General features: G+C 72.1%; 49 protein-coding genes and 1 pseudogene. 32 read left to right on the forward strand and 18 right to left on the reverse strand.

Features of this window, described 5'->3' with window-relative positions:
• The first annotated feature begins 349 nt into the window (after positions 1-349).
• Positions 350-898: a hypothetical protein gene (locus LQ326_RS28180; protein ID WP_234541433.1), complete on the forward strand. Its 549-nt coding sequence runs from the start codon at positions 350-352 to the stop codon at positions 896-898.
• Positions 899-1217: 319 nt separating this feature from the next.
• Here LQ326_RS28180 and LQ326_RS28185 read toward each other — a convergent pair whose 3' ends face one another.
• Entirely contained in the window at positions 1218-3782 is a 2565-nt protein-coding gene (locus LQ326_RS28185; RefSeq protein WP_234541436.1) for a helicase-associated domain-containing protein, read from the reverse strand.
• Between the two features lie 269 nt (positions 3783-4051).
• Between LQ326_RS28185 and LQ326_RS28190 the strand changes: the two genes are divergently transcribed.
• From LQ326_RS28190 to LQ326_RS28200, 3 genes are all read left to right on the forward strand, one after another.
• A complete protein-coding gene (locus tag LQ326_RS28190; protein WP_234541437.1) occupies positions 4052-5677 on the forward strand; it encodes a PstS family phosphate ABC transporter substrate-binding protein in 1626 nt (541 codons plus the stop codon).
• Positions 5678-5747: 70 nt separating this feature from the next.
• Positions 5748-6686 (forward strand): hypothetical protein, encoded by a 939-nt coding sequence (locus LQ326_RS28195; protein ID WP_234541438.1) that lies wholly within the window; start codon positions 5748-5750, stop codon positions 6684-6686.
• Between the two features lie 368 nt (positions 6687-7054).
• Positions 7055-7711, forward strand: coding sequence for an HAD family hydrolase (locus LQ326_RS28200; RefSeq protein WP_234541440.1), 657 nt, complete (start codon positions 7055-7057; stop codon positions 7709-7711).
• Here LQ326_RS28200 and LQ326_RS28205 read toward each other — a convergent pair.
• Positions 7684-7938, reverse strand: a complete 255-nt coding sequence (locus LQ326_RS28205; protein ID WP_181809383.1) for an SUR7/PalI family protein — start codon at positions 7936-7938, stop codon at positions 7684-7686. The two genes, LQ326_RS28200 and LQ326_RS28205, sit on opposite strands and share 28 nt — an antisense overlap.
• A 188-nt stretch (positions 7939-8126) precedes the next feature.
• Here LQ326_RS28205 and LQ326_RS48390 point away from each other — a divergent pair, with 188 nt between their 5' ends.
• Positions 8127-8510: a cold-shock protein gene (locus tag LQ326_RS48390; RefSeq protein ID WP_093501504.1), complete on the forward strand. Its 384-nt coding sequence runs from the start codon at positions 8127-8129 to the stop codon at positions 8508-8510.
• Between the two features lie 50 nt (positions 8511-8560).
• Here the strand turns inward: LQ326_RS48390 and LQ326_RS28215 are convergent, their stop codons facing one another.
• The 4 genes from LQ326_RS28215 to LQ326_RS28230 all read right to left on the reverse strand — a co-directional run bounded on the left by LQ326_RS28215 (position 8561) and on the right by LQ326_RS28230 (position 12070).
• Complete coding sequence (locus tag LQ326_RS28215; RefSeq protein WP_234541443.1) at positions 8561-9412, reverse strand: 1,4-dihydroxy-6-naphtoate synthase; 852 nt, start codon at positions 9410-9412, stop codon at positions 8561-8563.
• Positions 9409-10125, reverse strand: coding sequence for a futalosine hydrolase (locus LQ326_RS28220; RefSeq protein ID WP_372496976.1), 717 nt, complete (start codon positions 10123-10125; stop codon positions 9409-9411). The genes LQ326_RS28215 and LQ326_RS28220 overlap by 4 nt, the downstream gene beginning before the upstream one ends.
• 8 nt (positions 10126-10133) lie before the next feature.
• On the reverse strand, positions 10134-10607 hold the full coding sequence (locus LQ326_RS28225; RefSeq protein WP_234541447.1) for a DUF2771 domain-containing protein: 474 nt from the start codon (positions 10605-10607) through the stop codon (positions 10134-10136).
• A gap of 62 nt (positions 10608-10669) precedes the next feature.
• Positions 10670-12070 carry an MFS transporter gene (locus LQ326_RS28230; RefSeq protein ID WP_372496977.1) on the reverse strand — a complete coding sequence of 467 codons (1401 nt, stop codon included), beginning with the start codon at positions 12068-12070 and terminating at the stop codon, positions 10670-10672.
• Positions 12071-12623: 553 nt separating this feature from the next.
• On the opposite strand from LQ326_RS28230, the gene LQ326_RS28235 reads away from it, so the two are divergent.
• Positions 12624-13550 carry a DUF3027 domain-containing protein gene (locus tag LQ326_RS28235; RefSeq protein WP_234541452.1) on the forward strand — a complete coding sequence of 309 codons (927 nt, stop codon included), beginning with the start codon at positions 12624-12626 and terminating at the stop codon, positions 13548-13550.
• A gap of 33 nt (positions 13551-13583) precedes the next feature.
• Here the strand turns inward: LQ326_RS28235 and LQ326_RS28240 are convergent.
• Positions 13584-13724, reverse strand: a pseudogene (locus tag LQ326_RS28240) (Uma2 family endonuclease); the annotation flags it as partial.
• 172 nt (positions 13725-13896) lie between these two features.
• Between LQ326_RS28240 and LQ326_RS28245 the strand changes: the two are divergent.
• The 4 genes from LQ326_RS28245 (at position 13897) to LQ326_RS28260 (ending at position 19847) form a co-directional block, all read left to right on the forward strand.
• A complete protein-coding gene (locus LQ326_RS28245) occupies positions 13897-17022 on the forward strand; it encodes a sacsin N-terminal ATP-binding-like domain-containing protein (protein WP_234541454.1) in 3126 nt (1041 codons plus the stop codon).
• A gap of 109 nt (positions 17023-17131) precedes the next feature.
• On the forward strand, positions 17132-17890 hold the full coding sequence (locus LQ326_RS28250; RefSeq protein WP_234541456.1) for a calcium-binding protein: 759 nt from the start codon (positions 17132-17134) through the stop codon (positions 17888-17890).
• 68 nt (positions 17891-17958) lie between these two features.
• A complete protein-coding gene (locus LQ326_RS28255; protein WP_234541457.1) occupies positions 17959-18891 on the forward strand; it encodes a hypothetical protein in 933 nt (310 codons plus the stop codon).
• A 173-nt stretch (positions 18892-19064) separates the two neighbouring features.
• Positions 19065-19847, forward strand: coding sequence for a hypothetical protein (locus tag LQ326_RS28260; protein ID WP_234541459.1), 783 nt, complete (start codon positions 19065-19067; stop codon positions 19845-19847).
• A gap of 86 nt (positions 19848-19933) precedes the next feature.
• On the opposite strand, the gene LQ326_RS28265 is transcribed toward LQ326_RS28260, so the two are convergent.
• Positions 19934-22327 (reverse strand): HAD-IC family P-type ATPase, encoded by a 2394-nt coding sequence (locus LQ326_RS28265; protein WP_234541461.1) that lies wholly within the window; start codon positions 22325-22327, stop codon positions 19934-19936.
• Positions 22328-22590: 263 nt separating this feature from the next.
• Complete coding sequence (locus LQ326_RS28270) at positions 22591-22845, reverse strand: DUF2530 domain-containing protein (protein ID WP_234541463.1); 255 nt, start codon at positions 22843-22845, stop codon at positions 22591-22593.
• A 112-nt stretch (positions 22846-22957) separates the two neighbouring features.
• On the opposite strand from LQ326_RS28270, the gene LQ326_RS28275 reads away from it, so the two are divergent.
• Complete coding sequence (locus tag LQ326_RS28275) at positions 22958-24409, forward strand: NCS2 family permease (RefSeq protein ID WP_234541465.1); 1452 nt, start codon at positions 22958-22960, stop codon at positions 24407-24409.
• A 10-nt stretch (positions 24410-24419) separates the two neighbouring features.
• Here LQ326_RS28275 and LQ326_RS28280 read toward each other — a convergent pair whose 3' ends face one another.
• A complete protein-coding gene (locus LQ326_RS28280) occupies positions 24420-24614 on the reverse strand; it encodes a BrnA antitoxin family protein (protein WP_234541467.1) in 195 nt (64 codons plus the stop codon).
• 185 nt (positions 24615-24799) lie between these two features.
• Here LQ326_RS28280 and LQ326_RS28285 point away from each other — a divergent pair, with 185 nt between their 5' ends.
• Both LQ326_RS28285 and LQ326_RS28290 read left to right on the forward strand, forming a co-directional pair.
• Entirely contained in the window at positions 24800-25237 is a 438-nt protein-coding gene (locus LQ326_RS28285) for a MarR family winged helix-turn-helix transcriptional regulator (protein WP_234541468.1), read from the forward strand.
• A gap of 29 nt (positions 25238-25266) precedes the next feature.
• Positions 25267-26616, forward strand: a complete 1350-nt coding sequence (locus LQ326_RS28290) for an MFS transporter (protein WP_234541469.1) — start codon at positions 25267-25269, stop codon at positions 26614-26616.
• A 49-nt stretch (positions 26617-26665) separates the two neighbouring features.
• On the opposite strand, the gene LQ326_RS28295 is transcribed toward LQ326_RS28290, so the two are convergent.
• A complete protein-coding gene (locus LQ326_RS28295) occupies positions 26666-26839 on the reverse strand; it encodes a hypothetical protein (protein WP_234541471.1) in 174 nt (57 codons plus the stop codon).
• A 48-nt stretch (positions 26840-26887) separates the two neighbouring features.
• Here LQ326_RS28295 and thpR point away from each other — a divergent pair, with 48 nt between their 5' ends.
• Positions 26888-27490, forward strand: a complete 603-nt coding sequence (gene thpR, locus LQ326_RS28300; protein WP_234541473.1) for an RNA 2',3'-cyclic phosphodiesterase — start codon at positions 26888-26890, stop codon at positions 27488-27490.
• Positions 27491-27819: 329 nt separating this feature from the next.
• On the opposite strand, the gene LQ326_RS28305 is transcribed toward thpR, so the two are convergent.
• Complete coding sequence (locus LQ326_RS28305; RefSeq protein ID WP_234541475.1) at positions 27820-28812, reverse strand: aldo/keto reductase; 993 nt, start codon at positions 28810-28812, stop codon at positions 27820-27822.
• 99 nt (positions 28813-28911) lie between these two features.
• Here LQ326_RS28305 and LQ326_RS28310 point away from each other — a divergent pair, with 99 nt between their 5' ends.
• Entirely contained in the window at positions 28912-29343 is a 432-nt protein-coding gene (locus LQ326_RS28310) for a VOC family protein (RefSeq protein WP_234541476.1), read from the forward strand.
• 10 nt (positions 29344-29353) lie between these two features.
• On the opposite strand, the gene LQ326_RS28315 is transcribed toward LQ326_RS28310, so the two are convergent.
• On the reverse strand, positions 29354-29941 hold the full coding sequence (locus LQ326_RS28315) for a Uma2 family endonuclease (RefSeq protein WP_234541479.1): 588 nt from the start codon (positions 29939-29941) through the stop codon (positions 29354-29356).
• 88 nt (positions 29942-30029) lie between these two features.
• Positions 30030-30722: a GDSL-type esterase/lipase family protein gene (locus LQ326_RS28320; protein WP_234541481.1), complete on the reverse strand. Its 693-nt coding sequence runs from the start codon at positions 30720-30722 to the stop codon at positions 30030-30032.
• Between the two features lie 94 nt (positions 30723-30816).
• On the opposite strand from LQ326_RS28320, the gene LQ326_RS28325 reads away from it, so the two are divergent.
• The 3 genes from LQ326_RS28325 (at position 30817) to LQ326_RS28335 (ending at position 34307) form a co-directional block, all read left to right on the forward strand.
• On the forward strand, positions 30817-31809 hold the full coding sequence (locus LQ326_RS28325; RefSeq protein ID WP_234541482.1) for a TolB-like translocation protein: 993 nt from the start codon (positions 30817-30819) through the stop codon (positions 31807-31809).
• Positions 31810-32121: 312 nt separating this feature from the next.
• Entirely contained in the window at positions 32122-32625 is a 504-nt protein-coding gene (locus LQ326_RS28330; RefSeq protein ID WP_234541484.1) for a hypothetical protein, read from the forward strand.
• Between the two features lie 155 nt (positions 32626-32780).
• A complete protein-coding gene (locus LQ326_RS28335; RefSeq protein ID WP_234541485.1) occupies positions 32781-34307 on the forward strand; it encodes a cellulase family glycosylhydrolase in 1527 nt (508 codons plus the stop codon).
• Positions 34308-34502: 195 nt separating this feature from the next.
• Here LQ326_RS28335 and serC read toward each other — a convergent pair whose 3' ends face one another.
• Entirely contained in the window at positions 34503-35621 is a 1119-nt protein-coding gene (gene serC / locus LQ326_RS28340; RefSeq protein WP_234541487.1) for a phosphoserine transaminase, read from the reverse strand.
• Positions 35622-35915: 294 nt separating this feature from the next.
• Here serC and LQ326_RS28345 point away from each other — a divergent pair, with 294 nt between their 5' ends.
• From LQ326_RS28345 to LQ326_RS28365, 6 genes are all read left to right on the forward strand, one after another.
• Positions 35916-39059 (forward strand): FAD-binding and (Fe-S)-binding domain-containing protein, encoded by a 3144-nt coding sequence (locus LQ326_RS28345; protein WP_234541488.1) that lies wholly within the window; start codon positions 35916-35918, stop codon positions 39057-39059.
• A gap of 251 nt (positions 39060-39310) precedes the next feature.
• Positions 39311-39439, forward strand: a complete 129-nt coding sequence (locus tag LQ326_RS48010; protein WP_268207657.1) for a hypothetical protein — start codon at positions 39311-39313, stop codon at positions 39437-39439.
• Between the two features lie 92 nt (positions 39440-39531).
• Positions 39532-41706, forward strand: coding sequence for an ABC transporter ATP-binding protein (locus LQ326_RS28350; protein WP_234541489.1), 2175 nt, complete (start codon positions 39532-39534; stop codon positions 41704-41706).
• 125 nt (positions 41707-41831) lie between these two features.
• On the forward strand, positions 41832-42374 hold the full coding sequence (locus LQ326_RS28355; protein ID WP_234541490.1) for a hypothetical protein: 543 nt from the start codon (positions 41832-41834) through the stop codon (positions 42372-42374).
• Positions 42375-42379: 5 nt separating this feature from the next.
• Positions 42380-42556, forward strand: a complete 177-nt coding sequence (locus LQ326_RS28360) for a hypothetical protein (RefSeq protein ID WP_234541491.1) — start codon at positions 42380-42382, stop codon at positions 42554-42556.
• A gap of 228 nt (positions 42557-42784) precedes the next feature.
• Positions 42785-43831 (forward strand): EamA family transporter, encoded by a 1047-nt coding sequence (locus LQ326_RS28365; protein WP_268207658.1) that lies wholly within the window; start codon positions 42785-42787, stop codon positions 43829-43831.
• Here LQ326_RS28365 and LQ326_RS28370 read toward each other — a convergent pair.
• Together LQ326_RS28370 and LQ326_RS28375 are read right to left on the reverse strand one after the other, a co-directional pair.
• Positions 43801-44634: a TIGR03943 family putative permease subunit gene (locus LQ326_RS28370; protein WP_234541494.1), complete on the reverse strand. Its 834-nt coding sequence runs from the start codon at positions 44632-44634 to the stop codon at positions 43801-43803. The genes LQ326_RS28365 and LQ326_RS28370 overlap by 31 nt on opposite strands.
• On the reverse strand, positions 44631-45695 hold the full coding sequence (locus tag LQ326_RS28375) for a permease (RefSeq protein WP_234541496.1): 1065 nt from the start codon (positions 45693-45695) through the stop codon (positions 44631-44633). The genes LQ326_RS28370 and LQ326_RS28375 overlap by 4 nt, the downstream gene beginning before the upstream one ends.
• A 539-nt stretch (positions 45696-46234) precedes the next feature.
• On the opposite strand from LQ326_RS28375, the gene LQ326_RS28380 reads away from it, so the two are divergent.
• The 8 genes from LQ326_RS28380 to LQ326_RS28415 all read left to right on the forward strand — a co-directional run bounded on the left by LQ326_RS28380 (position 46235) and on the right by LQ326_RS28415 (position 56361).
• The gene (locus tag LQ326_RS28380; protein WP_234541709.1) at positions 46235-47029 is read left to right on the forward strand and encodes a TIGR03084 family metal-binding protein; all 795 of its coding nucleotides are present in this window, start codon (positions 46235-46237) and stop codon (positions 47027-47029) included.
• Positions 47026-48723: an acyclic terpene utilization AtuA family protein gene (locus LQ326_RS28385; RefSeq protein ID WP_234541497.1), complete on the forward strand. Its 1698-nt coding sequence runs from the start codon at positions 47026-47028 to the stop codon at positions 48721-48723. Before LQ326_RS28380 ends, LQ326_RS28385 begins: the two co-directional genes overlap by 4 nt.
• Positions 48720-50318 carry an acyl-CoA carboxylase subunit beta gene (locus tag LQ326_RS28390; protein ID WP_234541498.1) on the forward strand — a complete coding sequence of 533 codons (1599 nt, stop codon included), beginning with the start codon at positions 48720-48722 and terminating at the stop codon, positions 50316-50318. Before LQ326_RS28385 ends, LQ326_RS28390 begins: the two co-directional genes overlap by 4 nt.
• An 8-nt stretch (positions 50319-50326) precedes the next feature.
• Positions 50327-52171 carry an acetyl/propionyl/methylcrotonyl-CoA carboxylase subunit alpha gene (locus LQ326_RS28395; protein ID WP_234541500.1) on the forward strand — a complete coding sequence of 615 codons (1845 nt, stop codon included), beginning with the start codon at positions 50327-50329 and terminating at the stop codon, positions 52169-52171.
• An 84-nt stretch (positions 52172-52255) separates the two neighbouring features.
• Positions 52256-53419 carry an acyl-CoA dehydrogenase family protein gene (locus LQ326_RS28400; RefSeq protein WP_372496979.1) on the forward strand — a complete coding sequence of 388 codons (1164 nt, stop codon included), beginning with the start codon at positions 52256-52258 and terminating at the stop codon, positions 53417-53419.
• 25 nt (positions 53420-53444) lie between these two features.
• On the forward strand, positions 53445-55040 hold the full coding sequence (locus tag LQ326_RS28405; protein ID WP_234541504.1) for a 4-coumarate--CoA ligase family protein: 1596 nt from the start codon (positions 53445-53447) through the stop codon (positions 55038-55040).
• The gene (locus LQ326_RS28410) at positions 55037-55771 is read left to right on the forward strand and encodes an enoyl-CoA hydratase family protein (protein ID WP_234541506.1); all 735 of its coding nucleotides are present in this window, start codon (positions 55037-55039) and stop codon (positions 55769-55771) included. The genes LQ326_RS28405 and LQ326_RS28410 overlap by 4 nt, the downstream gene beginning before the upstream one ends.
• On the forward strand, positions 55759-56361 hold the full coding sequence (locus tag LQ326_RS28415) for a TetR/AcrR family transcriptional regulator (RefSeq protein ID WP_234541507.1): 603 nt from the start codon (positions 55759-55761) through the stop codon (positions 56359-56361). The genes LQ326_RS28410 and LQ326_RS28415 overlap by 13 nt, the downstream gene beginning before the upstream one ends.
• Positions 56362-56487: 126 nt before the next feature.
• Here the strand turns inward: LQ326_RS28415 and LQ326_RS28420 are convergent, their stop codons facing one another.
• On the reverse strand, positions 56488-57588 hold the full coding sequence (locus LQ326_RS28420; protein ID WP_234541509.1) for a citrate synthase 2: 1101 nt from the start codon (positions 57586-57588) through the stop codon (positions 56488-56490).
• Positions 57589-57671 lie beyond the last annotated feature (83 nt).

Genomic DNA, 57671 nt, shown 5'->3' on the forward strand with positions numbered 1-57671 from the left:
GTCCCACACCAAGCCAAGGGCAGCGTGAAGAGGCTTTGGGCGGGAGCTGCCATGGGGCGAGAGATCGGGGCCCGTAGTGTGTGCATCACATCTCTGGACGATCAGCGGACCATTCACGCGCGGCACCCTTTCCCTTCGGCTCGTGCGGCCATCGCCATGGCGGCCATCGTCACGGGCCAAAGTTCCAGTGTGCCTCATGCGCGAGCGATCACCTTCGCCGCTGGACGGAACGTGCACCACCTGTGCCCGGTTTCCACGAGCGCCTGATCGTCCGGTGCAACCTTGGGTCCGTTTCGGGTGTCATGTCCGAGGGAGCCGCGTATGAGCGTGGCTCGGTGGGGAGGTTCGGGTGACGTCCGTACGCATCTGGGGACCCGGCGCGGGGGCCGTGGTGGTGCTGGTGGCGGCCGGGGTGTGGGCGCGCGGGTCCAGCGCGGTGGACGCCGGGCTGTGGGCCGAGGTGCGTCCCGTGATCGAGGCGCGGCTGGTGGCGCAGGAGACCGGGTCCGGGTACGCGGAGACTGGTCGGCCCGAGCTCAGGTCCCGCTGGTTCTGCCGGGCGGAGGCCCTGGAGCTGGAGGAGAGCGGGGGCCGGGTGCGGGCCGGCGTCGACACGCTCTGCCTGGAGTACGGCGTCCACGGCGACGCGCTGGTGGAGTGCACCGGCGAGCAGACACCGCAGGTGATGCGGCTGGAGCGGCGTCCGGCGGGCGGCGGCTTCCGGGTCGTCTCCGCGCAGGCGCCGCCGGACGGGGCGGGTTACGGCGAGTGGGAGGAGAGCCACTTCGGTTCCTACGCCGCGTCCCGTCTCGACCGGCCGATGGACTCCGCGGGCCTGCGGACGGCGGCCCGCACCCACTTCGGCCTGCCGGCCGACGCGCCGGTGCGGGACTGTTAGCCGCGGCGGTGGGGCAGCCGCTTGGGGGTCGGCTGCCGAGGGCTTTGCTGTGAGTGCGGCGAGCGTTCCGCTGGAGGCCGCGATGGGGCGGTGGTCGGGTGCGGCGCCGTCGTGGCTGGTCGCGCCCACGCGGCGGCGGCCGCATGTCGACACGGCCTCGCGCCCCTTGGGCGCTCCAGTGCAGGGGCACTCCAGTGCGGGGCGCTGCCGTGCGGGGTGGTTCAGCCTTCGGCGGGCCGCGGCGCCGTCGTGGCTGGTCGCGCAGTTCCCCGCGCCCCTTCGGGCGCTGCAGTGCGGGGCGCTGCAGTGCGGGGGCGGTTCAGTCCTCTGCGAGTTCGGCGACGCCCGTCACGCGGTGGAGGGGGTAGGTGCGTACCTCGTCGGCGGTGTGGTCGTAGGCCGTGACGAAGCCGCCTTCGACGCGGATCGGGGCGATGACGCGCTGGGTGGCGGTGCCCTCGGCGTTGACGTAGCCGATCCAGACGGTGTCGCCGGTGAGGACGGCGGCCTGCATGGTGGCGAGGGTCTCGGCGGGGGCGGTGCGCGGGAGTTCGCCGCCCTTGACGGCGGTGCCGGCGGACTTGCGGGGGGTGGTGGCGGCGAGGTCACCGGCGCGGATCGCGCGGATCGCGGCGGCGAGGAGGGTGACGTCCGGTGGCGGCGGGCCGTCCGGGACCGGCTCGGGGGCCGCGCGCGGCGGCGTGCGGTGGGCGTGGGCGCGGGTGATCAGGACATCGCCCTCGGCGGACTCGGCGGCGGGTGCGAAGCCCATCGCGCGCAGGCCGTCCAGGAGGGCGGCCGGGTCGGCCTGGGTGGCGAGCACCGTCGGGGCCAGGCGGCGCAGGCGCAGCCCCGAGGCCCGTTTGTCGGCCATGATCTCGTTCAGGACGGTGTCGTCGTCGCAGCGGACGTACGCCGAGGCCGCGCCCACCCGCAGATGGCCGTGCCTGCGGGCCACGTCGTCGATCAGGTACGTGAGCGGCTGCGGTACCGGGGTGCGGGAGTGACCGGCGAGGAAGGCGTGCAGGTCGGCGGCGGTCTGGCCGGCGTCCAGGGCGCGGCGGACGGAGCCGGGCGTGAAGCGGTAGACCGTGGCGCCGCCCTTCGACTCGACGTCGGCGAGGACGCCCAGCGCGTCGGCGAGCGGGCGGCGCAGCGGGCCCGGGGCGACCGCCGTCAGGTCGGCCTGGAGCAGCACGTGGTCGAGGGGCTCGGGGAGCAGCGGGGCCAGCAGCCGGGCGGCGGCCACGGCGGCGGCGGCCTGCTCGGGCGGCGAGAGGGGCGCGGGGGTGACTGGGACGGGGGCCGGATGGTGGTGGTGCACGGGGAGCTTGTCGCCGGGGCCGGCGGACCCGGCTGGGGCTGGGGCTGAGGCACCGGTCGCGGCTGCGGTCGCGGGCGTGGGTGGTGCGCCGAGGAGGGCGCGGCCGTGGGCCGACAGCGCGCCGCGTCCCGTCACGCCCAGCAGCTCGGCCTCCGACAGCGTCCAGCGGGCCAGCCGGCCGCGCAGGTCGTCGTCCTGCTGCCGGGGGCCGCGCAGCGGCCGTTCCCAGCGCAGCCGGGCCAGCACCGAGTCGGCGACCGGGGCGGTGCCCTCCGGGAGCCCGGCGAGAAGGGTCAGCACCCGGTGCCGTACCTCGGGCGCGGCGGAGCGGTCGAGGCCGGGGCCCAGCGCCGACAGGGCGTGGTCCTTGGCGTCGCGGCCGCCGACCAGGCCGCAGGCGCGGGTCGCGGTCAGCCAGGCCTGAGCCAGCTGGGTCCAGCGTTCGGCGGGCGGGCGGTCCAGCCACTCGTCGTAGGCGGGGGTGGCCGCGTAGCGTTCGTCGGCCTCGCCGTCGGAGGCGAGCAGTCCGGCCGAGTACGCCAGCTCGACCCAGAAGGCGGCGATCGGCTCGGACACGTCCAGGGCGACGGCCGTCCGCTTGAGGTCGCGGACGCTCAGGCCGCCGGCCCGCAGCACCGCCGGACCGCCCTCGTCCCAGTCCTTCAGCAGTTCCTCGACGGTCGCGAGCGCGGTGTAGGCCTGCCCGGCCGCGGTCGCGTCCACGACCTGTGGACGGTGGGCGGCGGCCGGCTCGACGGCGGGCGGCGTGGGCTGCGGCTCGCGGTGCGCCCGGCCCTCGCGCAGGTGCAGGGCGACCTCGCGGGGCAGGACCACGGTGCCGGGCGCGGTCGGCAGCAGCAGGCCGCGGTCCAGGAGCCAGCGCAGGTGGGCGGCCGGTTCGGGGGTGATCTGGCCGTACGGCGGCCCCCAGACCAGCCGGGAGAGGACCTCGCGGGACTCGGCGGGCGCGGCGGCGAGCAGCTTCGCCATCTTCTTCCGATGGCCGAACAGCTTGGTGAGCGCGTCCACCGCGGACACCGAGTCGTGCGTGGAGGGCAGCCCGGCGGCGGCCACGATCTCCTGGATCCGGCCCGGCGACATCCCCGACGTGGCCTCCCGCGCGCTCGGGCCCAGCCCGGTCGGTGACGGGTGCTGCGGGGACGGGGCGAGCACCTCGCGCGCGGTCCGCACCAGCCGCAGCCGGTCGTCGTCGCCCCACACCAGCGCCTGGTCCCGGAGCGCGGCGACGGCACGCGGCAGCGCCGCGGTGACGGCCGGGTCCCCGCCGTCACCGGCCATCAGACCCAGCAGCTCCCGGTACGACGCCGGGTCGCCGGCCACCGCCAGCGCCTCCGCGGTCTGCAGGGCGAAGCGGTCCAGGCGTTCCAGGGCACGCAGCACCGAGGCACGGGTGCCGGCCCGGGTGGCCAGCTGGGTGAGGTCGGTGGGGACGGGGGTGATGAGGTCGGGGCGGGCACGCAGCAGTACGGCCAGGGAGGCGTCGTCCCTGGCCCGAAGCGCCTCCGCGAGGGAACGCGGCGGGGTGGCCGGGTTGCTCATCCGCCCCACGGTAGCGGGTGCGGGGCGGACACCGGGATCACCTGTCCCGCGGCTGTTTCTGTGGAAGGGGCGGCCGGCGGGAGAACAACACGTTGCGCAGATGACCGGCGAATGAACTTCAGCGGGCGGATCGCGGCGGCTCTGGCAACGCCCGGCACCCACTCGTCACCCTGGGCTCCCTGGCCACCGTGCGATGTCAACAACGCGGTAGGGCAAGGCGATTCGGGGGATCGCGGATCGGGGATTCGTGGGATTCGGGGGATGAGGTCGTGAGAACGCTCGGCGTCGAACTCAACTTCAACAACATCGTCGCGATCTTCAGCGTCATGATCCCGGTGCTGGCGTTCTTCTGGGAGTTCGTGGTCATCCGCCGCAAACGGCTCGGTTACCGCCTCCAGATGGACACCCTGGCCACGGATACCGCGCACGCGCCGAGCGCCGACGTGCTGGCGCGGATGCGGGACGACGGCCACGAGCTGGTGGAGCCCTCGTTCGTGCTGGTGCGGATCGAGAACGCCGGCTGGCGGGAGATCGTCTCCGGGGACTACCTGACCCCGCCCGACGACAAGACCGGCATCCGGGTGCTGTTCCGGGACCGCCGGGTCGTCGGCATGGCGGTGACCGAACTCAGCCAGCCCACCCTCCGGCACTTCTTCGTCACCACCCGCGACGGCCGGACCCAGGAGACCGACGGTTTCGGCAAGGACTGGGAGGACGGCGTAGGCGTCATCCGGCTGCCCAAGGTGACGCTGAACCCCGGCGCCCACTACAAGGTCCTGGCGGTGCTGGAGCGCCGGGGCGGCAGCGCGCACGTGCCCTTCCCGCCGCCGGAGTTCCAGGCCGCGGTGACCGGGGGCATGGACCACTCCTTCGCCTGGGTCCGCTGGCTGGCCCGGCTCAAGCTGGCCCACACCGAGAGCCACACCTTCGCCTCCAGACCGGCGGTGGGCGGTCTGGCCCTGCTGGCGGCGGCGGTCCTCGTGCAGGCGAGCCTCACCCTGTTCTTCCCCGCCAAGCCCGCCCCGCTGGACTGCGTCGGCGGCACGCTGCACCTGTCGGGCTCGACCGCGTTCGCGCCCGCGGTGACGGCGGCGGCCAGGCAGTACACGAAGCTGTGCGAGGCCAAGGGGGCGGACATCCCCATCGCCGACGGCACCTTCCAGAGCAGCACCGACGGCCTCACCACGCTCCAGCAGGCCGGCAGGTCCGCCGGAATCAAGGGCGACACGGGGCTCGGCGACCGCATCACCTTCACCGACGGCCCGGCCGAGGGCAACCATGCCCAGCTGCTGCCCCGGCCGGTGGTCTACTCCCTGTTCGCCCTCGTCGTGAACCAGGACGCCGGCGTCCGCAAACTCTCCCTCCAGCAGGTCCGCGACATCTACGCCGGGAAGGTCGCGAACTGGTCCGAGGTGGGCGGCCACGACGTCCCCGTCCACCTCGTCAACCGCCACCGCGGTTCCGGCACCCGCAACGCCCTCGAACAGCGGGTCCTCGCGCACAGGCCGGTACCGGAGGCCGACGTCAACGACTGCGCGGCCCTGCCGGCCGGCAAGTACGGCGTCTGCGAGGTCACCACCACCGACAGCCTCCTGGACGCGGTGAGCGCCGACCGCGGCGGCCTCGGCTACAGCGAGGTCAGCAGCGTGCCGGCCGGCAACCTCGTCAAGCTGCGCATCGGCGACATGCCCCCCACCCTCGAAGGCGTCGAGCAGGGCACGTACCCGTACTGGCAGACCGAGTACGCCTACACGTACGGCGAGCCGCCCGCCGGCTCCATCGCGGCCGCCTTCCTGCGCTATCTCACCGACCAGGGCGGCAAGGACATCCTGCGCGAGTACGGCAACCGGCCCTGCTCCGAGACCCGCTATCCGCTGGAGTGCCGGCCGACCTGAGCCGTGGCCTGCGCTACCGTCGTTCCGACGGGGGTATCCAACGCAACGTACCGGCCCCGGAGGGGACTTCGTGGGTATCGAGAGCGACCAGGTCGTCTACGAGTATCTGAGCCGCGTCGGCGACATCGCGCACCAGCGCCAGTTGTCGTCGGCCGAGCGGATGCGGCTGGTGTCCGGGCTGCGCAACGAGATCGACCGGCACCGGGCCAAGTCGACCGTCGACAGCCCTGCCGCGGTACGGCGCATCCTGGACCGGCTGGGCACGCCCGACGCGGTCGTCGAGGCGGCGGGCGGTACGGCGGGCAGCGCGTCCGAGCCGCCGCCGTCCGCGGTCCCCGTCCAGCGGGACGCGGGGCCGGCGGTGCCGGCCGAGAGCCTGCGCCGCGTCGTGCCGCGGCCCCGGCCCGCCGAGCCGGACGGCAGCTCGGGGCCGCCGCCCGACTGGTGGCGGGTGGACCGCAGCCCGTTCGGGGACGGGGACGGCGACGAGGTGCCGGGGTTCGTCGGCGGGGTGGAGATTCCCGAACTGCTGAGCAGGCCGCGGCTGCGGAAGGCGGAGCCGGCGGACGAGCCGGGCGGGGCCGGTGGGGCGGCGGAGGCGGTGGCTCCCGTGGTGGCGGAGCCCGCGCCGTCCGGACGACGCCGGATCCGCGTCGTTCCCCGTCCCGCCACCGGCTGGAGCAACCCGCTCCTCCTGCTCGCCGCCGGCGCGCTCGTCGTGGGCGCGGTGCTCGGCTACTGGTTCGCGCTCGTCCTCGGCTGGGCCATCGCCTACGGGTCCCGCCGGCTCACCCCGACGGAGACGAAGCTGGCGGTGATGTGGGTACCGGGGATGTCCGTGGCGGCCGGGCTGGTGTGGCTGTGGGGGCGGAGCGCCGGGCGCTGGGGGACCCCGATCGCCCAGGGGCAGATGAGCGGTGCGGTGGGGGAGACGTGGCCGTGGGTGGTGAGGGGTGCGGCGGTGGCGTCCGCCCTGTATCTGGTGTGGCGCTCACAGCGGACGCGGTAGGGGTGGGCCGGGCGCGGCAGGGGGTGGGCCGGGCGCGGTAGGGGGTGGGGCGGCCGGTTGTCGGGCGGCCGCGGGCCGGTGGGGGCTGGTCGCGCCCACACGGCGGAGCCGCACATCGACTCAGCCCCGCGCCCCTTACGGGGCGCTGCAGTCGCGTCGGCTTCATAGCCGCTTCATAGCCGCGGGCGGGCGTGCCGCAGGGCGGCACGGGTGGGCGCTGGGGGTCCCCCCGGCCGAAGGCTGGGGGAGGCACCCTGCAAGCGCCGGTAAGCGTCCCACCCCCGGGCCCCAGCCCCCGCCCACCTGAGCGTCTCCGCCCCACCCCAGCCCCCGCCCACGGCCGCCCCCCGCCCTGCACAATGGCCCCTATGACTCCTCGCCCCCTCACCGTCGGCTTCGATCTCGACATGACGCTCATCGACTCCCGTCCCGGCATCCACGCCACCTACCTGGCGCTCGCCGAGCGGACCGGGACGTACATCGATGCCGATCTGGCGATCACCCGGCTGGGGCCGCCGCTCGCCGAGGAGCTGGTGCACTGGTTTCCGGCCGAGCGGATCGCGGAGGTGAGTGATCTGTACCGGGCCATGTATCCGGAGATCGCCATCGCGGCGACGCCCGCCATGCCGGGTGCGCGGGAGGCGATCGCGGCCGTGCGGGACGCCGGCGGGAAGAGCGTGGTGGTCACCGCGAAGTACGAGCCCAACGCGCTGCTGCACCTCAGCCACCTCGGCATGGTCCCGGACGCCGTCGTCGGCGACCTGTGGGCCGAGCAGAAGGCGGTGGCGCTGCGCGAGCACGCCGCGGGCGCGTACGTCGGCGACCACGTCGGGGACGTCCGCGGGGCGCGCAGGGCGGGTGCCCTGTCGGTGGCGGTGGCCACCGGACCCTGCGCCGCCGAGGAACTGCGCGCGGCCGGCGCCGACGTGGTGCTCGCCGACCTCACCGAGCTGCCCGCGTGGCTGGCCGGCTACCGCGAGGGCGGCTACGAAGGCGGCTACCGGGAGGACGCCTCCCGCGCCTGACGGCGTCCGGCCGCGACCGACTGGAGCACTCCGGCGGCTGCGACCAGGAAGCCGACGCCCATGAGCATGCTCAGCAGGTACATGTAGGTCGGAAAAGGCTTCGCGCCGAGGAACAGCGGTATCACGGTGACGAGTGTGGCCACCGCACCGATGAAGAAGACCACGGCACCGGCGCGGACCAGTCGGTCACCGGGCCCGGCGGAATTCGCTTGGGTTTTGTCACGCACTCGACCAGGGTAGTTCCTTGCCCGAAGGAACAACCGGGCGACGTCTTGTCACGCGCCCGCAGACCATTAGCCTTGGTACGGGCGGGTCATGGTCGACCCGCCCGAGTGCTATCAAGAGCCGTTCCAGAGCTGTTGCATTCAGAAGTTTCCAGAGCAGTTTCCGACGAGATACGAGGACGAGGACAGACGTGCCTACCGGCAAGGTCAAGTGGTTCAACAGCGAGAAGGGCTTCGGCTTTCTCTCCCGCGACGACGGCGGTGACGTCTTCGTCCATTCCTCGGTTCTCCCCGACGGGGTCGACGCACTCAAGCCGGGCCAGCGCGTGGAGTTCGGTGTCGTCGCCGGTCAGCGCGGTGACCAGGCGCTGTCCGTGGTCCTGCTCGACCCCACCCCGTCGGTCGCCGCCGCCCAGCGCAAGAAGCCGGACGAGCTGGCCTCGATCGTGCAGGACCTGACGACCCTGCTCGAAAACATCACGCCGATGCTGGAGCGCGGCCGTTACCCGGACAAGGCCGCCGGTGCGAAGATCGCCGGGCTGCTGCGCGCGGTCGCGGACCAGCTGGACGTGTAGCCGGGTAAGAGGCATATGCGTGTCGGAAGCGGGTAAGTCCCGTGGGTTTTTTACGGGAAATCCAGTGCGTGCGGGCCGAGGGGCGGGACAAGTCCCTCGGCCGCCGCGCGGGTGAGCAGTCCGCGGACCGCCGCGTAACCTTCCTCGCCGAGTTCCGAGGTGAACTCGTTGACGTAGAGCCCGATGTGCTGGTCGGCGACCGCGGGGTCCATCTCCTGGGCGTGCGCCATCACATACGGCCGGGAGACCTCGGGATCGTCCCAGGCCGCGTGGACGGACGCACGGATCGCGCCGGCGAGGCGGGTGAGCGTCTCGGCACCCAGCGACCGCTTGGCGATGATCGCGCCCAGCGGGATCGGCAGGCCCGTCGTGCGCTCCCAGTGCTCGCCCATGTCCGCGAGCTTGTGCAGGCCGTAGTTCTGGTAGGTGAAGCGCGCCTCGTGGATCACGAGCCCGGCGTCGACCTTCCCGTCCCGCACGGCCGGCATGATCTCGTGGAACGGCATGACCACGATCTCGCCCACGCCACCGTCCGCAAGCGTGTCCGCGGCCCAGAGCCGGAACAGCAGGTAGGCCGTCGACTTCTCGCTCGGCACGGCGACGGTACGGCCGGTGAGGTCCGCACCCGCCTCCCGGGTCAGCACCAGCGGCCCGCAGCCCCGGCCCAGCGCGCCCCCGCAGGGCAGCAGCGCGTACTCGTCGAGGACGTAGGGCAGCACGGCGTACGACACCTTCAGCGCGTCCGACTCGCCGCGCTCGGCCATGCCGTTGGTGATGTCGATGTCCGCGAAGGCCACGTCGAGCGCGGGTGCGCCCGGGATCCGGCCGTGCGCGAGGGCGTCGAAGACGAAGGTGTCGTTCGGACAGGGCGAGTACGCGATGTGCAGGGGCTCACTGGTCATGCTGATTCCCAACTCTCCAGGGCGGGCGCGAGCTTCCCGAAGGCCTCGGTCAGGGCGTCGAGGGCGTCGCCGATGCGCCAGGCGGCACGGTCCCGGGGGCCGACGGGGTTGGAGACCGCGCGCAGCTCCAGCACGGGCACGCCGTGCGCGGCGGCCGCCTCGGCGACGCCGAAGCCCTCCATGGCCTCGGCGAGGGCGCGCGGGTGGCGGGCCCGCAGCTCGGCCGCGCGGGCGGCGGTTCCGGTCACCGTGGAGACGGTGAGTACCGCTCCGGGGTGAGCTCCGGTGGCCTGGGCTGTCACTCGTACGAGTGAATTCAGTGGGTGGTGGCTGACGGTCCCGAAGCCCAGTTCGGTGACCGGCAGAAACCCGTCGGCCGTCTCGGCGCCCAGATCGGCCACGGTGATCTCGTCGGCGACGACCAGGGAGCCGACGGGCGCCTCCGGCTGGAAACCGCCGGCGATCCCGGCGGAGACGACCAGCGTGTAGGGGCGGCCGTCGAGGGCGGCGGCGGTGAGGGCGGTCGCGGTGCCGGCGGCGGCCAGGGCCGGTCCGACCCCGGCGGCGAGGAGGTCGTACCCCCCGGCGGTGCGCAGCAGCGGGGGCGAGCCCGGCAGCCGCACCTCCGTCGTGACGTCCGTGAACGCCCGTGCCACCGCGTCCCGTTCGGCCGGGACCGCGGTGGCTACGAGGACGCGCGCGGCGGCCTTCACGCTGCCTGTCAGGCGTCCTTCTTGAGCTTGAAGGACCACAGGCCCAGCACCGACTTGTCGCCCTCCTTGATGGAGACCAGGGTCGAGTTGCCGGAGGCGCCGTACTGGGCGTTGAAGAACACGCTGCCCGGGATGGTGCGGTAGGTCTTGGTGCTGGATTCCGTGAGCGCCTGGCCGTTCATCAGGATCGTCCAGCCGCTGTCCGCGATCTTCGGGTCGACACCGAAGCGGACCGTTTCGTCCGGGTCCACCTTGATGGACTTGATCCCGGTGTCCTTCAGGCACTTCGTGAGGGAGGCCGTGTCCAGGGCCTTGCCGTCGTTGTAGCAGGCGGCCTCGGAGTTGACCGAGTTCGTGCCGACGGTGATCGTGGCGATCGGCGTCGGCTTGTCACAGGCCGACAGAACGAGCAGTCCGGCGGAAACGGCGCCGGCGGCGGCGACGACGCGGCGGCGTCGCGAGCGGGATTGCAGCGTGGTCATGGCCGAAGGCTATCGGGCGCTCCGGGCCGTCTCCCCACGTGGGGTACGGCGTGCCCCGTTCGTTACGCCACTCGCGGGCGGGGGCGGGTGCCGTGCCGGGCGGAGCTGAGCAGACCGCGCAGGGTGGCCAGCCAGCCGGCCGCCACGATCGCGGCGGCCACCACCAGGCCCAGGGTGCCGTTCAGCGGCATCACGATGCCCACCGCGCCGCCGAACACCCAGGCCATCTGGAGCAGGGTCTCCGAGCGCGCGAACGCCGAGCTGCGCACCGTCTCCGGCACGTCCCGCTGGATCAGCGCGTCCAGGGACAGCTTGGCCAGCGCCTGCCCGAAACCGGCCACCGCCGCCAGCACCGCCACCAGGAAGGCGCCGAAGAACAGCGCCGCGACGATCGCCGTACCCAGCACGACGGCCACCACCGTCACGATGATGATCTCCGGCGCCCGGGACCGCAGCCACGCCCCCACCGCCGTGCCGAGCGCGTTGCCGACACCCGCCGACACCCCCACTATCCCGAGCGACACCGCCGCGCTCTCGCCGGTCAGCGGGTGCTCGCGGAGCAGGAACGCCAGGAAGAAGATCAGGAACCCGGTGAGGCAGCGCAGGGCGGCGTTGGCGCCGAGGGCGTGGGTGACGGCGGGGCCGACCGTGCGCAGCCCCGGCCGCTTCGTCCCCTTGCGGAACGGCCCGTGCAGATGCTCCTCGTCGGCGGCGAGCAGCGCCACGTCCTCGCCCCTGGCCGAGTCGACCTTGGGCGGGAGCGAGAAGGAGAGAAAGGTTCCCGCTACGAAGATCACGAAGGCGCCGTAGAGCGGCCAGGGGTCGCCGAGGGCGTGCAGCCCGGCCCCGATCGGGGCGGCGACGCCGGTGGCGAGCAGACCGGCGAGGGTGACCCGCGAATTGGCCTTCACCAGCGAGAACCGGGGCGGGAGGAGTCTGGGTACGACGGCACTGCGCACCACGCCGTACGCCTTCGACGCGACCAGCACCCCGAGCGCGGCCGGATACAGCTCCAGGCTGCCGCCGGCCACCGCGCCCGAGATGATCAGCGCGAGCAGCGCCCGGGCGAGCATGGCACCGGCCATCGCGGCCCGGCGGCCGTGCGGGAGCCGGTCGAGGAGGGGGCCGATGACCGGGGCGAGGACGGTGAAGGGCGCCATGGTGATGGCGAGGTAGAGCGCGACGCGGCCGCGGGCCTCGTCGGTGGGCACGGAGAAGAACACGGTCGAGGCGAGCGCGACGGTGATCATCACGTCACCCGCGCCGTTGACCGCGTGCAGTTCGATCAGCTTCCCCAGCCCGGACTCGCCGGCGCCGTGCGCGTGGGTGGCCTTGCGGATGCCGCGGGCGGTGCCGGTCACCGGGAGGTGCAGGGCACGTCCGACCGAGCGGACGGCACCGCGCACCCGGCCCGCACCGCCACCGACCCCGACGGCACGTTGGGGTGACTTCGCGGTTGCCACGTGCTTCATAGTGCCCTGAGTGCGCTGTTCCTAGTGCACTTTGTGACCAAGCGAGTCGTGAGGGGGCGCCGGGGGAGGGGGGAACGCTTACCGGCGCTGGCAGGGTGCCTCCCCCAGCCTTCGGCCGGGGGGACCCCCAGCGCCCACCCGTGCCGCCCCAGCGGCACGACTGCCCGCGGCCTATGAGACACGGCTGGACAGCGCGCCCCGTAAGGGGCGCGGGGAACTGCGCGACCAGCCCCCACCCACCCGCACCCGCCCACAGCCCGCCACAGCCCAGAACATCCCCACCCGCAGCCCAGAACGCATCGCCGTCCCGCCTCCGCCGCCCCGCCCCCGGCGCCCCGTCCCCTTCGCGCAGCCACGCCGGACTGTCCCCCACTACCGGCGACGGGGTAGCGTGCCTATCTCAGCCATAACGCAGAATGGATGGCATAGGTACGCCCGAGCGCGATCGGACGCGGACGTCGATGCGGCCCACAGGTCCGCTCCGTCCGCCCCACCGCCGGAGGCAACCGCACTCGTGAGACGGCGTAGGAGAGAAGCGATACCCGTGAGCGCAGCGACAACGCGAAGCCGCACCCCTGACCGTCTGTGCGCCGAGGCCGTCGACCTCGCCCGTGGAGCCGCCGAGGAGGCCGCCGCACCCGGGGTGGTCGGCGAGCACACCGGAGCGGTGGCCGAGGGCGATCGCGTGGTCACGCACTTCTTCGAGTGCAAGGAGCTGGGTTACCGCGGCTGGCGCTGGGCGGTGACGGTGGCCCGCGCCTCCCGCGCCAAGGTCGTCACCCTCGACGAGGTGGTCCTCCTCCCCGGCCCCGACGCCCTCCTCGCCCCCGAGTGGGTGCCGTGGAGCGAGCGGCTGCGTCCCGGCGACATGGGCCCCGGCGACCTGTTGCCCACCGAGGCCGAGGACCTGCGCCTGGAGCCCGGCTACACCGGCGAGGACGAGCCGGAGCCGAACTCCCCGATCTCGCACGAGATGGAGGAACTGGCGGAGGCGGAGGACGCCGAGGTCACCGCGGGCACGCCCGCGCACCTGCCGACGGTCCCCTCCCGCGGCACGATCGCCTCGATCGCCGAGGAACTCGGGATGCGCCGCGCCCGGGTGCTGTCCCGCTACGGCCTGCACATCGCCGCGGACCGCTGGGAGGAGGCGTTCGGCGCCAAGACCCCCATGGCCCAGGCGGCCCCCGCGACCTGCGTGAGCTGCGGCTTCCTCACCCCCGTCGGCGGCTCCCTCGGCCAGGCCTTCGGCGTCTGCGCCAACGAGTTCTCGCCGGCCGACGGCCGGGTGGTCTCCCTCTCCTACGGCTGCGGCGGCCACTCGGAGGCCGCGGTCATGCCGAAGACGCCCCAGCCGGCCCCACCGGTCGTCGACGAGACCAGGGTCGACCCCTTCCCCCTCCGCCCGTCCCCGGACTCGGGCTCGGTCCCGGCGGTATCGGACGAGGAGACGGCGGAGCTGGGCCACTCCTAGCGGCCCTCGGCGTTCGGACGGCGTGCCGCTCTGGTCCGTGCGGAGCGGCAGGTTGTCCGTCGCGATGGTCCAGTCGCCGATGGTGACGTCCTCGCCGTGGCCGAAGTCCTTACGGGTCGCGTAGCGCGGGCCGGCGGGGGTGGGACGGATGTCGGTGAGGACGGCGCCGGTGCCGGGGGCGCTGCCGACCAGCCCCTTGGACCGGCCCCTGGGACGGCCCCGGCAGCCGTCGGCCGCCCGGCGCCGGGTCCGGGCGTTCGCTTCCCGGCCAGGCGGGTCGGGTGGGCGGCCGGGCGGAGTCCCGGCGCGCGGTACCTTCGTCCTCACGTCGACTTGGAGAGTGAACGTGAGCAAGTTCGTGCGGCCCGCAGCCGAGGGTGCCGACCCGTTCGGGACCGCCCGTCTCCGGCGGGGCGTTCTGGACGCCTGGGCGACCAGCCCCGCCCGCTTCCGTGAGGACGCCAACGCCGAGGAGGACCTGGTCCTCGGCGGTTACCGGGACCGGCTCGTCGTGGAGCTCGCGCAGAACGCGGCCGACGCCGCGGCGCGGGCCGGTGTCCCCGGCCGGCTCCGCCTCACCCTCCGCGACGGCGTCCTGTTCGCCGCCAACACCGGCGCCCCGCTGGACGCGGCCGGCGTCGAGTCCCTCTCCACCCTGCGCGCCTCGGCGAAGCGGGGAGACGAGGAGGGCGCGGTGGGCGCGGTGGGGCGGTTCGGCGTCGGGTTCGCCGCCGTGCTGGCCGTGACGGACGAGCCGGCAGTCGTGGGGCGGCACGGCGGGGTCCGCTGGTCCCTCGCCGAGGCCCGGGAACTGGCCGAGGAGACCGCCCGGCACAGCCCGGGGCTGGGGGACGAGATCCGCCGGCGGGACGGCCATGTCCCCCTGCTCCGGCTCCCGTTCGCCGCCGAGGGCACCGCCCCGGACCCGTACGACACGGTCGTGATCCTGCCGCTCAGGGACACCGCCGCGGCCGATCTCGCCGAGCGTCTCCTCGACGCCGTGGACGACGCCCTGCTCCTCGCCCTCCCGGGCCTGGAGGAGGTCGTCGTCGAGCAGGACACCGTGCGCACCCTGCGCCGCCGCACCGACGGCGCGCTCACCGTCGTGGAGGACTCCCGGGAGGGCACGACCCGCTGGCGTACCGTCTCCGCGCACGGCCCGCTCACCCCCGACCTGCTCGTCGGCCGGCCGGTCGAGGAGCGGCTGCGGCCGCACTGGTCGCTGACCTGGGCCGTGCCCACGGACGGCCAAGGGGCCCCCGACCGGCCGCGTACCGCCGCCGTCCTGCACGCCCCCACCCCCAGCGACGAGCCCCTCGGCGTACCCGCCCTGCTCATCGCCTCCTTCCCGCTCGACACCACCCGCCGGCACGCCGCCCCCGGCCCGCTCACCGACTTCCTGGTGCGGCGTGCGGCCGACGCGTACGCCGAACTCCTCGCCGACTGGCGGCCGGTGGGGGAGGGGATCATCCACCTGGTGCCCGGGCCGCTCGGCAAGGGCGAGCTGGACGGCGCGCTGCGCCAGGCGATCCTGGAGCGGCTGCCGCGCACCGCGTTCCTGCCGCCCGCCGTCGAGCCCGGCGATGACAGCGACCTTCCGGAGGCGCTGCGGCCGCGCGACGCCGAGATCGTGGAGGGGGCGGGCGCGGAGACGGTCCGGGTCCTCGCCGAGGTGCTGCCGACGCTGCTGCCCGCCGGACTGGAACGCCGCGTCGAGCTGCGCACGCTGTCCGTCGCCCGGCTGCCGCTCGCCGACGCCGTCGACCGCCTGGCCGGTCTGGAGAAGGACCCGGACTGGTGGTGGCGGCTCTACGACAGCCTCGCCGGCGTCGACCCGGACCGGCTCTCCGGCCTGCCGGTACCGCTCGCGGACGGCAGGACCACCATCGGCCCCCGGCAGGTTCTCCTTCCCACCCCGGACGCGACCGCCATCGACCCCGAGGTGCTCGCCCGGCTCGGCCTCAAGGTCGCCCACCAGGACGCCGCCCACCCGCTCCTGGAGAAGCTCGGCGCCCTGCCCGCGAGCCCCCGCGCGGTGCTCACCACCCCGCAGGTGCGGGCCGCCGTGGCCGCCTCCCTCGACGACGAGGGGGGTGCGTTCTGGGAGGAAGACGCCCTGGACGCCGAAGAGCTGGCGGACACCGTGCTCGCGCTGGTCCGGGATGCCGGGCTGGAGCCCGGTGACGAGCCCTGGCTGGGTGCGCTGGCCCTCCCGGACGAGGACGGCGAGTTGGCCCCGGCCGGTGAACTGGTCGTCCCCGGAAGCCCGTTCGCCCGGGTGATCAGGGAGGGTGAACTGGCTGCCGTGGAGGCCGAGTTGGCCGAGAAGTGGGGCGAGGGCCCGCTCGCCGCCTGCGGGGTCCTCGCGAACTTCGCGCTCGTCCGCGCCACCGACGTCGTCCTCGACCCGGACGAACTGGAGCCCCGCGAGGGCGACTTCGCCGAACCCGACGACGCGGGCCTGCTGGACGCCGTGGACGTCTGGTGCGAGGACATCCTCGACCGCTTCCCGGACACCCCCGTCCCCCCGGTCGCCACCGAGCTGATCGCCGTCCGCGACCTCGACCTCGTCGACGAGGACCACTGGCCCGAGGCCCTCGCCCTGCTCGCCCAGCCGCCGCTGCGCGACGCCCTCACCCAGCCGGTCCGCGTCCTGCTGCCCGACGGCACGCACGAGGTGGTACGGCCGTACACCGCGTGGTGGCTGCGCGGCCACCCGGTCCTCGACGGCCGCCGCCCCGCCGGCCTGCTGGCCGCCGGCGGCGACCCGCTGCTGCGCGGCCTCTACGAGGAGGCCGACGCGACCGGCTTCGAGGACGAGCAGGTGCTGCGGGCGCTGGGCGTCCGGACCTCGGTGGCCGCCCTCCTGGACGAGCCGGGCGGCGCCGCCGAACTCCTCGACCGCCTCGCCGACCCGGACCGCCCGGTCACCGGCGCCCAACTGCACGCGCTGTACGGCGCGCTGGCGGATCTGGACCCCGAGCAGGTGACGCTCCCCGACGAGGTGCGGGCGGTGACCGACGGCCGGGTGGAGGTCGTGGACGCGGCGGACGCGGTGGTCGTCGACTCGCCCGATCTGCTGCCCTTCACCTCCGGTGTCCCCCTGCTGCCCGTACGGCCCGCCCGGGCCGCCGAACTGGCCGAACTGTTCCAGGTGCGGCGGCTGAGCGAGTCGGTGACGGGTTCGGTCGACTCGCAGGGCACGGAGCACGACGTCCCCGAGCCGGTGCACGTCCTGCTCGGCCCGCGCACCCCGCGGACGTATGTCGAGCACGAGGAACTGGTGGTGGACGGCGTCGAGATCGACTGGCGGCTCACCGGCGACGGCGTCCTGCACGCCGCGACGCTGGAGGGCGTGGCGGCCGGCCTGGCCTGGGCGGCCGGCCAGTGGCCGCGCCGCTTCGAGGTGGCGGCCCTCCTGGAGGACCCGTCCAGGACGGAGGAACTGGCGCGGGACCGCTGGTTCGACTGATCTTCACGGACCGAACACAACTTTCCGAACCTGTACAACCGTTCGCCCGTCTCCGGAGTCTGATCAGCGAGTCAGCAAGACTTGCTGATCAACTCAACGTGGGGAACTCATGCGTATACGTGTCTTCGGGGCTTCCGTCACGGGCGCTCTGGCCCTCTGCGCGGTCGCGGTGCCGCTGGCCCACGCCGACGGGGGATCCGGTGACACCACGATCACCAAGGTCGTCGTCGACGGCGACAACAAGGTGGTCGTGGGCACGTCCGGCGTGGTGACCGTCAAGGTCGCGGTGACGGCCAGGGACGACTCCGGTATCAAGAGCGCCGACAACTTCTCGCTGTCGGGACCGGACTACGGCTTCTTCACCACTTCCAAGCCGACCTGCGTGGCGGCCAGTTCGACCACCTCGACGTGCACCGGCACCGTGAAGATCGACCCGAAGGTCGACTATCTCAGCAACGCGAGCGCCGGTACCTGGTACGTCGACGCGTGGGTCGACGCCAAGGACGGGGACTTCGTCTGGGCCGAGAAGGCGGGCTCCTTCACGTTCCAGCGCGCCGCCAAGCTGACGGCCGACGCCACGCCGGAGCCGGTGAAGAAGGGCAAGACCCTCACGGTCACCGGCAGCCTGACCCGCGCCAACTGGGAGTCCCTCAAGTACGGCGCCTACGGCAGCCAGTCGGTGAAGCTGCAGTTCCGCAAGAAGAGTTCCAGCACCTACACCACGCTGAAGACCGTCAAGGCCACGTCGGCGGGCGCCCTGAAGACGACGACCAAGGCGACCGTGGACGGCTACTACCGCTACTCCTTCGCGGGCAACGGGACCACGGCCGCGGTCAACGCGACGGGTGACCTCGTCGACGTGAAGTAGCCCGGCGCTCCGGTCACCTCCCACCCCCCACGCCTTCCGCTTCTCACCTCTTCTCTCCGAGGAAGCACATGCGTATTCGTGTCACCGTGGCCGCCGTCTCCGGCGCCCTGGCTCTCTCCGCCTTCGCGATGCCGGCCGCGCACGCCGCCGGCGGCCCGTCCTTCGGCGCCGACGCGACGAAGCTCTTCGCGGCCGCTCACTCGACGTCGGGCAAGACCGCTTACACCGCCGCCACCGCCGCCACCGCGGCCGACGACGGTCCGTACGCCATGGACGTCACCTTCTCCAACCTCAAGATCGCCAAGGCGGTCAAGGTCGGTACGAGCGCTCACGTCGCGACGTCGGTCACCTACACGCTGACGCACGGCGCCGACGTGGACATCACCGCCGCCGACTTCTTCTCGGGCGCCTTCATCTACAAGGGCTCCTACACCGACCAGACCAACTTCCTGATCGGCGACGACCCGGCGAAGTGCGCGGTCACCTCGGCGACCACCGCCAGCTGCAAGGCGAACATCGACATCTACCCGGGCGACGGAGACCTGTTCAACTCCGACGCCGGTCTCTGGCACGCCGGTGCCCTGGCCATCGCGTACAACGGCCAGGACCCGGCCAGCAGCGGCTTCGACATCACCAAGGTCGGGTTCGCCGACCAGGGCGCCCTCGGCAGCACCCAGGTCCAGCGCCTGTCCAGGCTGACGGTCAACGCCGCCCCGGAGCCGGTGAGGAAGGGCAAGACCGTCACGGTCACCGGCAAGCTGTCCCGGGCCAACTGGGAGGACAACAGGTACCACGGCTACGCGGGCCAGTCCGTGAAGCTGCAGTTCCGCAAGAAGGGCACCAGCACCTACACCAACGTCAAGGGCATCAAGACGTCCTCGACCGGCACCCTGAAGACGACCACCAAGGCGACGGTGGACGGCTACTACCGCTTCTCCTTCGCCGGCACCGCCACGACCCCGGCGGTCAACGCCACGGGTGACTACGTCGACGTGAAGTAGCGGCACCGGGAGTAACCCCAAGGAGACGTAATCCGGTCGCAAAAGAAACAAAATCTGACCGGATTACGTCTCACCCGTACAACCCTGCTCACCCCTCGTGGATCTGATCATCCGAGTCAACAGACTCCCTAGATCACCTGGGCCTCGCGCCCACTGTTCCCACTGGGGAATCCATGCGCATTCGTGCCACCGTGGCCGCCGTCTCCGGCGCCCTGGCCCTCTCCGCGTTCGTCGCCCCGGCCGCCCACGCCGCCGGCAGCGCGCCGAACGTCACCTTCTCCAACATGAAGGTCAACAAGGGCCACAGCATGGTCGTCGGCACGGCCAAGGCGTCCTTCTCGGCCACCTACACCGTGACGCACCCGTCGAGCCTGAAGGCGACCGACTTCGCCACCGGCCCGGCCATCTACCGCGGCACCTCCGTGACGTCGCCCAGCGACCTCTTCGTGAGCGACGAGCCGGGCACCTGCACCGCAGTGTCCTCGACCGTCCTCAACTGCAAGGCCGCCCTCGTCTTCACGGTCGGCGCGGACTCGGACCTGACCAACTCCGAGGCGGGCTCCTGGTCGGTCGGCGCTGTCGCCGCCGGCAAGGACGGCGTCAAGTGGGTCGGCGGCCTGGGCACCACCAAGGTCCTGCGCGCCGCGAAGCTGACGGCCGACGCCACCCCCGAGCCGGTCAAGAAGGGCAAGACCATCACGGTCACCGGCTCCCTGACCCGCGCCAACTGGGACACCCACAAGTACGGCGCCTACGGCAGCCAGTCGGTCAAGCTCCAGTTCCGTAAGAAGGGCTCCAGCACCTACACCACGCTGAAGACCATCAAGTCGTCCTCCACGGGCGCCCTGAAGACGACGACCACCGCGACGGTGGACGGCTACTACCGCTACTCCTTCGCGGGCACCTCGACCACTCCGGCGGTCAACGCCACGGCCGACTACGTCGACGTGCAGTAGTGAACGCCCCTAGGGGCAGCGCCCCGTAAGGGGCGCGGGGAACTGCGCGACCAGCCCACCGGGCCCGCGCAGTTCCACAGACCGCATCACACCGGGAATCTCCGCTCCACCCACTTCCAGAGAAGCTCCAGCACGGCCGCCCCCACCACGGCCACGCCGACGGCGGTCCACGGCATCACCATCCCCGCCAGCTTCAGCGCGAAGAAACTCTGCAGCGCGGGTACGGCGAGTACGAACACGAAGGCCACGCCCATCGCGGCCACCAGGGCGACCCGCCACCACGTGTACGGGCGGGCGATGATCGCCAGCACCCACAGCGAGATCAGGAACAGGGTCAGCGTCGCGGCACTGGTCTCGGCGTCCAGGGCCCCGGCTCCCGTGTAGTAGTGCCGGGCGATCAGGTACGTCAGGAACGTCGCCGCACCGGCCACCAGGCCGCCCGGGATCGAGTACCGCATCACCCGGCGGACGAAGTGCGGATGTGCCCGTTCCTTGTTCGGTGCCAGGGCGAGGAAGAAGGCCGGGATGCCGATGGTCAGGGTGGAGAGCAGGGTCAGGTGCCTCGGCAGGAAGGGGTACTCGACCTGCCAGCAGACCACGAGCAGCGCGAGCAGCACCGAGTACACCGTCTTGACCAGGAACAGCGTGGCGACCCGGGTGATGTTGCCGATCACCCGCCGGCCCTCGGCCACCACCGAGGGCAGCGTGGCGAAGCTGTTGTTGAGCAGGACGATCTGGGCGACCGCCCTGGTCGCCTCCGAGCCCGAGCCCATCGAGACGCCGATGTCGGCGTCCTTCAGGGCGAGTACGTCGTTGACGCCGTCGCCGGTCATCGCGACCGTGTGCCCGCGCGACTGCAGCGCTCCCACCATGTCCCGCTTCTGCCGCGGGGTGACCCGTCCGAAGACGGTGCCCGCGTCGAGGGCCTCGGCCATCCCGGCCGGCTCGGTGGGCAGCCGGCGCGCGTCCACCGCCGTACCGCTGAGGCCGAGCTTCGCGGCCACGGCGCCGACCGACACCGCGTTGTCGCCGGAGATGACCTTCGCACGGACGTCCTGGTCGGCGAAGTAGCGCAGGGTGTCGGCGGCGTCCGGACGGAGCCGTTGCTCCAGGACCACCAGGGCGGTGGCGCCCGCACCCCGCGCCACCTCCGGATCGTCCAGGTCTCCGGCGGCGCGGGCCAGCAGCAGCACCCGCAGACCCTGCTCGTTGAGACGTACGGTTTCGGCCAGTGCCGGGTCGTCGGCGCCGAGCAGCACGTCCGGCGCCCCCAGCAGCCAGGTGCTCAGCTCCCCGTCGCCCTCGCTGAAGGTCGCCCCGCTGTACTTGCGGGCGGAGGAGAAGGGCAGTGACTCCACGCACCGCCAGTCCTCGCTGTCCGGGTAGGCGTCGATGATCGCCTGGAGGGAGGCGTTGGGGCGCGGGTCGGACTCGCCGAGCGAGCCCAGCACCTTGCGTATGTACGTCTCGTCGGCCCCGTTCAGCGCCCGCAGCTCGGAGACGTCCATGCCGCCCTCGGTGAGGGTGCCGGTCTTGTCCAGGCAGACGGTGTCGATGCGGGCGAGACCCTCGATCGCGGGGAGTTCCTGGACCAGGCACTGCTGGCGGCCCAGCCGGATCACGCCGATCGCGAAGGCGACGGAGGTGAGCAGGACCAGGCCCTCGGGGACCATCGGGACGATGCCGCCGACCGTGCGCGCGACGGCGTCCTTGAGGCCGTTGTTCTTCACGACCAGCTGGGTGGCGACCAGGCCGACCGCGGCCGGGACCATCATCCAGGTCACGTACTTCAGGATGGTCGAGATGCCGGTGCGCAGCTCGGAGTGGACCAGCGTGAAGCGGGAGGCCTCTTCGGCGAGCTGGGCCGCGTAGGCCTCCCGGCCGACCTTGGTCGCCGCGAAGGCACCACCGCCGGCCACCACGAAGGAGCCCGACATCACATGGTCGCCGGCGCGTTTGACGACCGGGTCGGCCTCGCCGGTGAGCAGCGACTCGTCGATCTCCAGCCCGTCGGCCTCGGCACACAGCCCGTCCACGGGGATCTTGTCGCCCGGACCGATCTCTATCAGATCACCGAGCACGATCTCACTCGTACTCACTTCGACGGCGGCCCCGTCCCGGCGCACCGTCGGCCGCGCCTCACCGATCACCGCGAGTGAGTCCAGGGTCTTCTTCGCCCGCCACTCCTGCACGATGCCGATACCCGTGTTGGCGAGGATCACGAAGCCGAACAGGCTGTCCTGGATCGGCGCCACGACCAGCATGACCAGCCACAGCACGCCGATGATCGCGTTGAACCGGGTGAAGACGTTCGCGCGCACGATCTCGCCGAGGGAGCGGCTGCTGCGGACGGGTACGTCGTTCACCTCGCCGCGCGCGACCCGCTCCGCGACCTGGGCGGCGGTCAGACCGGTCACCGGTACCGGCAGCGGTACGGGATGGACCGGGTCGAGCTCGGCGCCCGCGTCGATGTGCTGCATGCATTCGACGGTACGTGCGGATTTACGCGTTCACCTGCCGAGTGCCCGGAAGATCCGACCAGGGGAGGAGCGAAGTCGTGCGCAGGTTGTAGTCGCCGACACCTTTGCCCACCCACCCGACTCGGTCCTCTGAAAAGCCGCCCCCGTCCTCCAGCCCGTCCGGCGTCCGAGGGCGAAGACCGTTCCGCCTCCGACCCAGCCCGTCCGGCGATTGAGGGCGAGGCCGTTCAGGGCGGCGTGGGTGCCTCGTGGTGGGGGCGTTCCTACTCGGTCGCCGCGCGGAACGCCTTGATCGCCGCGTCGCGTCGCTTCACGTAGTACACGCCGATCAGGCCGAGGCCGCCGCCGGCCAGGCAGGTCCAGATCCACCAGGTGTGGCCGTGGTCGGAGTACCAGCCGTAGAAGGGGAGCTGGGCCAGGAAGAGGACGAACCAGATGATCGTGCCGCCGATGACCGTCGGGACGACAGGGCCCTCGAGGGGCTCCGGTGCCTCGTGCCGGGGAGTCCACTTCGCCATGGCGCTCAGCATACGCACCTCAGGTATCTACGCGCGGAGATAGCGATCTAGCCATCATATGTTCATACTGAAACCGTTTGTCTCTGGCCGCTTCTTATCGTAGGAATCTCCAATGTCGACCCCGGCTTCCCTGCAGGCCCCCGCCCCCGAACAGCCGGGTGCGACCCCCGCGTACGGCGCGCTGGACCGTTACTTCAAGATCTCCGAGCGGGGCAGCACCCTCGCCCGCGAGGTACGCGGCGGCTTCGCCACGTTCTTCGCGATGGCGTACATCATCGTGCTGAACCCGATCATTCTCGGCAGCGCGAAGGACGTGTACGGCCACCATCTCGACCACGGTCAGCTGGTCACCGCCACGGTCATCACCGCGGCCTTCACCACGCTGCTCATGGGCGTCATCGGCAACGTCCCGATCGCGCTGGCCGCCGGCCTCGGCGTGAACTCCGTCGTCGCGCTCCAGCTGGCGCCCCGGATGTCCTGGCCGGACGCCATGGGCATGGTGGTGCTGGCCGGCCTCGTCGTGATGCTGCTGGTCGCCAGCGGTCTGCGGGAGCGCGTGATGAACGCCGTCCCCTACAGCCTGCGCAAGGCGATCTCGATCGGTATCGGCCTGTTCATCATGCTGATCGGGCTGGTGGACTCCGGCTTCGTCACCCGTATCCCGGACGTCGCCCAGACCACCGTCCCGGTCCAGCTCGGCGCCGACGGCCACCTCAACGGATGGCCCGTGCTCGTCTTCGTGCTCGGCGTGCTGCTCACCCTCGCGCTGATCGTCCGCAAGGTCTCCGGCGCGATCCTGATCTCGATCGTCGCGATGACCGTGCTCGCGCTGGTCGTCAACGCCGTCACGCATGTGACCAGCTGGGGCCTGACCGTTCCGACGTGGCCCGGCAGCCCGGTCTCCACCCCGGACTTCGGTCTGCTCGGCAAGGTCAGCCTCTTCGGTGGCTTCGGCAAGGTCGGCGTGCTGACCGGCATCCTCTTCGTCTTCACGGTCCTGCTGTCCTGCTTCTTCGACGCCATGGGCACGATCATGGGCGTCAGCGACGAGGCCAAGCTGACCGACGCCGAGGGCTACATGCCGGGCATCAACAAGGTCCTGTTCATCGACGGTGTCGCGGTCGCGGTCGGCGGTGCCAGCTCCTCCTCCGCCACCACCTGCTTCGTCGAGTCGACGGCGGGCGTCGGCGAGGGCGCGCGCACCGGCTTCGCCAACGTCGTCACCGGCGGGCTGTTCACCGTGGCGCTGTTCCTCACCCCCGTCGCGACGATGGTCCCCTCCCAGGCGGCCACCCCGGCGCTGTTCGCGGTCGGTTTCCTGATCCTGGCCGGGTCCGTCAAGGAGATCGACTGGGCCGACCACACCCTCGCGATCCCGGCCTTCGTGACCATGGTGATGATGCCGTTCACCTACTCGATCACGAACGGCATCGGCATGGGCTTCATCACCTTCGTGCTGATGCGCCTGGCCGTCGGCCGGGCCAAGGACGTCCCGGTCGCGATGTACGTGGTCTCGGCGGTGTTCGCCTTCTACTACCTGATGCCGGCCCTGGGTCTCACCTGACCTGCCGGGGTCAGGTGACCTTGACCTGGTCGCCGTAGAACCTCTCCGTCTCCTCGACGGCGGCCGAGAACCGCTGGTCGAAATCGTCCCGAATGAGCGTCCGGACCACGTAGTCCTGGACGCTCATTCCTCTTTTGGCCGCATGGCACCGGAGCCGGTCGAGCAGCTCCTTGTCTATCCGCAGACTGAACACACTGGTCCCCATGGGTACGAGGGCGCCACATCCGCGCGCCCGATGCGTCACTTTCCGGATCCGGCTCACTCGTAAGGGTGACGCGATGTTTTCCCGGGGGGTGATCCCTCAGGCTTCCGGGTTCAGTGGCCGAGGTCACGGGCGCATCGGCGCGCCCGGGTGGTCTTTAGGCAGAGTAATGAGTTACTCTAAGGAACATGCCGGACCTTACCCATGGCGACGACGCGGCCGCCGTGAACGCCCTCCGCTCCGCCGTGATGCGACTCTCGCGACGGCTCAAGCACCAGCGGGTCGACGAGTCACTTAGCCCCACCGAGATGTCGGTGCTGGGCACCCTCTCCAACTGCGGCCAGGCCACCCCCGGTGAGCTGGCCCGCAAGGAGCACGTCCAGCCGCCCTCGATGACCCGCATCGTGGCGCTGCTGGAGGCCAAGGGCCTGGTCCGGCTGGAGCCGCACCCCGATGACCGGCGCCAGAAAGTCGTCACCAGGACCGAACAGGCCGAGGCGATGCTCGAAGAGAGCCGCCGCAAGCGCAACGCGTTCCTGGCCGGCCTGGTCGACGGCCTCGACGAGGACGAATGGGCGAAAATCCGCGCCGCCGCCCCCGTGCTGGAGAAGCTCGCACACCTGTAAGTCCCGATAGAAGGAGGAGGCGAATTCCTTTGAGTACGGGACCCGGAACACCTTCCGTCCCCGCACCGACCGCCCCTACTACCCCCGCAGCCCGCAGGTCCTCGATGTTCAGCTCGCTGAATGTCAGGAACTACCGGTTGTTCTTCGCCGGCCAGGTCGTCTCGAACATAGGCACCTGGATGCAGCGCATCGCGCAGGACTGGCTGGTCCTCAGCCTCACCGGCTCCGCGACCGCCGTCGGCGTCACCACCGCCCTGCAGTTCCTGCCGATGCTGCTCTTCGGCCTCTACGGCGGGGTCCTGGTCGACCGCCTGAACAAGCGGCGCGCCCTCCTCGTCACCCAGACCTCGATGGCCCTGACCGGCATCGCGCTGGCGCTGCTGACCCTCTCCGGCCATGTCCAGGTCTGGCACGTCTACCTGGTCGCCTTCGCCGTCGGCCTCGCCACGGTCGTCGACAACCCGGCCCGCCAGTCCTTCGTCTCCGAGATGGTCGGCCCGGACCAGCTGCAGAACGCGGTCAGCCTGAACTCCGCGAACTTCCAGTCCGCCCGCCTGGTCGGCCCGGCCGTCGCCGGCCTCATGATCACCGGAGTGGGCACGGGCTGGGCGTTCCTCTTCAACGGCCTGTCCTTCGTCGCCCCCCTCGTCGGCCTGCTGCTGATGCGGGCGCGTGAGCTGCACGTCGTCGAGCGCGCACCGAGAGGCAAGGGCCAGCTGCGGGAGGGCCTGCGCTATGTCGCCGGGCGCCCGGACCTGACCTGGACCATCATCCTGATCGGGTTCATCGGCACCTTCGGCTTCAACTTCCCCGTCTACCTCTCCGCCTTCGCGGACGACGTCTTCCACGCCGGCGCCGGCTCCTACAGCCTCTTCAACACCCTGATGGCGGCCGGTTCCCTGGCCGGCGCCCTGCTCGCGGCCCGGCGCGGCACCGCGAAGCTGCGGGTGATGCTCGCGGCGGCGGTCGCCTTCGGCGGCCTGGAGCTGGTGGCCGCGGCCGCCCCCTCCCTCTGGCTGTTCTCGCTCCTCATGGTCCCGCTCGGCATGTTCGGCATGACCGTCAACGTCACCGCCAACACCACCGTCCAGATGGGCACCGACCCGGCCATGCGGGGGCGGGTGATGGCCCTGTACATGATGGTCTTCATGGGCGGCTCACCCATCGGCGCGCCCATCGCCGGCTGGATCACGGACGCGTACGGTGTCCGCGCGGGCCTCGCCGTCGGCGGCACGATCGCCGCGGCCGCGGCCGTCGTCATCGGCCTGGTCCTGGCCCGGGTCGGCAACCTCCGCCTGGCGGTCGGCTGGCACGGCGGCCACCCCCGGGTCCGTTTCGTCCCGAGAGAACAGCAGGAACAGCTCGCCCCGGTCGCGTGAGACACACCCACGCGCACGTCCACCGGCCCGGAGGCGGCCGCCACCGCGGCTACGGCCTCCGGGTCAGTACCTGTCCCGGCCGGCTGCCGCCGCCCGGCACGTCGGTGGTGAAGGGCCCGGCCGGGGTGAAGCCGTTGCGCTCCTGGAACGCGACCAGCGGGATGCCGTCGGCACAGCCGTCCCGGATCCTGATCTTCCCGTCGCCCTCCATGGGGCGATTCATGCCGTCGTCCCTCCCGCGCACAAGCGTTCTTTTGGCAGGGTTGCCCCCATGAGACTCTTCGCAGCCGTGCTGCCCCCGTCGGAGGTGGTCGACGAACTCGCCGTGGAGGTCGACAGGTTGAAGCGGTTGCCGGGCGCGGAGGCGCTGCGCTGGACCGGTCGGCCCGGGTGGCACTACACGCTCGCGTTCTACGGAGAGGTGGCCGACGACGTCGTACCGGCCCTGTCGGACCGGCTGGCCCGGGCCTCCCACCGCACCCCGCCTTTCGAGCTGTCCGTCGCGGGCGGCGGGCAGTTCGGGCACGGCAGGGCCCTGTGGGCGGGTGCCGACGGCAACCTGGACACCCTCCGCCTGCTGGCCGACCGCGCGGAGGCGGCGGGCCGGAAGGCGGGCCTGCCGATGGGGGAGCACCGCCGCTACAAGGCCCACCTGACGGTGGCCCGCAGCCGGGACGCGGTGCAGGTACGGCCGTACGTCGAGCTGCTCGCGGAGTTCACGAGCAGCACCTGGACGGTCGGGGAGCTGGCGCTGGTGCGGAGCAATCTGCCGGTGGCCGGGGTGCGGGGGGACCAGCCCCGGTACGAGGTGGTCGCCCGCTGGGAGCTGGGGGCCGGCCCGCGGGCCGGGGCGCAGGACGTAGGCGGTGCCTGATCAGTGCCGGTGCCGGTGCCAGCGCGTGCCGGTGCCCCGCCCGGCCGCGGCAGGATGCGCCGGGCAGGTTCCGAGGGGGGCCGGTTAGGCTCGTTGCCGTGGACCCGAAGACCCGGAACCGGATCATGGCCGGTGCGCTTGTGTTGTTGTTCGTGGTGGTTGCCGTGGCCTCCGCGATGAGGTGAGGGCCGGCCGGCGGCCCGCGGCCGGCCGTTCGCCGTCGGCCGCGGGCCGCTGCGGCGCTGGTCGCGCAGTTCCCCGCGCCCCTTCAGGGCGCTGCCGTCGGCTACCGCCCCGCGCCCTTCAGGGGCCGCTGACCCTGCGGTCTCCTACCAGGCGAAGGCCTCCGGGGACGGGCCCGGACCCGGGAAGATCTCGTCGAGGCCCTCCAGCAGTTCCTCGCTGAGTTCCAGCTCCACGGCCCGCAGAGCCGAGTCGAGCTGTTCGCCGGTGCGCGGGCCGACGATCGGGCCGGTGACGCCGGGGCGGGTGAGCAGCCACGCCAGGGCGGCCTCGCCGGGCTCCACGCCGTGCTTGGCCAGCAGGTCCTCGTAGGCCTGGATCTGGGCGCGGATGGTGGTGTTGGCGAGGGAGTCGGCGGCCCGGCCGCCGGCCCGGCGCCCGCCCTCGACCTCCTTCTTGATCACGCCGCCGAGCAGTCCGCCGTGCAGCGGCGACCAGGGGATGACCCCGAGGCCGTACTCCTGCGCGGCCGGGATGACCTCCATCTCGGCACGGCGTTCGGCGAGGTTGTAGAGGCACTGCTCGCTGACCAGACCGATGGTCCCGCCGCGCCGGGCGGCGATCTCGTTGGCCTGGGCGATCTTGTACCCGGGGAAGTTGGAGGAGCCGACGTAGAGGATCTTCCCCTGCGTGACGAGGGTGTCGATCGCCTGCCAGATCTCCTCGAAGGGGGTCCGGCGGTCGACGTGGTGGAACTGGTAGACGTCGATGTGGTCGGTCCGCAGCCGCTTGAGGCTCGCGTCCACGGCCCGCCGGATGTTGAGGGCGGAGAGCTTGTCATGGTTGGGCCAGGCGTCGCCGTCGGCGGCCATGTTGCCGTACACCTTGGTGGCGAGCACCACCTTGTCGCGGTGGGCGGGGCTCTTGGCGAACCAGTTGCCGATGATCTCCTCGGTCCGCCCCTTGTTCTCACCCCACCCGTACACGTTCGCAGTGTCGAAGAAGTTGATGCCGGCGCCGAGCGCCGCGTCCATGATCGCGTGACTGTCGGCCTCGTCGGTCTGCGGGCCGAAGTTCATGGTGCCGAGAACGAGTCGGCTGACCTTGAGGCCGGTACGTCCGAGCTGCGTGTACTTCATGGTCACCAAGCCAACGACGTGGAGTGCGCTCTAAGCAAGAGAGCAGGGGGCGTTGAAAAGGTGTCGGCCGACGGCGAAGGCCCCTGCTAAGGTGCGCCGATGCCATCGGTCAAGCAGTTCCAGGTCACCTTCGACTGCGCGGAACCCGAGCGCGTCGCCCGCTTCTGGTGCGAGGTGCTGGGGTACGAAGTGCCTCCGCCCCCAAAGGGGTTCGCCACTTGGGACGACTACGAGAGCGCCCAGTCCCCGGAGGAGCGGGGGGCGTGGTCCGCCTGCGTCGATCCGACGGGGGTCGGCCCGCGGCTGTACTTCCAGCGCGTTCCCGAAGGGAAGACCGTCAAGAACCGGGTCCATCTCGACGTGCGGGTCGGCACCGGGCTCCTGGGTGAGGAGCGCCTGGCCGCGCTGGAGGCCGAGTGCGCCCGCCTGCTCCCGCTCGGCGCGGTGCGCGTACGGCTCCTGTACGACGGCGGCGACGATTCCTGCATCGTGATGCAGGACATCGAGGGCAACGAGTTCTGTATCGACTGAGACCGACCTCCTAGTCGACGGGGAACTCGTCCGTCTTCAGGGTGAGGCCGACGGTGGTCCTCGTGAGGTCGACGTCGGTGCCGAAGTCGACCCTCGTCTCGGTCGTGTAGGTGTCGCCCTTGGGGTGGGTGTAGACGTGGACGCGGCGCTGGTAGGGGTCGACGATCAGGTAGACGGGGACCTCGGCCGCGGCGTACGCGGTCTTCTTGGGGCCGTAGTCGTTGGCCGCGGTGCTCTTGGAGATGACCTCGGCGACGAACTCCACGTCCTGATGCCGCCAGAGCCCGCTCTCCGTCCTGGCGGCGTCCTCGGCCATCACCGTCACGTCCGACGCGAACCCGTTGAGATGCCCCGGGTAGTCGATACGGACGTCGGACTTGACCCGCTTTCGGGGGTACTTGGTCCGCAGCTGCTCGACGATGTCCAGGATGATCTCCCAGTGGGTGTCCCGCTGTGGCGACATGAAGACGGTCCCCTCGACGATCTCGACCTTGTATCCCTCGGGGGCGGGCATCTTCTCGATCTGCTCGAACAGTTCGTCGAGCGTGATCTCGTCGTCGCTCTTGGCCATCGCGATCCTGTCTTCGAGGACGGTCATCCTGGCGCTCCTCCCCGGCCGTCCTCCGCACGAGTGCGGCCGCGCGGTTCAACGATACGCACGGTGACCGGGCAACGGCGGAATTCGGTCAGCCTGTTCCGGCCCTGTACTCCTTGTACTCCTTGCCCAGTCCCCACCCCTGCCGCATCGCCTCCGCGAACGCCCCCGCGATCCGGTGCTCGCCGCTCGCGTTCGGGTGGGTGCCGTCGTAGGTGTCGGTGTCGATGTCGTACGACGCCGGGGGTGAGGCCATGAGGATCGGGGAGCGGGGCTCGTCCAGGTCGGCCGCCGTCTTCGCCAGCAGTTCGTTGAAGCGGGTCACCTGTTCCGCGAACGGCTCGTCCGACACCGCCCGGATGTTCCGGATCACCGGCAGCAGCACCATGTGGATGCCCGCGTCGGCCTCCCGCGCGTTCGCGACGAAGATCCGTACGTTCGCCGCCGTCTGCTCCGCGTTCGTGTAGAAACCCAGGTCGATCAGGCCGAGGGAGACGAGCAGGACGTCGGCGCGGCACGAGCGCACCGCCTCCCCGATGAGCGGGGCCATGTGCAGCCAGCCCTCGCCCCAGCCGGCCAGGTGGGCGCGCGGGAAGCCGGGCTCGGCGTAGGCGTACGAGGTGGGTGCCTCGGCCTGCTTGTCGTACAGCGTCTCGCGGGGGCCGACCAGCGTGCACGGGCCGTCGTACGTCCCGCACAGGTGCTGCCACATGCGGTATCGCCAGGTGTGCTCGCCCGCGCTGCCGATCGTCATCGAGTCCCCGACGGGCATGAACCTGAGCATCCGCTCATGATGGACGATCAACGCGAGGGGTGGGGTGTGAGGACCGCCACGTCCCCGGCGGGCGAACACAGCGCGGGATGGCAGGCTTGAGCCCATGCGTCCACGATCGCTCACCCTCCTCGCCGGGATCCTGCTCACGGGTGCCCTCGCCGCCGCGCCCGCCTCCGCCGCCGACCCCGCCGGCGACAAGGGGTTCACGATCACGGACCCGCGGATCGCCGAGTCCAGCGGTCTCGCCGCCTCCCACCTGCACCCGGGCATCTACTGGACGCACAACGACAGCGGCGACGGCCCGTACATCTACGCCGTCGACAGCGCGACCGGCAAGACCGTCGCGAGGATCACGCTCAGCGGAGTCGGCACGCCGCGGGACGTCGAGGCCATCTCCATCGGTCCCGGCAACCAGATCTACGTCGGCGACATCGGCGACAACCTCGACGGCAGCTGGCCCTACGTCTGGATCTACCGGCTGCCCGAGCCGAGGAAACTGGTCGACCAGACCGTCCGGGCCACGCAGTACGTTGTCAAGTACTCGAACGGCGCCCGGAACGCCGAGTCGCTGATCGTCCACCCCAAGACCGGGCGGGTGTACATCATCGACAAGAAGGAGGACGGCGGGCATCTGTACGAGGGCCCGGCGACCCTCTCCCCGACGGGTACGAACATCTTCAAGCCCATCGCCCCCGTCGACCTGTGGGCCACCGACGCCGCCTTCTCGCCCGACGGCACGCACCTGGCCGTACGCGGCTACTTCGGCGGCGTCTACTACGACTGGAACGGCGGCAGGATCAAGCGCGAGGGGCGGCTCGACGTGCCCCTGCAGAAGCAGGGCGAGTCGGTCTCCTACTCCGCCGACGGGACCAAGTTGCTGTACGGGAGCGAGGGGGCCGACAGCCCGGTGCAGGCCCAGGACGCGCCGGGCGGGTCGGGCAAGGCGTCGCCGTCGGGCAGTGGCAGTTCGGCGGCCGGGAGCGACGGCGGGAGTTCTTCGGGCGGGGTCAAGGCAGGTGCCGTGGCCGTCGGGGTCGCCGCGCTCGTCCTCTTCGGGCTGCGGCGGCTGCGGCGTCCGTCCCAGCGCCGTCACTGATCAGGCGCGGGACGCCGGACGTCACCCGTTCGGCTCACCGGCGGGGCGGCCGTACGCGGGTCCGGGCAGGCTGGGAACCGCCCCGCGGGACCGGGCGGGAACGAGGCGACGGGTCCCGCCGCACGGAATGGGAGCACCATGCCCCGCAACCCCCTGCACCTTGCCGGAAACGCCTGCCTGCTCACGGTCGTCGCTGCTATCGCTGTCCCTGCGGTCGCTGTCCCCGCCGTTGCTGTCCCTGCTGCCGTTGTCCCCGCCGTCGCCGTCCCTGCGGGCGCTGTCCCGGCCATCGCCGTCCCTGCCACCGCCGCCGTGCCCACCGCTGTCCCTGCCACCGCCGCCGTGCCCACCGCTGTCCCGGCCATGGCCGTTCCGGCCTCCGTCGCCGTGCCCTCCGCCGCCGCGCCCGCCGGGACGGTCCGGGCCGCGGACGCCGCCCTCCCGCGGGTCCGCTCGGCCAGTCTGCCGGTCGACGGCAGCTTCACCGGCCCGAACGGGACGGTCCACGTCAAGGGCACCCTCGACGTCACCGTCGTCACCCTCCCCGGCGCGGCCGGCGGCGGCACCGCGCAGGTCATCAGCAGCCTCGACGACACCACCGGTGCCGGCGTGCCCGGCGGCAAGACGTACTACCTCGTCGGCGCCCACCGGGACACCGCCCCCTTCTCGGCGGCGGCGACCACGACGTTCCACATCAGGCCGGCCCTCCTGCTGGTCCCGCCCTCCGGAGCGCCCGGCCGGGTCCAGCCCCTCACGGTCTCGGTCACCGTCACCTCCACCGGCGTGATCGACACCGTCACCGCCGCGGTCGGCTGACCCTCCCACCGCCCGTCGCGGGGCGGACCGGGCCGCCGTATGTCTTGACGGGATGACGGTGTCTCAGTTTCCTGGGAGGTGCGCGGTGCATGGGAGCGTTTCCATCCTGTTCCGGGGCCGCGCCTCCCTTGTGGAACTCCGAGAGGAACAGGCCCATGTTCCGCTTACGCAGCCCGCGAAGGGCGCTGTGTGCTGTCGCCGCCGCGCTCCTCCTGCCCCTCTTCGCCGGTCTCGCCGGCGCCACGGACTCCGCGCACGCGGCGGACGCCCCCGGCGCCGGCTACTGGCACACCAGCGGCCGGCAGATCCTGGACGCGGCCGGGCAGCCGGTCCGGATCGCCGGGATCAACTGGTTCGGCTTCGAGACCGCCAACTACGTGGTGCACGGTCTCTGGTCGCGCGACTACAAGAGCATGATCGACCAGATGAGGTCGCTGGGCTACAACACCATCCGGCTCCCGTACAGCGACGACATCTTCAAGAGCACGACCGTCCCCAACAGCATCGACTTCAGCAACGGCAAGAACGCCGACCTGCAGGGCCTGAACTCGCTCCAGGTGATGGACAGGATCGTGGCCTACGCCGGGCAGGACGGACTCAAGGTCATCCTCGACCGGCACCGGCCGGACGCCGGCGGCCAGTCGGCGCTCTGGTACACCTCGTCCGTCCCCGAGTCGACCTGGATCGCCGACCTGAAGGCGCTCGCGACGCGGTACGCGGCCGACCCGACCGTCATCGGCATCGACCTCCACAACGAGCCGCACGATCCCGCCTGCTGGGGCTGCGGAGACACCTCCGTCGACTGGCGGCTGGCCGCCCAGCGCGCCGGGAACGCCGTGCTGTCCGTCAATCCCGACCTGCTGATCTTCGTCGAGGGCGTGCAGACGTACAACGGCGTCTCGGGCTGGTGGGGCGGCAACCTGATGGGCGTCGCCCAGTATCCGGTGCAGCTGTCCGTGCCGAACCGGGTCGTGTACTCCGCCCACGACTACGCCACCAGCGTGGCCCAGCAGAGCTGGTTCAGCGATCCCGCCTTCCCCGCCAACATGCCGGGGGTGTGGGACTCGTACTGGGGCTACATCTTCAAGCAGAACATCGCCCCGGTGTGGGTCGGCGAGTTCGGCACCACGCTCGCCTCGACCGTGGACCAGAAGTGGCTGGCCGCGCTGGTGAGTTACCTGCGGCCGACGTCGACGTACGGCGCCGACTCCTTCCAGTGGACCTTCTGGTCCTGGAACCCCAACTCCGGTGACACCGGCGGGATCCTGAAGGACGACTGGGCGACCGTGGACACCGTGAAGGACGGGTATCTGGCGAGCGTCAAGGCCCCGTTGTTCCCGAGCAGCGGCGGGGGCGGGGGTGGCGGCGGCGGTGGTACGGCCGCTTCCTGCTCGGCCTCCTACGCCGTCAGCAGCGACTGGGGGAGCGGGTTCAACGCGGACGTGACGGTCACCAACACCGGGTCCGGCGCGATCGGTTCGTGGGCGGTGACCTGGACGTGGAGCGGGTCGCAGCAGGTGACCGACATGTGGAACGCGTCGTACACCCAGAGCGGCGGGAAGGTCACCGCGGTGAACGCCGCCCACAACGGGGCGATCCCGGCGGGCGGTTCGGCGAGCTTCGGGTTCGGGGGCGCGCCGGGCGGCGGGGGAGTGCCGAGCGTGAGCTGCGCGGCGAGCTGATCCGCGGGGTGTCCTGAGCCGGTCGGCAGCGAGCCGTACGACGCCTGGTTCTTCAAGATCAGGACCGGCGGCGGGGTCTCCTCTGACGGGCTGCTCGACGCCACGGCGTACAAGAAGCTCGTCGGCGGGGAGTGAAAGCCCGAGGGGCGCCCGGTGTACCCGCACCGGGCGCCCCTCGTCGTGGACCGTGGGCGGTCAGAGCCTTTCGATCACGTAGTCGACGCACTTCGTCAGCGCCTCGACGTCCGCCGGGTCGATCGCCGGGAACATCGCGATGCGCAGCTGGTTGCGGCCGAGCTTGCGGTAGGGCTCGGTGTCGACGATGCCGTTGGCGCGCAGCACCTTGGCGACGGCGGCCGCGTCGATCTCGTCGGCGAAGTCGATCGTGCCGATGACCTGGGAGCGCTTGGCCGGGTCCGAGACGAACGGCGTGGCGTACTTGCTCTCCTGCGCCCAGGTGTACAGGCGGGTCGAGGAGTCCTTCGTACGGGCCGTGGAGAAGGCGAGGCCGCCCTGGCCGTTCAGCCACTCCAGCTGCTGGCCCAGCAGGAAGAGGGTGGCGAGGGCCGGGGTGTTGTACGTCTGGTTCTTGCGGGAGTTGTCGATCGCCGTGGGGAGCGAGAAGAACTCCGGGATGTGACGGCCGGACGCGTGGACGCGCTCGGCGCGCTCGATCGCGGCCGGGGAGAAGACACCGATCCACAGGCCGCCGTCGGAGGCGAAGGACTTCTGCGGGGCGAAGTAGTAGACGTCGGTCTCGGCGACGTCGACCGGGAGGCCGCCCGCGCCGGAGGTGGCGTCTACCAGGACGAGCGCGCCCTCGTCGGCGCCCGCGACCCGCTTGATCGGCATGGCGACGCCGGTCGAGGTCTCGTTGTGGGTGAGGGCGTAGACGTCGACGCCGGCCTCGGCCCGCGGCTCCGGGTGGGTGCCCGGGTCGGAGGCGATGACGGTGGGCTCGGCCAGCCAGGGGGCGAGCTTGGCCGCCTTGGCGAACTTGGACGAGAACTCGCCGAAATTGAGGTGCTGCGACTTGGCGTCGATCAGACCGTGGGTGGCGATGTCCCAGAAGGCGGTGGAGCCGCCGTTGCCGAGGACGACCTCGTAGCCGTCCGGGAGGGAGAACAGGGCGCTGATGCCCTCGCGGACCTGGCCCACCAGGTTCTTCACCGGGGCCTGGCGGTGTGAGGTGCCCATCAGGGAGGTACCGGTGGCGGCCAGCGCGTCCAGCGCTTCCGTCCGCACCTTGGAGGGGCCCGCGCCGAAGCGTCCGTCGGCGGGCTTGATGTCAGCGGGGATCTGGATGTCAGCCACGGGGTGAGGTTAGCCGCTGGAGGAAACCTGGGCGAAACCTCGTCCGTCGGGTGAGACGGGTGCGTATGAGACGCGTGCGTATGAGGCGCGTGAGGCGCGTGAGGCGCGTGAGGCGCGTGAGGCGCGTGGGTATGAGACGCGTCCGTGTCAGACGCGTGCACATGAGATGTGTCCGTATGGGACGCGTGCGTAAGGCGGGCCCGCCTCCTGCTCCGGTCCGGGCGGGGGCCTGGTCCCTCCGGCCTGGGCGGCGGCCCGGTCCTCAAACGCCGCGGGGGCTGGTTGAGTGGACGTATGTCGGATTTCGCGGAACTCGAGGCGGAACTGCGGAGCGCCGTCCGGGGTGAGGTCGGCTTCGATGTCACGTCCCGCGCCCTGGTCACCATGGACGCGTCCAACTACCGGCGGGTTCCGGCCGGGGTGGTGGCCCCCCGGGACGCGGACGACGTGGCGGCCGTACTGGAGGTGTGCCGGACCCACGGCGTGCCGGTGGTCGCCCGGGGCGGCGGCACGTCGATCGCGGGGCAGGCGACGGGCACGGGGGTGGTGCTGGACTTCACCCGCCACATGAACCGCCTGCTCGAAATCAACCCGGACGGGCGTACGGCGCTGGTCCAGCCGGGGCTGGTCCTGGACCGTCTCCAGGAGGCCGCGGCCCCGCACGGCCTGCGGTTCGGCCCGGACCCCTCCACGCACGGCCGCTGCACGCTCGGCGGGATGATCGGCAACAACTCCTGCGGCGCGCACAGCGTGGCCTGGGGCACGACGGCGGACAGCGTCCGGGAGCTGGACGTGATCACCGCGCGGGGACGGCGGCTGCGGCTCGGGCGGGACTGGGCCGGGGCGCCGCAGGGCCTGCGGGAACTGGTGGCCGGGGACCTGGCCCGCCTGCGCACCGGCTTCCCGGACCTGCCCCGCCGGATCTCCGGCTACGCCCTGGACGCCCTCCTCCCCGAGCGGGGCGCGGACGTCGCCCGCTCCTTCTGCGGCAGCGAGGGCACGCTCGGGATCCTCACGGGGGCGACCGTACGACTTGTGGCGGCCCCACGCGCGCGTGCGCTCGCGGTGCTCGGATACGCCGACGAGAGCGCGGCGGCCGAGGCGGCGGCGGGGCTGCTGGACTTCGCGCCGCTGACGGTGGAGGGCATGGCGGCCGACCTGGTGCCGTCGCCGTCCGGACTGCCCCGGGGCGGTGCCTGGCTGTTCGTCGAGACGGGCGGCGAGACGGCGGCCGAGGCACGCGCGCGTGCGGAGACGATCGTCGCGGCGGCGGACGTCCTCGACGCGCTGGTCGTCACCGACGTCACGGCGCAACGCGCGCTCTGGCGCGTCCGCGAGGACGCCTCCGGCAGGGCGACGCGGCTGCCGGACGGCGGTGGCACCGCCGGTTCGGCCGGAGCCGGGAGCGGCGGGGGAGAGGCGTGGCCGGGCTGGGAGGACTGCGCGGTACCGCCGGCCCGCCTGGGCGCGTACCTGAGGGACTTCCGTGCCCTGCTGCGGGCCCACGACCTGCGCGGCACGCCCTACGGCCACTTCGGCGACGGCTGCATCCACGTCCGTATCGACTTCGACCTGCTGAGCGGGGCGGGCGTGGCCCGCTTCCGCCGTTTCTCCGAGGAACTGGCGGACGTGGTGGTGGCGCACGGCGGCTCCCTGTCCGGAGAGCACGGGGACGGCCAGGCGAGGGCGGAACTCCTCCCGAAGATGTACGGCGACGAGATGGTGACGCTCTTCGAGCGAGCGAAGGCGATCTGGGACCCCGACGACCTCCTGAACCCCGGCATGCTGGTCCGGCCCGCTCCCCTGGACGCGAACCTCCGCTTCGCCGTCCTGCCCCGCGAGCCGGTGCCCGTGGCCTTCGGATACCCCGGCGACGGCGGCGACTTCTCGGCGGCGGTCCGCCGCTGCGTGGGCGTGGCGAAGTGCCGTACGACCGGGACGGACGGCGCCTCGGTCATGTGCCCGTCCTTCCGGGCGACCGGCGAGGAGGAGCACTCGACCCGCGGCCGGGCCCGGCTGCTGCACGAGATGCTGGCCGGCGACCTGGTGACGGACGGCTGGCGCTCGACGGAGGTCCGGGACGCCCTGGACCTCTGCCTGTCCTGCAAGGGCTGCCGGTCGGACTGCCCGGTCGAGGTGGACATGGCGACCTACAAGGCGGAGTTCCTGCACCAGCACTACGCGGGCAGGCGCCGCCCGGCCGCCCACTACAGCATGGGGTGGCTGCCGCGATGGCTCCGCCTGGTGGCCCGCACCCGCACGGCGGCGCTCCTCAACGCACTCGCCCGGGTACGCCCCCTGGCATCGCTCGCCAAACGCCTCGGCGGAATCGCACCGGAGCGGCGGATCCCGCACCTCGCGACGGAGCCCTTCGGCCGGTGGGAGCGCCGGCGGGAGCGCGGGCGCCTGCGGGACCGGCGGGCGGACGCGCGGGCGGGCCGGCCGCCGGACCTCCCCAGGCGGCCGGCCTTCCTGTGGCCGGACACCTTCACGGAGTACCTGTCGCCGTCCGTGGGCCGTGCCGCCGTACGGGTGCTGGAGGCGGCGGGCGTGGAGGTCACGGCCCTGCCGACCCGGCCGTGGAAGGTGCGGCGGTCGGACGACGGCGAGCGGGAGGGCTACGGCGGTCCCGTGCTGAGCCCGCGCCGGACCCGCGCCTGCTGCGGTCTCACCTACCTCTCGACGGGCCAGCTGGACCGCGCCCGCGAGGTGCTGCGCCAGACGCTGGACCTGCTGGAGCCGTTGCTGCTGCGGCCCGCGGACGCCGACGCCGACGCCGACGCCGACGCCGACGCCGACGCCGACGCCGACACTGACGCGGACGCCTACGCCGACGCGGACGCGGACGCCGAGCCGGAGTGGCAGTCGGACCCGGCCCTCGACGGCGAGTTGCCGCCGTTCGTCGTCCTGGAGCCCAGCTGCGCCGCCGCCCTCCGTGCCGATCTGCCGGAGCTGCTCCCGGACGACCCCAGGGCCGCCCGCCTCGCCGCCCGAGTGCTCACCTTCGCGGAGGCACTGGAGCGCCTGGCCCCCGACTGGACCCCGCCCCGCCTGGGCCGTCCGGTCACCGGCCAGACGCACTGTCACCAGCACGCGGTACTGGGCGATGCCCCTGACCGCCGCCTCCGCGAGGCCGCCGACCTCACCGGCGACCTCGCCGGCGGCTGCTGCGGACTGGCAGGCAACTTCGGCTTCGAGAAGGGCCACTTCGAGGTGTCGAGGACCTGCGCGGAGGAACAGCTCCTGCCCGCGGTACGGGAGGCCGAGCCCGGCACACTCGTCCTGGCCGACGGCTACTCCTGCCGGACCCAGCTGGAACAACTGGCGGGGGTGCGGGGGAGACACCTTGCGGAGGTGCTGGCGGAGGGGCTGGAAGGGCCGGAAGGGCCGGAAGGGCCGGAAAGGCTGGAAGGGCCGGAACCCGGCTCGGCTTCATAAGCCGGCTCTCAGGTATATAAGAGAACTCTCAGCTTCGGGGTCGTTATACAGCTGTTGCCTAAGTATTCACAGCGCCTGCTTGCCGTTTGCGAGCCGACTTTGCCGTTGCTTGGGATCTGGGCCGTGTAAGTTTCTCGGTGTCGGGCGGCGGGGATTGCCGAGGATGACGATCCGAAATCCCCGGACGTTGCCCCAAGAGAATTCTCGTACCATCCCGCACCACTTGCACTTCGAACTCTCAAGGAGTCGGAATGAGCCTCAAGAAGCTCGCCCCGCTGCCCCCCAAGCCCAACAAGCACCTGCCCCCGCCGCCGCCGAAGCCCAAGAAGCGCGCGCCGAAGCCGGCCCCCAAGCCGATCCCGGGCGGCCGGGACAACTGAGCCGGCCGTAAAAAGGACCGACGGTTCGCCGTCGGTCCTTTTTGCTCGCGAATTTCGGTGGTTCTGGCGTCGGAGAACGGAGGTGGTGCGAAATGCGCGCGAAGGAGAGTGGGGGCGGGGAATGCGAATACGAAGCCGACGGCCCGAAACGGGAGGAGGATGGCGAGGAGTACGAGGACGAGGACGAGTACGAGTACACGCCCACCATCCCGGCCCGTGTCGCCTTCCGCCGCTTCTGGCCGCTGACCCGGGGGCTGCGCGGCCGGCTGGTGATCGTCTGGGTGTGCACGGTGATCGCCGCGCTCGCCGAGACCGAGGCCATCCTGCTCTTCGGCGACCTCACCGACCACGCGTTGCAGAAGGGCTCGCTGAGCGCATTCTGGAGCCCGGCCGGCACATGGCTGGGCATCGCGGTCGTCGGCGCGATCGTCGCGTACGCCGGCAACTCCCTGGCCGCCTGGCTCACCGAACGCTTCGTCATGCGGCTGCGCGAGCACGTCTTCGACCATGTCCAGCAGCTGCCCCCGCACTTCTTCCAGCGGCACCGCCAGGGCGACCTGCTCTCCCGCCTGACCAGCGACGTCGAGGCCATCGAGACCCTGGTCGTGTCCGGGCTGGTCGGCGCCGCGTCCGCCCTGTTCAGCGCCGTCTTCTACGCGGTCGCCGCGTTCTGGCTGCGCTGGGACCTGGCCGCGGCCACCTTCGTCCTCGCGCCCCTGTTCTGGCTGGCCGCCCGCCGTTTCTCCGGCTCCATCAAGGACGTGTCGCGGCAGGGCCGGGTCGCCGACGGCGCCATCACCTCCGTGGTCGAGGAGTCCCTCGGCAACATCGTGCTCACGCAGGCGTACGACCGCCGCGACGCCGAGCGCCGCCGGCTGCACGAGGAGGCGAGCGCCTGGTTCCGCGCGTCGGTCCGCGCCACCCGCCTCAACGAGGCCTACGAACAGCTCGTCCAGGTCATCGAGACGATCTGCGTCCTCGCCGTCATCGGCATCGGCGCCTGGGAGATCTCCACCGGCCGCATGACCCTCGGCCAGCTCCTCGCCTTCTCCGCCTTCCTCGGCTACCTCTATCCGCCCGTGCGCAGCCTCGCCCAGCTCGGGCTCACCGTCACCGCCGCCACGGCGGGGGCGGAGCGGCTGATCGAGATCCTGGACGTGCGGCCGTCGGTCGCCGACCCCCGGCGCGGCACCGGTACCGACACTGGCCGCCCGGACGGCGCCATCGAGGTCCGCGACGTCGGCTTCCGCTACCCCGGCGCCGACCGGACCGCCCTGGAGGGCCTCTCCTTCACCGTCAGCCCCGGCGAACTCGTGATCATCACCGGCCCCAGCGGCGCCGGCAAGTCCACCGTCTCCAAGATGCTGCTCCGCTTCTACGACCCGGACAGCGGCGAGATCCTCCTCGACGGCGTGCCGATCCGCGACTTCCCGCTGGCCCGGCTGCGCGAGTACATCACCCTGCTCCCGCAGGAGACCCTCGTCCTGCACGACACCGTCCGCGCCAACATCGCCTGCGGCCGCCCCGGCGCCAGCGAGCAGGCCGTCGAGGACGCGGCCAGGGCCGCCGACGCCCACGACTTCATCGTGCGGCTCCCCGACGGCTACGACACCAAGGTCGACCCCAACTCCGCCCGGCTCTCCGGCGGTCAGCTCCAGCGTCTGGCCATCGCCCGCGCGATCCTGCGCGACGCCCCCGTCCTCGTCCTCGACGAGCCGACCACCGGCCTGGACGCGATGGCCGCCCGCCGGGTCGTCAAACCGCTGCGCCGCCTGATGACCGGCCGGACGACCATCATGATCACCCACGACCTCAACCTCGCCCCCGACGCCGACCGCATCCTCGTCGTCGACCGCGGCCGCATCGTCGAGACCGGCCGCCACGACGAACTCCTCGCCCGCGGCGGTGCCTACTCCCGGCTCCACCGCTCCCAGAACAACGCGGCGATGGACACCGGCGAACTGCGCCTGCCGCTCTTCGTGGAACAGGGCGGTGCGGGAGGGGCCGCGGGGACCGTGGAGGCGGGGGTGCCTCATGCCTCCTACGCGGGAGCGCAGGGCGACGGAGGCAGTGGGTACGCCCCTCAGCAGCCGTACGGGAACATGTACGACTACAACGTGTACGCGGCTGCGGGGCTATGGCCTCAGCCCATGTACGAGGCCCACATGGAGACTTACGCGGAGGCCGACTACGGGGCGAACGTGCCCACCGCACTCCCCGACGGCCGGCCTCTGTTCCGCGACGAGAAGTCCTGGCCCGGCATCTGAGCCACCCCTGGACGGTCGGCAACTCCGGTGAGTGCCCGTCGTGTCCACCCTGCCGCCGCATACCGGTTGCACTGCGGGATCGGCAAGTGAAAGCGTCGGCAAGGGCGTCGTGACCTGAAGTCGGCATGGTGACGCGAAGTAAGCATCTGCACCGCGTATCCGGAGAGGTGACCGTGACGGCGGAGTTCGGGCTTTCCTGGCTGTCCATGCAGTGCGACGGCCTGGAGCAGACCCTGACCGTGGCGGAACTGGACTGCCTCGTGGAAAGCGGCGTTGGGCCCGCCCTCCGGATGATCGCTGCCCGTTCTGTCACCGACGTGCCCGCGCCGGGCCATACCCTGCTCGGCCGGGACGTACGGCTGCTGCTGGAGTCGCCTCCAGATGACCCGGTGCTGCGCGCGGTGTGGGTCGGGGGCGCGGACAGTGACTTCGATCCCCGGTGGGACGACGAGAGCATGCGGGGATGCCTGGCCGGGGTCGAGGCGGCGTGGCTGGATGCCGAACGGCTGGCGGACCCGGGCTTCGTCCCGCCTCCGCCGGCACCGGTGCCTGATCCGGGTCTGCGCGCGGCGGTGCTGGAAGCCATCGACTGCGCGGCGCCCCGGCTGGCGGCCGCGACGGGAACCGTGTCTGGCCTCCCAAGCTCCCCGGCCTGGTACCCGCTCTGACCGAGGTGGTCGAGAGGGTCGACGCGGACCTGGGTTTCCGGCTCTTTCTGCGAATGCTGAAGGCCTCGGCCCTGCCCATCGGCCTGCGTGATCACCAGGCGTTCCTCGCGGTCGGCGAACGGTTCGGCTACCCGGACCTGGTCGACGAGGGCTACCTTCACGTCGTCCCGAGCGTGCCATAGGCCAGCTCGCGGCAGGGCAAGGCGGGTGGCGAGCGAGCCACCGTGTGTCCCGGGGCCCTGGTACGGCAAACCAGCCGTATCGGGGCCCCGGTGCTCAGTGCCGTCCAACCCGGCGCCCTGGGCGGCGCCGACGCCTCAACGCCTCGGCATCTCAGCATCCAGGACAGTTCCATAAGAGGTTCACGCGCCTGTCGTAGTCCATTACCATGGACTGAGAAGTGCATCGTAATGAACGACGAATCTCCTGGACCGCCCGTGACCACCCCCAGCACCTCGCAGCCGGCGTCGACGCCCACGATCACCCCGGTGTCCGCGCCCGCCGTCACCGGCCTCCCGGGCCGGCGCCGCTCGCTCGGTCCCGTCGGGCTGGTGCTCGCCGGAGGGATCTCCGTGCAGTTCGGCGGCGCCCTCGCGGTGACCCTGATGCCCAGGGCGGGCGCGCTCGGTGTGGTGACCCTGCGGCTCCTCGCGGCCGCCGTGGTCCTGCTCGTCGTCTGCCGGCCACGGCTGCGCGGCCACTCCCGCACCGACTGGGGCACGGTGATCGTCTTCGGCGTCACCATGGGCGCGATGAACGGCCTGTTCTACGAGTCCGTCGACCGCATCCCGCTGGGCCTCGCCGTCACGCTGGAGGTGCTGGGGCCGCTCGCCCTGTCCGTGCTGGCCTCCCGGCGCGCGGTCAACGCACTGTGGGCGGGACTGGCACTCGGCGGCGTCTTCCTGCTCGGCGGCGGGAACTTCAGCGGCATCGACCCCGTGGGTGTGGGCCTGGCCCTGGGTGCCGGCGCCATGTGGGCCACCTACATCATCTTCAGCGCCCGCACCGGCCGCCGCTTCCCGCAGGCCGACGGCCTCGCGCTGGCCATGGCGGTCGCGGCCCTGCTGTTCCTCCCGCTGGGCATCGCCGAGGCCGGCGGCAGACTCCTGAACCCGACCACCGTCGCCCTGGGATCGTCGGTGGCGATCCTCTCCTCGGTCCTGCCCTACACCCTCGAACTCCTCGCGCTGCGGCGCCTGCCCGCCCCCACCTTCGCCGTCCTGATGAGCCTGGAACCGGCCATCGCCGCCATCGCCGGCTTCCTCGTCCTCGGCCAGGCCCTGACGGCGACCCAGACGGCCGCCGTCGCCCTCGTCATCGCGGCGAGCATCGGCGCGGTCCGCTCCCAGGCGGGAGCCGGGCGGAAACCGGCCGGCGCTCAGCCGGAGCCGGTCGGCGGCGTTCAGCCGGAGCCGGTGGCCGCCGCTCAGCGGGAAGGGAACGGCAGCGCGTCCTGATACCCGTTCGAGGGCCGCTGGATCCTCTTCACGGTCTGGGCGTCCAGCGCGACCGGCGCGGACCTCGTGCCCAGCTTCCCGCCCGGATGCCAGTTCCCCGTGACGGAGACCCAGGTGTTGGCGGGCGGGATGCTGCTGCTGTAGACGCGCACCTTCACCGACTGCGCGTCGGCCGCGCAGCAGGAGATGATGATCCGGGTCAGATCCCAGCTGCCGCCCCCCGGCACGGGCGTGACCAGCCCGCTCATCTCCACCGTCCGCGCCTTGATGGCGAGTGAGCGGTCCTGCTGCACCCGCGTGGTGAAGTCCGTGAGCGTGATGGGCAGCGGCGAGGTCTTCGGCAGCGGATCGAAGCCGTCCTGCTCCGCGATGACCTTGGCGGGCTGCCGGGCCGCGGTGTACGCGCCGAGCGCCGGCGGGGCGTAGAAGAGCAGGCTCAGCGCGGGGAGCAGCAGCAGCCAGGCCACCCGGGGGACGGCCGCGTGGTCGTGACCGTGATGGCCGGTGCCGTGGCCGTCGTCGTCACGGGGGTGTGGTTCGTGACCGTGAGTGTGTTCCGGCGGGTTGTGTGGTCCGGCGCCATGTGTGCGAGCACCATGCCTGCCCTGCTCGTCCCGGTCACCCCGCCTCTCCCGCGCCGCCGCCTCCACGATGCCCAGCACCAGCAGTACGAACCCGGACGCGATCAGCAGCGGCCGCATCCCGGGCTTGACGTAGCGCAGGCACAGGTCGGTGAAGAGGGAGGCGTGCAGCAGGCCGAGGCCGCTGAGGACCAGCAGGGTCACCTGAAGCGGACGTCTCACAGCAGCACCCCTCCGACCAGCACACTGCACAGGACCGCGACGACCGTGGTGGCGGCAGAGAAGCGGGCCGCGAAGGCCCGGCCGAAGGTGCCCGCCTGCAACGCGATCAGCTTGAGGTCGACCATGGGCCCGACCACCATGAACGCCAGCCTGGCGGTGGGCGAGAAACCCGTGAGCGAGGACGCCACGAACGCGTCGGCCTCCGAGCACACCGCGAGGATGATCGCCAGCGCGGCCAGGAACAGCACCGACAGCCAGGGTGAACCGGAGAAGGTGTCGAGCACCGAACGCGGTACGGCCACGTTGAAGGTGGCCGCGGCCATCGCGCCGATCACCAGGAAACCGCCGGCCTGGAGGAAGTCGTGCTGGAAGGCGCGCCGGAACTCCGTCCAGCGGTGGTGCCCCGGCTGGTGCCCGGTGTGCCGTACGGCGGGCCGCAGCCACTCCTCCCGGCCCAGCCAGAGCCACAGCCAGCCCATCACGGCGGCGGTGACCAGCGAGGCGAGCAGCCGGGCCAGCACCATGAGGGGAGTGCCGGGGAAGGCGATGGCGGTGGCGGTGAGCACGACCGGGTTGATGGCGGGCGCGGAGAGCAGGAACGCGAACGCGGCGGCCGGGGTGACCCCGCGTCCGATCAGGCTGTTCGCCACCGGCACCGACGCGCACTCGCACCCCGGCAGCACGACCCCGGCGACTCCGGCTACCGGCACGGCGAGCGCGGGCCGCCTGGGCAGCAGCCGCGTGAACACCCGCTCGGGCACGAACGCGTTGATCGCCCCCGACAGTGCCGTACCGAGCAGCAGAAACGGCGTCGCCTGCACGATCACGGCGAGGCACACCGTCTGCCAGGCCTGCAGCGCGGCCTTGCTGACGCCCTGGCCCACGAGGAAGAGCGCCGTGCCGGGCAGGACGGCGGCGGCCACCAGGAGAAGGGGCCAGAAACGTGGGGGGTCGGGCGGTGGCGGATCCTCGGTGCCCGCGTCCGCCGGGTGGCCGTCCGCCGGGAGTCCGACGACCGCGGCCGTCTCCGCCCCGACGGCGAGTTCATCTGTCCTCCGCACGCCCCGCACGCCTCACACATCACTCCATCGCCGGATGTTCGCATCGAACATAGGGCATGACGGTCCGGGTGCCACGGCGGGCTGTGCCAAGGATTGACCCAGGGTGACTCCAGAGGTCGCCAAGAAGCACCCCTTGGACGTCGGCAGAGGTCGCCAAGAAGCACCCCTTGGACGTCGGCAGAGGTCACCAAGAAGCACCCCCCGGGGGCGTCGTCGGCGAGATCACCGCGGCGGGCGGCACGGCCGAGAGCGCCGCTCTCGACGTACGGGACCGGGACGCCGCCGTCGACACCGACGCCGCCCACGCCGCCGTGTCCCGGGCCCCGCGACCACCCGGCCCGTGGACCACCCGGCCCGTGGACCACCCGGCCCGCGGACCGTCCGGGCTCCCGGGCCGTCCGGGCTCCCGCCCCACCAGGGCTCCCTCCCCCACCCAGGCCACCGGCAACCCCGCCGCGTGCCCGCCCCCTCCCATCGCGGCCGCCAAATTCATGCAAGCGTGCTTGATTGTTTCCTGGGTCACTGCCATGCTCCTCCCCATGTCCGATCCGACGCCCGTCATCGACGACCTGCGCGAGGAGAGTGCGGAACTCGACCGGCTGGTAGCCGAGTTGGGGACCGAGCAATGGGCTCTCGCCACCCCCGCGCCCCGCTGGACCGTCGCCCACCAGATCGCCCACCTCGCCTGGACCGACCACTCCTCGCTGCTGGCCGTGACCGATCAGGACGCCTTCGCCCGCGAGGTCGAGAAGGCACTGGCCGCACCCGGGGACTTCGTGGACAACGGGGCCGAGGACGGCGCCGCGAAGCCCCCCGGCCGGTTGCTCGCGGACTGGCGAGCCGGCCGCGAGGCCCTCGACCAGGCACTGCGCGCGGCGCCCCCGCGGGCGCGTTTCCCCTGGTACGGCCCCCCTATGTCGGTCGCCTCCATGGCCACCGCCCGGCTGATGGAGACCTGGGCGCACGGCCTGGACATCGCCGACGCGCTGCACGTGACCCCCACCCCCACCGACCGGCTCCGGCACATCGCCCGCCTCGGTGTCCGCACCCGCGACTTCGCCTTCGGCGTGCACGGACTGCCCGTGCCCTTCGAGGAGTTCCGCGTCGAACTGACCGCCCCGTCCGGCGAGCGGTGGACCTACGGCCCCGAGGACGCCGACGACCGGGTCACCGGCCCCGCCCTCGACTTCTGCCTCCTGGTCACCCAGCGCGCGAACCGCGCCGACCTCGCCCTCGAAGCCGTCGGCCCCGACGCCGACCGCTGGCTGGACATCGCCCAGGCCTTCGCCGGCCCGCCCGGCCCCGGCCGCACCCCGAAGGGCGACACCCCGTGACCCTGCGCATAGGCAACGCGTCCGGCTTCTACGGCGACCGCTTCGACGCGCTGCGCGAGATGCTCACCGGCGGCGAACTCGACGTCCTCACCGGCGACTACCTCGCCGAGCTGACCATGCTCATCCTGGGCCGCGACCGGCTCAAGGACCCCGGCGCCGGATACGCCCGCACCTTCCTGCGCCAGCTGGAGGACTGCCTGGGCCTGGCCCAGGAGCGGGGCGTGCGGATCGTCACCAACGCCGGCGGCCTCAACCCGGCCGGACTCGCCGACGCCGTACGGCAGCTCGCCGGCCGGCTCGGCATCCCGGCGCGCGTCGCACACGTGGAGGGCGACGACCTCACCGCCGCCCACCCCGGCAGCCTCGCCGCCCACGCCTATCTCGGCGGCTTCGGGATCGCCGAGTGCCTGCGGGCCGGCGCCGACATCGTGGTCACCGGCCGGGTGACCGACGCGGCCCTGGTCACCGGCCCCGCCGCCGCCCACTTCGGCTGGCGGCCCGGGGACCACGACCGGCTCGCGGGTGCCGTCGTCGCCGGGCACGTCCTGGAGTGCGGGACCCAGGCCACCGGCGGCAACTACGCCTTCTTCGCCGAGGCGGGGGCCGCCGGCCGCGACCTGCGGCGGCCCGGCTTCCCGCTCGCCGAACTCCACGAGGACGGCAGCTGCGTCATCACCAAGCACCCCGGCACCGGCGGCCTCGTCGACGTCGGCACGGTGACCGCCCAGCTCCTCTACGAGACCGGCGGCGCCCGGTACGCGGGACCCGACGTCACCGCCCGCCTCGACACCGTGCGGCTCAGCCAGGACGGCCCGGACCGGGTACGGATCGAGGGCGTACGGGGCGAGGCACCGCCCCCCACCCTCAAGGTCGGCCGCAACCGGCTGGGCGGCTTCCGGAACGAGGTCGTCTTCGTGCTCACCGGGCTCGACATCGAGGCGAAGGCCGCGCTGGCACGGGAGCAGATGACCGACGCGCTCGCGCTCGCCAAGTCGGCCCCCGAAGAGGTCCGCTGGGAACTGGTCCGTACCGACCGCCCCGACGCGGACACCGAGGAGACCGCCAGCGCGCTGCTCCGGCTCGTCGTACGGGACCAGGACCAGCAGACCGTGGGCCGGACGCTGAGCGGAGCCGCCGTGGAACTGGCGCTCGCCAGCTACCCCGGCTTCCATGTGCTCGCCCCACCGGGGAAGGGCGCACCCTATGGGGTCTTCGAGGATGTGTACGTCCCACAGGGCGACGTGCCCCATGTGGCCGTCCTCCACGACGGGCGACGGATCCCTGTGCCGCCGGCCCAGGACACCCTTGTACTCCAGGACCCGCCCGCACCACCGCTGCCCGAGCCGTACCCGGCCGGCGGTCCCACCCGGCGCGCCCCGCTCGGGCTGGTCGCCGGGGCCCGCAGCGGGGACAAGGGCGGGAACGCCAACGTCGGCGTCTGGGCGCGCTCGGAGGAGGCCTGGCGCTGGCTCGCGCACACCCTGACCGTCGACACCTTCCGCCGCCTCCTGCCCGAGACCCGCGCGTTGCCGGTCACCCGGCACCCGCTCCCCCGTCTCCGCGCCCTCAACTTCACCGTCGAGGGCGTGCTCGGCGAGGGGGTGGCCGCCCAGCACCGTTTCGACCCCCAGGCCAAGGCCCTCGGCGAATGGCTCCGCTCCCGCCACCTGGACATCCCGGAGGCTCTGCTGTGACCGTCCTCTCCTCGGCGCTGGACACCGCCTCGCCGGACTACCGGGCGAACCGCGACGCCATGCTCGCCAGGCTCACCGACCTGGAGGCCGAGCACGCCAAGGCCCTCGCGGGCGGCGGCGCGAAGTACGTCGAACGCCACCGGGGGCGCGGCAAACTCCTCGCCCGCGAGCGCATCGAACTCCTCCTCGACCCCGACACGCCCTTCCTGGAGCTGTCCCCGCTGGCCGCCTGGGGCAGCGACTACGCCGTCGGCGCCTCCCTGGTCACCGGCATCGGGGTCGTCGAGGGCGTGGAGTGCCTGATCACCGCCAACGACCCGACCGTGCGCGGCGGCGCCAGCAACCCCTGGTCGCTGAAGAAGGCCCTGCGCGCCAACGACATCGCCCTCGCCAACCGGCTGCCCTGCATCAGCCTGGTCGAGTCCGGCGGCGCCGACCTGCCCTCCCAGAAGGAGATCTTCATCCCGGGCGGCGCCATCTTCCGCGACCTGACCCGGCTCTCGGCCGCAGGCATCCCCACCATCGCCGTCGTCTTCGGCAACTCGACGGCCGGCGGCGCCTACGTCCCCGGCATGTCCGACCACGTGATCATGGTCAAGGAACGCGCCAAGGTCTTCCTCGGCGGACCGCCCCTCGTGAAGATGGCGACCGGCGAGGAGAGCGACGACGAGTCGCTGGGCGGCGCGGAGATGCACGCGCGCGTGTCGGGCCTCGCCGACTACTTCGCCGTCGACGAACCGGACGCGCTGCGCCAGGCACGGCGGGTGGTCGCCCGCCTCAACCACCGCAAGGCCCACCCCGACCCCGCCCCGGCCGAACCGCCCAAGTACGACCCGGAGGAACTGCTGGGCGTGGTCCCCGGCGACCTCAAGATCCCCTTCGACCCGCGCGAGGTGATCGCCCGGCTCGTCGACGCCTCCGACTTCGACGAGTTCAAGCCGCTGTACGGCACGAGCCTCGCCACCGGCTGGGCCGCCCTGCACGGCTACCCGGTCGGCATCCTGGCGAACGCCCAGGGCGTGCTGTTCTCCGCGGAGTCCCAGAAGGCCGCCCAGTTCATCCAGCTCGCCAACCAGCGCGACATCCCCCTCCTCTTCCTCCACAACACCACCGGCTACATGGTCGGCAAGGAGTACGAGCAGGGCGGCATCATCAAGCACGGCGCGATGATGATCAACGCGGTCAGCAACAGCCGCGTCCCGCACCTCTCCGTCCTCATGGGCGCCTCCTACGGCGCCGGGCACTACGGCATGTGCGGCCGCGCCTACGACCCCCGTTTCCTGTTCGCCTGGCCCAGCGCCAAGTCCGCGGTCATGGGCCCGCAGCAGCTCGCCGGCGTGCTCTCCATCGTCGCCCGCCAGTCGGCCGCCGCGAAGGGACTGCCGTACGACGAGGACGGCGACGCGGCCCTGCGCGCCATGGTCGAGCAGCAGATCGAGTCCGAGTCGCTGCCGAAGTTCCTGTCCGGGCGGCTGTACGACGACGGCGTCATCGACCCGCGCGACACCCGCACCGTCCTCGGCCTGTGCCTGTCCGCCATCCACACCGCCCCCTACGAAGGCGCGCGGGGCGGCTTCGGCGTCTTCCGGATGTGAGGGACCACGTGATTTCGACCCTGCTCGTCGCCAACCGCGGCGAGATCGCCTGCCGGATCTTCCGCACCTGCGCCGCACTCGGCATCAAGACCGTCGCCGTGCACTCCGACGCCGACGCGAACGCGCTGCACGCGCGCGTGGCCGACACCGCCGTACGGCTGCCGGGCGCCACACCCGCCGACACCTACCTGCGCGCCGACCTGGTCGTGAAGGCCGCCGTCAGCGCCGGCGCGGACGCCGTGCACCCCGGGTACGGCTTCCTCTCCGAGAACGCCGGCTTCGCGCGTGCCGTCATCGACGCCGGGCTGGTCTGGATCGGGCCGCCGCCGGAGGCGATCGAGGCGATGGCGTCCAAGACCCGCGCCAAGGAGCTGATGGGGATCGCGCCCCTGGGCGAGGTGACCGAGTCCGACCTGCCGGTGCTCGTCAAGGCGGCCGCCGGCGGCGGCGGGCGCGGCATGCGCGTCGTGCGCCGCCTCGACGAACTGGGCGCCGCGCTGCAGGGCGCGCGCGCCGAGGCCGCGAGCGCCTTCGGTGACGGCGAGGTCTTCGTCGAGCCCTACATCGAGCACGGCCGCCATGTGGAGGTGCAGATCCTCGCCGACACGCACGGCACCGTCTGGCCGCTCGGCACGCGCGACTGCTCACTCCAGCGCAGACACCAGAAGGTGATCGAGGAAGCACCGGCGCCCGGCCTCCCCGAGGGGCTGGTGAAGGAGCTGCACGCGCTCGCCGTGCGCGCCGCGCGGGCCGTCGCCTACGCCGGCGCCGGCACCGTCGAGTTCCTCGTCGCCGACGGCAGGGCGCACTTCCTGGAGATGAACACCCGCCTCCAGGTGGAACACCCCGTCACCGAGGCGGTGTTCGGCCTCGACCTCGTCGCGGAACAGATCCGCGTCGCCGAGGGCCACGCCCTGCCCCTCGACCCGCCACGCGCGCACGGCCACGCGATCGAGGCCCGCCTCTACGCCGAGGACCCCGCCCGCGACTGGGCCCCGCAGACCGGCACCCTGCACCGCCTCGCCGTACCGGACAGCGTCCGCCTGGACACCGGCTACACCGACGGCGACGAGATCGGCGTCCACTACGACGCGATGCTCGCGAAAGCGGTCGCCCACGCCCCCACCCGCGCGGAGGCCCTGCGCAAACTGGCCCACGCCCTGGAACAGGCCACCCTGCACGGCCCCACCACCAACCGCGACCTCCTCGTCCGCTCCCTGCGCCACGAGGAGTTCGCCGCCGCCCGCATGGACACGGGCTTCTACGACCGCCACCTCGCGGAGCTGACACCGCCCGCCCCCGACCCGCACGCCCCCCTCGCCGCCGCCCTGGCCGACGCCCACGGCCGCTCCCGCTTCGGCGCCTGGCGCAACCTGCCCTCCCAGCCGCAGACCAAGCGCTACCTGATGGCCGGCGAGGAACACGAGGTCCACTACCGGCACACCCGCGAGGGCCTCACGGCAGACGGCGTACGGGTCGTGCACACGGACGCGCGCCTCGTCGTGCTCGACATCGACGGCGTCCACCGCAGGTTCCAGGTGTCCAGGTACGGCGACCGGATCCACGTCGGCAACACCACCCTCACCGCCCTGCCCCGCTTCCCGGACCCGAAGGCCCAACTGGCGCCCGGGTCCCTGCTGGCACCGATGCCGGGGACGGTTGTACGGATCGCCGAGGGGTTGGCCGAGGGTGCATCGGTCGAGGCCGGCCAGCCACTGCTCTGGCTGGAGGCGATGAAGATGCAGCACCAGATCACAGCACCGGTCACAGGCATGCTGAGCGAGCTGCGAGTGGTCGTAGGACAGCAGGTAGAGCCCGGCTCTCTCCTGGCGGTAGTACAAGCGCCCCTTTAGGGGCGCGGGGCCGTATTCGACATGCGGCTACCGCCGCGTGAGCGCGAGCAACCACACACAACCCGCACCCGAAGGAGCACCGTGATCCCCCAGATCGAAACGGACGAACACAAGGCACTCCGCGCAGCGGTAGCCGCCTTGGGCGCGAAGTACGGCCGCGACTACATCACCCGCACCATCGCCGAGGGCCGCCACCCCACCGAGCTCTGGAACGAAGCCGGGAAACTCGGCTACCTCGGCGTCAACCTCCCGGAGGAGCACGGCGGCGGAGGCGGCGGCATCACCGAACTCTCCATCGTCCTGGAGGAACTGGGCGCCGCGGGCTGCCCGCTCCTCATGCTCGTCGTCTCACCCGCGATCTGCGGCACGGTGATCGCCCGCTTCGGCACCGAGGAACAGAAGCGGGCCTGGCTGCCCGGACTCTCCGACGGCTCACGCCGGATGGCCTTCGGCATCACCGAACCCGACGCCGGGTCCAACTCCCACCGCATCACCACCACCGCCCGCCGCGACCCGGACACCGGCGACTGGCTGCTCACCGGCCGCAAGGTCTTCATCTCCGGCGTCGACACAGCTGACGCCGTCCTGATCGTCGGCCGCACCGAGGACGACCGCACCGGCCGCCTCAAGCCCTGCCTGTTCATCGTCCCGACGGACGCCGAGAACTTCCACAGGCGCCCCATCGACATGGAACTCAGCGCCTCCGAGAAGCAGTTCGAGCTGACCCTGGACGACGTACGGCTGCCCGCGGACGCCCTCGTCGGCGACGAGGACGCCGGCCTGCTGCAACTGTTCGCCGGCCTCAACCCGGAGCGGATCATGACGGCCGCGTTCGGGATCGGCATGGGCCGCTACGCCCTGTCCAAAGCGATCGAGTACGCGCGTGACCGCACCGTCTGGAAAGCCCCCATCGGCGCCCACCAGGCCATCGCGCACCCCCTCGCCCAGGCGCACATCGACCTCGAACTCGCCCGCCTGATGATGCAGAAGGCGGCCCACCTCTACGACACGGGCGACGACATCGGCGCCGGTGAGGCCGCCAACATGGCGAAGTACGCGGCGGCGGAGGCGTGCGTGAAGGCCGTCGACCAGTCCGTGCACACCCTCGGCGGCAACGGACTCACGCGGGAATTCGGGCTCGCCTCGTTGATAACAGCCTCGCGCGTGGCTCGTATTGCTCCGGTGAGCAGGGAGATGATTCTCAACTACGTCTCCCACCAGACCCTCGGCCTGCCCAAGTCGTACTGAGGCCCAAGGCCGCCTTGGAGGAACCGTGTTCCGCAGCGAGTACGCAGACGTCCAGCCCGTAGAACTCCCCATCCACGAGGCCGTACTGGGCCGGGCCGCCGGCTTCGGTGACGCGCCCGCCCTGATCGACGGCACCGACGGCACCACCATCACGTACGCACAACTGGACCGCTTCCACCGGCGGATCGCGGCCGCGCTCGCCGACGCCGGCGTCCGCAAGGGCGACGTGCTCGCCCTGCACAGCCCGAACACGGTCGCCTTCCCGACGGCGTTCTACGCGGCCACGCGCGCGGGTGCCGCCGTCACCACCGTGCACCCGCTCGCCACCCCCGAGGAGTTCGCCAAACAGCTCAAGGACTCCGCGGCCCGCTGGATCGTCACCGTCTCGCCGCTGCTGGAGGCCGCCCGCCGGGCCGCCGAACTCGCCGGCGGCATCGCGGAGATATTCGTCTGCGACAGCGCGCCCGGACACCGGTCCCTGATCGACATGCTCGGCTCCACCGCCCCCGAGCCCGAGGTCGACATCGACCCCGTCGAGGACGTCGCCGCCCTGCCGTACTCCTCCGGCACCACCGGCGTCCCCAAGGGCGTGATGCTCACCCACCGGCAGATCGCCACCAACCTCGTCCAGCTGGAACCCGCCGTCCCGGCCGGCCCCGGCGACCGCATCCTCGCCGTCCTCCCCCTCTTCCACATCTACGGCCTCACCGCGCTCATGAACGCGCCGCTGCGCACGGGCGCCACCGTCGTCGTACTGCCCCGCTTCGAGCTGGAAACCTTCCTCGCGGCAATCCAGAACCACCGCATCACCGGCCTGTACGTCGCCCCGCCGATCGTCCTCGCCCTCGCCAAGCACCCCGCCGTCGCCGACTACGACCTGTCCTCCCTGAAGTACGTCATGAGCGCCGCCGCCCCCCTGGACGCCCGCCTCGCCGCGGCCTGTTCGCAGCGGCTCGGCCTGCCGCCGGTCGCGCAGGCCTACGGCATGACGGAACTCTCGCCCGGCACCCACGTCGTCCCGCTCGACGCCATGCACCAGGCACCGCCCGGCACCGTCGGCAAGCTCATCGCCGGCACCGAGATGCGGATCGTGTCCCTCGACGACCCCCGCAAGGACATCGGCACCGGCGAACCCGGCGAGATCCTCATCCGCGGCCCCCAGGTCATGAAGGGCTACCTCGGCCGCCCCGACGCCACCGCCGACATGATCGACACCGACGGCTGGCTGCACACCGGGGACGTCGGCCACGTCGACACGGACGGCTGGCTGTTCGTCGTCGACCGGGTCAAGGAACTCATCAAGTACAAGGGCTTCCAGGTGGCCCCCGCCGAACTGGAGGCCCTGCTGCTCACCCACCCGGGCATCGCCGACGCCGCCGTCGTCGGCGCCTACAACGAGGACGGCAACGAGATCCCGCACGCCTTCGTCGTCCGCCAGCCCGCCGCCGCCGACCTCACCGAGAACGAGACCATGCTGTACGTCGCCGAACGCGTCGCGCCCTACAAACGCGTCCGCAAGGTCACCTTCATCACCGGCGTGCCCCGCGCGGCCTCCGGGAAGATACTCCGCCGCGAACTGCGCGCCCTCGCCAAGGCCGGGGAACCCGAGGAGGGCCCATGACGTTGATCGGACAGACACACGCGCGTGCCGTCACCTCCCTCAGCCTCGACGCCACCGCCACCCGCAACGCCCTGTCCGCCGCCCTCGTCGCCGAACTCGCCGAGGCCCTCACCGACTGCTCCAAGGACCCCGGCGTCCGCGCGGTCGTCCTCACCCACACCGGTACGACGTTCAGCGCCGGCGCCGACCTGCGCGACCCGCCCGACCCCGACGCCTTCGTCCAGCTCCTGCGCCAGATCGTCGAGCTGCCCAAGCCGGTCGTCGCCCGCGTCACCGGCCACGTCCGCGCGGGCGGCCTCGGCCTGCTCGCCGCCTGCGACATCGCCGCCGCGTCCACCGAATCCACCTTCGCCTTCACCGAGGTGCGGATCGGTGTCGCCCCCGCGGTGATCTCCCTCCCCCTCCTCCCGCGCACCGACCCCCGCACCCTCGCCCGCTACTACCTCACCGGCGAACGCTTCGACCCGCCCGAGGCCGTGCGCCTGGGCCTGATCACCACCACCGCCGACGACGTCGACACCGCCCTCGCCCCCGTCCTCGACGGCCTGCGCCGCTCCTCGCCCCAGGCCCTGACCGAGACGAAACGGCTGCTCACGGCTAGGGTGCTGGAGACATTCGACCGGGACGCGGCCACCCTCACCGCGCTCTCGGCCCGGCTGTTCTCCTCCGACCAGGCCCGCGAGGGGATGACAGCCTTCCTCGAACGACGGGATGCGGCGTGGGTGGTGTGAGTACGGCGGAACGCGCCCCGAAACAGGACCGCAGCCGGGCCACCCGGCAGCGGCTCCTGGAGGCGGCCGTGGCCTGCCTCGCCGAGCGCGGCTGGACGGGCTCCACGGTCTCCGTCGTCGCCGAACGCGCCGGCGTCTCCCGAGGAGCCGCCCAGCACCACTTCCCAACCCGCGAGGACCTGTTCACAGCGGCCGTCGAATACGTCGCCGAGGAACGCTCCACGGCCCTGCGCGCCCTGTTCCCGGAGGGCACCACCGGCGACCGCCGAGCAGTCGTGTCGGCCCTCGTCGACCTCTACACCGGCCCCCTCTTCCGCGCCGCCCTCCACCTCTGGGTCGCCGCCTCCAACGAGGACCAGCTCCGCCCCCGGGTGACGGAACTGGAGGCCCGCGTGGGCCGCGAGACCCACCGCATCGCCGTCGACCTCCTGGCCGCCGACGAATCCCGCCCCGGCGCCCGGGAGACGGTCCAGGGCCTCCTGGACATGGCGCGGGGCCTGGGCCTGGCCAATCTCCTGACCGACGACGGGGCGCGGAGGGAGCGCGTCGTCGCCCAGTGGGCGGCACTGCTGGACGAGGTGCTGGACTGAACCCTGAAACAGGCGCGCAGCGCCGTTCTCAGGGGCGCGGGGCAGTGCCTGGTGTGCGGCTGCCGCCGCGTGGGCGCGACCAGCCCCCACACCCCCGCACCCGCCCAGGCACCCCGCCCGGCTCCCTCAGTGGGCGATGTCCCCGTACCCCTCGATGTCCTGAGGCCTCCGCACCCCCGGCCCCACATACCGCGCCGACGGCCGCACCAACCGCCCCGTCCGCTTCTGCTCAAGGATGTGCGCCGACCACCCCGCCGTCCGCGCACACGTGAACATCGACGTGAACATGTGCGCCGGGACCTCCGCGAAGTCCAGCATGATCGCCGCCCAGAACTCCACATTGGTGGCGAGCACACGATCCGGCCGACGGTTGTGGAGCTCCTCAAGCGCCGCCTTCTCCAACGCCTCCGCGATCTCGAACCGCGGCGCCCCCAGCTCCCGCGCCGTCCGCCGCAGCACCCGAGCCCGCGGATCCTCCGCCCGGTACACCCGGTGCCCGAACCCCATCAGCCGCTCACCCCGGTCCAGCGCCCGCTTGACGTACCCCACCGCGTCCCCGGTCCGCTCGATCTCCTCGATCATCCCGAGCACCCGCGACGGCGCACCCCCGTGCAAGGGCCCCGACATGGCCCCCACCGCACCCGACAGCGCGGCCGCGACATCCGCACCGGTCGACGCGATCACCCGCGCCGTGAACGTGGACGCGTTCATCCCGTGCTCGGCGGCGGACGTCCAGTAGGCGTCCACGGCCGCCACATGCTTCGGATCCGGCTCCCCACGCCACCGGATCATGAACCGCTCGACCACCGAGTGCGCCTTGTCGATCTCCCGCTGCGGCACCATCGCCAGCCCCTGCCCGCGCGCGGACTGGGCGACGTACGACAGCGCCATCACCGCCGCCCGCGCCAGGTCCTCCCGGGCCTGCCCGGCGTCGATGTCGAGGAGCGGCTTCAGCCCCCACACCGGAGCGAGCATGGCCAGCGCCGACTGCACGTCCACCCGGATGTCGCCCGAATGGACCGGAATCGGGAACGGCTCGGCCGGCGGCAGCCCCGGATTGAAGGCCCCGTCGACGAGCAGTCCCCACACGTTCCCGAACGACACGTGCCCGACCAGATCCTCGATGTCGACGCCCCGGTACCGCAGGGCGCCTCCCTCCTTGTCCGGTTCGGCGATCTCCGTCTCGAACGCGACGACTCCTTCGAGCCCTGGTACGAAGTCGGACATGGGGCGGCTCCTCATGGGTGTAGGCGGAGGCAACTGCACCATAACCCCGAGTGCCATGGTTGGGGACCCCAGCGGCACTCAGT

Source organism: Streptomyces shenzhenensis, assembly GCF_021462265.1.
Taxonomy (GTDB): Bacteria; Actinomycetota; Actinomycetes; order Streptomycetales; family Streptomycetaceae; genus Streptomyces; species Streptomyces shenzhenensis.

Excerpts from the sequence above, each read along its gene's own strand:
- LQ326_RS28185 (WP_234541436.1), bottom strand. The coding sequence starts at position 3,782 with ATGAGCAACCCGGCCACCCCGCCGCGTTCCCTCGCGGAGGCGCTTCGG.
- LQ326_RS28200 (WP_234541440.1), top strand. The coding sequence starts at position 7,055 with ATGACTCCTCGCCCCCTCACCGTCGGCTTCGATCTCGACATGACGCTC.
- LQ326_RS28215 (WP_234541443.1), bottom strand. The coding sequence starts at position 9,412 with ATGACCAGTGAGCCCCTGCACATCGCGTACTCGCCCTGTCCGAACGAC.
- LQ326_RS28225 (WP_234541447.1), bottom strand. The coding sequence starts at position 10,607 with ATGACCACGCTGCAATCCCGCTCGCGACGCCGCCGCGTCGTCGCCGCC.
- LQ326_RS28250 (WP_234541456.1), top strand. The coding sequence starts at position 17,132 with ATGCGTATACGTGTCTTCGGGGCTTCCGTCACGGGCGCTCTGGCCCTC.
- LQ326_RS28255 (WP_234541457.1), top strand. The coding sequence starts at position 17,959 with ATGCGTATTCGTGTCACCGTGGCCGCCGTCTCCGGCGCCCTGGCTCTC.
- LQ326_RS28260 (WP_234541459.1), top strand. The coding sequence starts at position 19,065 with ATGCGCATTCGTGCCACCGTGGCCGCCGTCTCCGGCGCCCTGGCCCTC.
- LQ326_RS28265 (WP_234541461.1), bottom strand. The coding sequence starts at position 22,327 with ATGCAGCACATCGACGCGGGCGCCGAGCTCGACCCGGTCCATCCCGTA.
- LQ326_RS28270 (WP_234541463.1), bottom strand. The coding sequence starts at position 22,845 with ATGGCGAAGTGGACTCCCCGGCACGAGGCACCGGAGCCCCTCGAGGGC.
- LQ326_RS28275 (WP_234541465.1), top strand. The coding sequence starts at position 22,958 with ATGTCGACCCCGGCTTCCCTGCAGGCCCCCGCCCCCGAACAGCCGGGT.
- LQ326_RS28280 (WP_234541467.1), bottom strand. The coding sequence starts at position 24,614 with ATGGGGACCAGTGTGTTCAGTCTGCGGATAGACAAGGAGCTGCTCGAC.
- LQ326_RS28285 (WP_234541468.1), top strand. The coding sequence starts at position 24,800 with ATGCCGGACCTTACCCATGGCGACGACGCGGCCGCCGTGAACGCCCTC.
- LQ326_RS28295 (WP_234541471.1), bottom strand. The coding sequence starts at position 26,839 with ATGAATCGCCCCATGGAGGGCGACGGGAAGATCAGGATCCGGGACGGC.
- thpR (WP_234541473.1), top strand. The coding sequence starts at position 26,888 with ATGAGACTCTTCGCAGCCGTGCTGCCCCCGTCGGAGGTGGTCGACGAA.
- LQ326_RS28305 (WP_234541475.1), bottom strand. The coding sequence starts at position 28,812 with ATGAAGTACACGCAGCTCGGACGTACCGGCCTCAAGGTCAGCCGACTC.
- LQ326_RS28310 (WP_234541476.1), top strand. The coding sequence starts at position 28,912 with ATGCCATCGGTCAAGCAGTTCCAGGTCACCTTCGACTGCGCGGAACCC.
- LQ326_RS28315 (WP_234541479.1), bottom strand. The coding sequence starts at position 29,941 with ATGACCGTCCTCGAAGACAGGATCGCGATGGCCAAGAGCGACGACGAG.
- LQ326_RS28320 (WP_234541481.1), bottom strand. The coding sequence starts at position 30,722 with ATGCTCAGGTTCATGCCCGTCGGGGACTCGATGACGATCGGCAGCGCG.
- LQ326_RS28325 (WP_234541482.1), top strand. The coding sequence starts at position 30,817 with ATGCGTCCACGATCGCTCACCCTCCTCGCCGGGATCCTGCTCACGGGT.
- LQ326_RS28335 (WP_234541485.1), top strand. The coding sequence starts at position 32,781 with ATGTTCCGCTTACGCAGCCCGCGAAGGGCGCTGTGTGCTGTCGCCGCC.
- LQ326_RS28345 (WP_234541488.1), top strand. The coding sequence starts at position 35,916 with ATGTCGGATTTCGCGGAACTCGAGGCGGAACTGCGGAGCGCCGTCCGG.
- LQ326_RS48010 (WP_268207657.1), top strand. The coding sequence starts at position 39,311 with ATGAGCCTCAAGAAGCTCGCCCCGCTGCCCCCCAAGCCCAACAAGCAC.
- LQ326_RS28350 (WP_234541489.1), top strand. The coding sequence starts at position 39,532 with ATGCGCGCGAAGGAGAGTGGGGGCGGGGAATGCGAATACGAAGCCGAC.
- LQ326_RS28355 (WP_234541490.1), top strand. The coding sequence starts at position 41,832 with ATGGTGACGCGAAGTAAGCATCTGCACCGCGTATCCGGAGAGGTGACC.
- LQ326_RS28365 (WP_268207658.1), top strand. The coding sequence starts at position 42,785 with ATGAACGACGAATCTCCTGGACCGCCCGTGACCACCCCCAGCACCTCG.
- LQ326_RS28380 (WP_234541709.1), top strand. The coding sequence starts at position 46,235 with ATGTCCGATCCGACGCCCGTCATCGACGACCTGCGCGAGGAGAGTGCG.
- LQ326_RS28410 (WP_234541506.1), top strand. The coding sequence starts at position 55,037 with ATGACGTTGATCGGACAGACACACGCGCGTGCCGTCACCTCCCTCAGC.
- LQ326_RS28420 (WP_234541509.1), bottom strand. The coding sequence starts at position 57,588 with ATGTCCGACTTCGTACCAGGGCTCGAAGGAGTCGTCGCGTTCGAGACG.